Below are 56198 nucleotides of genomic sequence, written 5' to 3' on the forward strand. Positions count from 1 at the left end.
CAGTTTCGACGCATCGCTACGAGATATGAAAAAACCGCCCGAAACTACCGCTCCATGATCGCTCTCGCAGCAACCATCTTGTGGATCCGATAAATGTCCACACTTCCTAGCGCGCGTTCGCGGGGGCGACGTCTTCGATGTGAAACTCGATGCGGCTCTTGCCGCCCCACTCGTCGCGCTCGACGCGGCCCGCCACGTGGCAGGCAAGGTCGCGCCCGTCAGTCAGGGCCGCGCCGATCTCCGTTTGCGCCGCGCGGAAGGCGACGGCGCTGATCTGGCTGCCGTCGATGTCCTGAAGCGCAAGGCGCAGATGGCCGCCCGTGATCTCCTTGATCATGGTCGGCCGAACGGACGCGAGGCTGAAACGCGGCGCGGGATTTCCCTGTCCGTAAGGGCCGGCTGCCTCAAGCTGCGCGCAGAAATCGAGCGTCGCTGCGCGCGGCCTGAGCACGCCGTCGACCGGAAGCTCCGGCGCGGCGCTTGCCACGCGATAGGCGGGGTCAAGCGCAGCGCGCAGGAAGGCCGCCAGTTCGTGCAGCCGCGCCGTGTCGACGGTGACGCCCGCCGCCATGGTATGACCGCCGCCCTTCTTCGCGAGGCCCGCCTCCACCGCGGCGCGCACGGCCGCGCCGATGTCGACGCCGGACACCGAACGCGCGGAGCCGGTCGACTCGCCCGCATCTTCGTCCTGCGAAAAGATCAGGCACGGCCTCTGAAACCGCTCGGCGAGGCGGCTCGCGGCAAGCCCGACAAGCCCCTTATGCCAGACGGGCGAACCCGCGATGATGATCGGGCAGGCCGGGTCTTCCATCAGCGTGCGGTCGGCCGACGCGGCGGCTTCCTCGACCGTCTTGATTTCGATCTCGCGGCGCTCGCGGTTGAGCCGGTCGAGCGTCTCGGCGATGCGGCGCGTCTCGATTTCGTCCTCGGAGGCCAGCAGCCGCGCGCCGAGGCTCGCGTCGCCGATGCGCCCCCCCGCATTGATGCGCGGGCCGAGCACGAAGCCGAGCGTGTAGGGCGACGGCGGCTTGTTCACCCCCGCGGCGTCGGCAAGCGCGCGAAGGCCAGGATTGCGGCGATTGCGCAGCACCTTCAGCCCTTGCACCACGAAGGCGCGGTTGACGCCGGAAAGCGGCACCACATCGCACACGGTCGCGAGCGCCACGATGTCGAGCCAGCCGAGGAGGTCCGGCGCGGCCGTTTTCGCGTAGGCGCCTTTGGCCCGCAGCCGCCGCTGGGCCGCGACGCACAGGAGAAAGGTGACGCCCGCCGCGCAGAGGTGCCCCTGCCCCGACAGGCAGTCCTGCCGGTTCGGGTTCACCACGGCATGCGCGACCGGAAGCTCATCGTTGACCTGATGATGGTCGACCACGACCACCTCGACGCCGCGCTTTGCCGCCACGTCCAGCGCCTCAAAGCTGGTGGAGCCACAGTCCACCGTCACGATGAGCTGCGCGCCGTCTTCGATGAGTTGCGCGATGGCGGGGCCGTTCGGGCCGTAGCCTTCGGTGATGCGGTCGGGGATGTAGATGCGCGAATCGAGGCCGTGCCACGCGAGGAAGCGCTTCATGAGCGCCGACGATGACGCGCCATCGACGTCGTAGTCGCCGAAGATGGCGATGCGCTCGCCCTTCTCGACGGCCCGAGCGATGCGCTCGGCGGCCTTGTCCATGTCGGTGAAGGTGGAGGGGTCGGGGCAGAGCGCGCGCAGCGTGGGGTTCAGCACGTCGGCGACGTCGTCGAGCGAGACACCGCGCGCGGCGAGGATGCGGCCAATGATCTCCGGCAAATCATGACGCTGCGCAATCGCCGCCGCGATATGGGCATCCTGCGGCGCGAGGCGCTCGATCCATTTCAGTCCGCGCGCCGAACGCTCCACGCCGAGGAAAGCCGATTGTGCGCGGGGTTGCTGTAACGGCAGGGACAGGGAACGCACTCGTTAAGCTCCATCTTGACCAGGAGGGCGAGTGTATCCGATTCGTTCGATGTGAAACGGGCGTGAAACAAAAATGACGACCGTTTTCCACGGTTGTTCTCATGGATAAGCTGGCGTTAACCGCCCGGCCTCAGGCGTCCCCCGGCTTGACGTGGAGCCGCTGGCAAGAAATCTAGAAATTCACGTTGTTGACGACCCACGATCCGGCGGCGGCGGTGGCGCCTGCGATGAGGATGGGGGGCAGGGCGCGGACGAAAACCTGAAAGAGCGTCATGATCGCCGCGAACGCCTTTTCCCCCGCCGCCAGAAGCTCGCGCGTCGCTTTCGAGATGAAATAGAACACGATCGCGGAGCTGCCCAGGAGGATGATCACCTTCGAGCCCGGCATGTCGCCGAGCCTGTCCCAGGGCACGGCAATGATCTGCGTCAGGCACCATTGCCACGCAGCATTGGCGACGCGCGCAATCGCGTAGATGCTATCCTGAACGAGTTGCAGAATCTGGACGATCACTTGCATAGCTGAAGCTCACTTGTTTCAGTGTCCAGGAAACGTCTTTTATCATGCACCAATAAACCTGTGGCGAGCTTGCCGCCCGCGCCGCGCCGAGGCCGCCGCTGAAGCCATGTGCCCGCGCGATTTACGCAGCCGGAAACCTGCGGCCCGATTTGCGGTTCATCCCGTTATCGAAGCAGGAACGCTGACAGCACAAAGAGTTGTCTTCGGCCGGAATTCTTCAAGTCGCATCTTCACAACCAGCGGGCGGAGGCGCTACCATAGGGCATGGCAACACGACACGGTTACATGGGCTGCTTGAAAAGCCACGGGTATCTCGACGGGCAGTTCCTCATCGCAATGCCTTCGACGACGGACCCGCGCTTTCATCGATCCGTGATTTACGTCTGCGCCCATTCCGAAGAAGGCGCGATGGGATTGATAGTCAATCAGCGCGCATCGCACATCACGATGCCGAAGCTGCTGGAACAGCTCGACATTCCCATGAGCTGGTCGCGGCCGACTTCCATTCGCATGGATGCGATGGCCGTTCATCTCGGCGGCCCCATCGACATCAGCCGCGGATTCGTGCTGCACAGCTCGGATTATTTCGTGGCGGATGCAACGCTTCCGATCAACGGCGGCGTGTGCCTGACAGCGACGGTCGACATCCTGCGCGCGATTGCCAGGGGACGAGGTCCGAACAACGCCATTCTGGCGCTCGGCTATGCAGGATGGGAACCCGGCCAGCTTGAGCGCGAGATTCAGGATAATGGCTGGCTGAATTGCCCCGCCGATCCGGACATCATCTTCGACACCGATCTCGACACGAAGTATCATCGCGCGATGGGAACCATCGGCATCGACCCCTCGCACCTCGTTTGCGCCGCCGGTCGCGCATAACGCTCGCCGCGCTATCTCGTCTCCCGCTCGCCAACACGCCTCGCCGCGGTCGCCGCTCATGGGTTCATGAGCCGGATCAAGCCTATTTCTTCCCGATCTCCGCCACGCGGCCGAGGATCGCAGCGTGGCTCAGGATGCCGTTCCTGAGGCATTTCAGCTCGAACTTCTCGTTCGGGCTGTGAATGCGGTCGTCGGAGAGGCCGAAGCCGACGAGGATCGAATCGAGGCCGAGCCCCTTTTGCAGAAGCCCGACGACCGGGATCGATCCGCCGCCGCCAACCATCGCCGCTGGCTTGCCGAACACGTCCTGAAGCCCGGCGCGCGCCGCCTGCATGTACGGCCCTTCGACCGGCACGAGAATGCCCTCCGAGGCCCCGAACTGGCGGATTGTCCATTTCGAATCCGGTGGGGTGCGCGCGTCGAGGAACGCCTTCAGACCGTCGAGAATCTTCTGCGGATTCTGGTCCGGCACGGTGCGGAAGCTGACTTTCGCGGAAGCGCGGGCGGCGATCACCGTCTTCGAGCCTTCGCCGGTGTAGCCGCCCCATATGCCGTTGATGTCGGCAGTCGGGCGCGCCCAGATGCGTTCGAGTGCGGTGAACCCCGCTTCGCCCGTCGACTGCGTAAGGCCGATTTCGCCGAGGAAGCCTTTTTCGTCGAACGGAAGGGCTGCCCACTCGCTCCGCTCGGCGTCGGACAATTCCGCAACGCCATCGTAGAAGCCGGGAATCTGCACGCGGCCATTCGCGTCATGGAGTTGCCCGAGCACTTCGGTCAGCGCGTTGATCGGGTTGACAACCGCGCCGCCGTACAGGCCGGAATGAAGGTCGTGCGACGGTCCCCGAAGCGTGATCTCGACATAGACATTCCCGCGCAGCCGGTAGGTGATGGCCGGCGTGTCGATGTCCCAGGCGTTGGTGTCGCTGATGAGCACGGCGTCGGCGCGGCGGAGCGTGTCGGCATGGGCCGCGAGAAAGCCCGGAAGCGAGACGCTGCCGCTTTCCTCCTCGCCTTCGAGCAGCACCGTAACTTCGGCGGGCAGCGCGCCATGCACCGTTTTCCAGGCACGCAGCGCTTCGAGTATGGTCGCGACCTGCCCCTTGTCGTCAACCGCGCCGCGCGCGACCACGCGCTTGCCGTGCGGACCGTCGACGATGGCGGGCTCGAAAGGCGGCGAGGTCCATTCTTCCAGCGGCTCGACCGGCTGTACGTCGTAATGCCCGTAATAGAGGAGGTGCGGCGCGTCGGCGCTCGCGCCTGCATGATGCGCGACGAGGATCGGATGGCCGGGCGTCTCGTGCAGCGTCGCCTCGAAGCCGAGCGCGCGGAACTCGGAGGCGAGCCACTCGCCCGCACGGCGAACGTCGCTCGCGTAAGTCGGATCGGTCGAGATCGATGGTATCCGCAGGAAATCCAGATAGCGCGCGACCGCGTTGTCGAAATCGGCTTCGGCTTGCGCGAGCACGGGTTGAACGTCGAATGTCTTGGGCATCTTCGCCTCTCTTTCCCGGTCGCCGCAGCGTTTGGTAAACCGCATCGGGTGCGTCTTCGTTGCCACGCGCCGAGCCGCCCCCCGCTTACCTAAACCATGAACCTTTGCTTGAACTTATAGCAGCGAGACGCGCGCAAAAAGCAAAATGGCCGCCCGAAGGCGGCCATCTCAGCAGGTATTCAGGGGATTACATCGGGCCGTTCCGAGAGCCGTCGCCCGCAAACCTTTATGTCGACGGCTGAGGCTCCATGCCGCCGAGATCGTCCTTGCGCGGCGCGCGCCCGCCTGTGGTAGGCACCGCGGAGCGACGCTTCGGCTGATCTTCCTTCATGGTGAACTCGCGAACCGGCGGCTTGCCGTTGAGAAGATCGCGCACTTCCTGCCCCGAAAGCGTCTCGTATTCGAGAAGACCCTTGGCCAGAGTGTGCAAGTCTTCGAGATGCTCGGTGAGGATGGAGCGCGCGCGTTGCTCGCCTTCGTCGATGAGGCGGCGGATTTCGGAATCGATAAGCTGTGCCGTCTCCTGCGACATGTTTTGCGAGCGCGCCACCGAATGGCCGAGGAAGACCTCCTCCTGATTGTCGCGGTAACGAATGCGGCCCAGCTTGTCGCTCATGCCGTATTCCGTCACCATCGCGCGCGCCATGTTGGTCGCCTGCTTGATGTCGTTTGTCGCGCCCGTTGTCACATTCTCCGGGCCGAATATCAGATCCTCCGCGATGCGCCCGCCGAAGACCATCGAGAGATAGGCCTCCATTTCGTGCTTCTTCATGCTGTAACGGTCGCGTTCCGGCAGGTTGAACGTAACGCCCAGTGCTCGGCCACGTGGAATGATCGTGACCTTGTGGAGCGGATCGTTGCCCGCCGCGAAGATCGAGACAAGTGCGTGGCCCGCTTCGTGATACGCGGTGAGGCGCTTTTCTTCTTCGGTCATGGCCATCGAGCGGCGCTCGGCACCCATCATCACGCGATCCTTCGCGTCCTCAAACTCGTGCTGGGTAACGACGCGCTTGGAGCGGCGCGCCGCGAGCAACGCGGCTTCGTTGACGAGGTTGGCGAGGTCGGCGCCCGAAAAGCCGGGCGTGCCGCGCGCAATAATTTTGAGGTCGACGTCGGGAGCCAGCGGAACCTTGCGCACGTGAACCTTCAGCACCTTCTCGCGTCCAACGATATCGGGCGCAGCAACGACCACCTGACGGTCGAAACGGCCGGGCCGCAGCAGCGCGGGATCGAGCACATCGGGGCGGTTCGTGGCGGCTACGAGAATGATTCCCTCGTTCGCCTCGAAGCCGTCCATCTCGACAAGAAGCTGGTTCAGTGTCTGCTCGCGCTCATCGTTGCCGCCGCCGAGCCCGGCGCCGCGATGACGGCCGACCGCGTCGATTTCGTCGATGAAGATGATGCAGGGCGCGTTCTTCTTGGCCTGTTCGAACATGTCGCGCACGCGGCTCGCGCCGACGCCGACAAACATTTCAACGAAGTCCGATCCCGAGATTGTGAAGAAGGGCACGTTCGCCTCACCGGCGATGGCTCGCGCGAGCAGCGTCTTGCCGGTGCCGGGAGGGCCGACGAGGAGCGCGCCGCGCGGGATGCGCCCGCCGAGCCGCTGGAACTTTTGCGGATCGCGCAGGAATTCCACGATTTCCTCAAGCTCTTCCTTGGCTTCGTCCACGCCCGCCACGTCGTCGAAGGTAACGCGGCCCTGCTTCTCGGTCAGAAGCTTCGCCTTGGATTTGCCGAAGCCAAGCGCGCGGCCGCCGCCCGACTGCATCTGCCGCATGAAAAAGACCCAGACCGCAATCAGAAGCAGCATCGGGAACCAGTTCAAAAGTACACCGAGAAGCGACGGCACGTCTTCGGTTGCCGGCTTCACGTTAATCGCGACGCCCTTCGAGTAAAGACGGTCGACGAGTTGCGGATCGTTCGGAGCAGTCGTGATAAACGGCTGCCCGCTGTTCAGCGTACCGGCGATCTGATTGCCGGCGAGCGTGACAGACCGCACGTTCTTGTTCTCGACGTCGTTCAGGAACTGGGAATAGTTCATCTCGTTCGCGCGAGTACTGCGCGGATTGTTCTGAACCAGATTGAAAAGCGCCACGAGAAGCAGCGCGATGATGACCCAGATTGCCAGATTGCGGAAGTTCGAGTTCATGGAGGCGATGGTTTCCCTGGTGCCGTCTGCGCGGCGTGAAGGCGAGACTTGACAACCGGCCTTGAGCCTTCAAGCCACAGAGCAAGGCATTACAAGCCGAGCCTTTCAAAGATAGGGTATGGGTGTGTCTTTGCCAAGCGCACTTGAGGTCGTGTTTGGCAGCCGGGTTAAAAAGCGCGCGAGCGGAGCAGCAAGCGTTGCTTTGACGGGTGGAACCCACGGCAAACGGTCTTCAACCGAAAGCACAGGGGCGGCGACAAGCCTGCCTTCGCGCCAGAGCGCCGGCGTGGTGAGCGCGGCGAGCCGGTTGACTTCGGCGGAGAGCCTGAGTTCCTTGCGCTCCCTGCGCCACGCGGTCCAGCCGGGCTCTCCGAGCGGGCGGACCTGGCCATCGCAAGCGGCTGCGTTCGGCACGGAGACGAGAAAGCGCCGGTCCCACAGCACGGCGGCCCGTGGTTCCAGAGAAACGGGCGCGGGCTTCGTGCGGCCCGGCTCGCGGTAGAAGGAGAGGCGTCCCGCCGCTGCGATCAGGAGCGAGCCTCCGAGCGTCGCCTCGCTTTGCCCGGTCCTCAGGCCTTCGAGCAGACGCTCGAGGCGCATCATGCGCGGCGGATCTGCCCGCCCGCCGATCAGCGGCAGCACACGCGCCAGCACACGAAGCGCGATGTCGTCGGGCAGCGCGTCGAAAGCTTCACGGTCGATTTCGCCATGAGCGAGGGGCGACACCCGGAAGAAACCGTCGAGGAAACGCTCGGCGGCTTCGTCGAGCGCGGCGCGACTCCGTCCGAGGCGGGCGGCACTGAGCGCGAGCGCGGCTTTCGACACTCCGGCATTCGCCAGCGCCCTCATCGCGATGCGAAGTCGCACGCGCTCGAAGGCGGTATTTTCGTTGCTTGGGTCGCGGACGAACGGCACGCTGCGCGCGCGCAGACAGGCGGTAAGCCGCGTCTTTGAAAAATCGAGGAGCGGGCGGGCAAGGCGCACGCCATCCCGCATCGAAACAGGGGCGATGGCCGCCAGTCCGTCGACGCCGCTGCCCCGCGCCAGCCGCATGACGAGCGTCTCGGCCTGATCGTCGCGGGTGTGCGCCGTGACGAGGCTGGCGCCGTTAACGCGTGCCTGCGCCGTGAGCAACGCGTATCGGGCGCGCCTCGCCGCTGCCTGAAGTCCGGTCGCGGGCTTCTCGCCGCTCCAGACAAGGGTGACATGTTCGAAGCCGAGAGCGCGGGCGTGCGTCCTGACGAAAGTTGCTTCCTCGACGCTTTCCGGGCGCAGCCCGTGATCGACGGTTGCGACCGTGATCGTGTCTGCCTGCCGGTTCGCCAGCGTCGCCCAGCGGCGGGCAAGATGCATAAGCGCCATGCTGTCCGGACCGCCGGACACCGCAAGCACAAGGGCAGGAGACGCCTCCACCAGAGCAAAGGCTTTCAGTATTTCGCTATCGCTTATAACAGTCGGCAAAGTAGTCCCACCGTTGCTCGTGATCGCGCGGCATAGGAAGCGCATCGGCAAGTTGCCCGCATTTTCAGACTAAACGACTTAATCCCTGATCGTGCAAAGACCAAAATGCGTGGCATGACGTATCTATAATAAATCGGAAGGTATCAGGAAAAACAGAGGCCGATGGGAACCGGCCAACTCTCGCAAAATATTCAATCCTCGTCGTCGGGTCTGACGAGATCGCTTCCTCCATCCGATGCTGTGACGGCTGGCGCTAACCGCACGCCGCCCGTCTCTTCTCGACCTCCGCACGCTGAAGGACGGGTTTCGGCCCTTGAGGATAGCGCCGCTGCAACTCCGCAAACGAATCGCACGCGGCAGCTTTTTCCCCAAGCCTGCGAAGCGAAATGGCCAGTTTCAGAAGCGCCTCCGGTGCCCGCTCGGTGTCCGGATAGGAGGTGAAGGTCTTCAGAAAGCGATCGGCCGCCGTCCGGTACTCGCCGCTTACGAAAGCCGTTTCGCCAAGCCAGTAGTGCGCCGACCCGGCAACCGGATCGTTCGGGTACTGGTCTACCACCTGCTGGAAATAGGTCTCGGCCGCAGCATATTCGCGTCGATTGAGCGCGCCGGTGCCCTGCTCGAACAGTGCCCGCGCTCCGCCCGAAGCTGGCAGTGCGGCGGGCGTGGCGTCGGTGCCGACGCGGGGCGCGACCGAGGAAGCCGCCTGTCCGGCGCTTGCGGTCTGGCGTCGCGCAAAGGCATCGGGTTGCGAAGGTTGTGTCGCGCCGTGTCGTCCGGGCGTCGCAACCGGTTCGCCGAGTGGCTTGAGCGGCTCTTTCGCCTCGAAGCCAGCCGCTGGCGTGAAGCTATTGTAACCCGTTTCCGTGCGGGGTTGAGCCGGATCGGCGCCCGGCGAAGCGGCGGCGAGGCGTGCCTCGAGTCGCTGGATGCGCTGCGTCAGATCCGCGATCTGCGCCGAGAGGCGGCTCAGGTCGGCCGCATTCGCGCCTCCCCCTGCTGTCGCGCCATAGCCGCCGCCGCTTTTCGCAAGCGACTCGACGGCTGTGACGACGCTCTGAAGATTGTCGAGCCGCTCTTCCAGCCGGTCGACGCGCTGTGCGGTGTTGTCGCCGCGCGTCTGAGCGTGGGCTGCGAGCGGCACGGCTAGGGCAAGAGAGAGAACGGATGCAGCAACAATGCGTCTCATGGTGGCGCCCTCGCTGGTTCGCTGGTCGGCGGTTGCATCTTTCTCCGACGGTCCGGCCAAGCTGTCAACCGCTTTGACTTAAGTAATTTTTAACGAATGTGACACTCATCAACACGGCGAGAGCGAAAAGGCGCTGTCGCGCCTTCCCGGTCGAATTCGATGCGGGCGCGATTAATAAGATGCAACCGAGCCGCCTCCTTCGAGCACCGTCACCGTGCGGCGATTCTGAGACCAGCAGGAGATGTCGTCGCAAACCGCCACCGGGCGCTCCTTGCCGTACGAGATGGTGCGGATGCGCTGCGGGCCGATGCCTTGAGCGATGAGGAAGTTCTTGGTCGTCTCGGCACGGCGAGCGCCGAGCGCGATATTATACTCGCGCGTGCCGCGCTCGTCGGCGTGGCCCTCGATGGTGATCGGGTAATTCGTGTACTGCCGGAGCCAGACAGCCTGTGCATTCAGGATCTGCTGCCCTTCCGGCGTGAGTTGCGAGCTGTCGGTGAGATAGCGAACCGTGTCGCCGATCTTGCCGTTGAACTCCTGCTTGCTGCCCGGTGAATAATTCTCGCCGCCAGCACCAAGCCCGAGGCCCGCGCCGGGGGCGTTCTTGTCGCATCCGGCAAGAGAGACAGCAGCGGCGATGATGAAAAGGACAGCGAACAGGGAACCTAGGCGCGGTCGCATCAGATTTTCCTCCAATCGCGCACAACTTGAGCGCGAGCTTGCCCGGGAAATCGTAACGGAATGCTTACCAAGCAAACTGTTTCTCGGGCCGTTTTGTGACCTGCAACAGATTTCAGCATGAAAAGGCGGGAAAAGCGAAATTCGCCGTGTGTTCAGCGAGCCTGCCAAACCTCATTTCAAGAGCGGAGACCATGCGGGATCGGATGCAAAGGACGGTGTCTGCACCTGCCGCTCGTTGTAGCCGGTGAGGTCGATGCTGAAGAGCTTCGCGCCGCCGTTCGCGCCGCCGCTTTCGCGAAAGAACAAGATGACGCGTCCGTTGGGCGACCACGTCGGCCCCTCATTGTGGTAGCCCTCCGTCAGGAGCCGCTCGCCGGAGCCGTCGGGACGAATGACGCCGATGGCAAAGCCGCCGGGCACCCGCTTCGTGAAGGCGATGAGGTCGCCGCGCGGCGACCAGACCGGCGTCGAGTAGCTTCCGTCTCCGAACGAAAGACGGCGCTGGCCGGAGCCATCCGCGTTCATCACGTAAAGCTGCTGTTTCCCGTCGCGGTCGGACTCGAACACGATCTGGCGGCCGTCCGGCGAGTAGCATGGCGCGGTGTCGATGGCGGAGCTTTGCGTCAACCGGGCGAGGCGGCGCGAGCGCAGGTCCATCTCGAAGATCGAGGAATTGCGGCCTTCCTGAAGGCTCATCACCACGCGGTCGCCCTGCGGCGAGATGCGCGGCGCGAAGGACATGTTCGGGAAATCGCCCAGCACCTCCTCCTGCCCTGTCATGATGTTGCGCAGGATCACGCGCGGCGCGCCTTCGCGATAGGCGGTGTAGGTGATCTCCTGCGAGAGCGGATGGAAGCGCGGCGTCAGCACGAGTTCGCGCCCCTGCGTCAGAAGGCGGAGGTTCGCGCCGTCCTGATCCATGATGGCGAGGCGCTTCACCCGCTGGTTTTTCGGGCCGGTTTCATCCACGAAGACGACACGGCTGTCGAAATAGCCGCGCTCGCCCGTGAGGCGTTCGTAGACCGCGTCGGCGATGATGTGGGCGAGGCGGCGTGACGTATTGCGCGGGATGAAGAATTGCTCGCCCGCGATCTGGCGCCCGGTCACCACGTCCCATAGCCGATATTCGCCCTTGAGCCGCCCGTCGCCGGTATCGGTCACGCGACCCACCACCAGCGCCTGAATATTGAGGACTTTCCAATCCTGAAAGCGGGGAGGCATGTCGACATTTGCGCCGCGCTCAATGAAGGCGGAGTTCGACACCGGGCGGAAGAGACCGGAGCGCTGGAGGTCGGCCGTCACGATCTGCGCGGTTTCCACGGCTATTGCATCGCCGGTGAAGTCCGCCACCGCGATCGGGATCGCGCGCACCTGCCCGCGCCGGATTTCAACCTCAACCTGCGCGGAGGCGAGCGAGGGCGCCAACAAGGCGGCCGCCAATATTGCTGCAAGAAGCGTCGTCAGTCTGCGCGAAACCATATCAGCCGCCATACATGTCGCGGGGATTGAAACGAAGGATCATGTCGCGGCACCGCTCGTACTGCGCGGGAGGTATGGAGTACGGCGCGCCGCGCATTGCGGCGCGAATGGCGGCGTCGGCCATGGCCTGCCCGGTGGGCGACATCGGCGCGTCCATCACCATGGGCGGGCGCAGCAGGGTGCCGTCGCGGTTCAACTCGATGTGAAGGCGCACGAGGCCCATTTCTCCCAGCGCGGCACCGAGCGGCAGATCCCAGTTCTGTTCGATGCGGCTCTGCACGAGGTCGGCGCAGCTGCCCGCGTTCATCGCGCCACGAGCCTGCGGCACACCCATCGCCTGATCCTGAAGCGAACTGGCGGGCCGCCACGGTTTGCCCGGCTCGAAATCGCCGGATGGTGCGCCCGCGTTCGGGTCGCGGTTGAGGACGGCGGTCTGCCGGTCGGACCAGGTTTTCGCGGGCTGCGTGTCCATGGTCGAGCGCGAGGTTTGCGGGCGCGCGTCCTGCGGCTGATCCTTCTTGATCAGCGAAGCGATGTGGTTCGGGTCGAAATTGCGCTCGGGCTGCTTCTCGGCGGCGGGCTTGGGGCGAACCTCGCTCTTCGCTGCAACTTCCGCCTTGGGCTTCGGCGGCGGCTCCTTCTTGACCACCGGCTTCGGCTTTTCGACGGGCTTTTCAGGCGCGGGAGCGGGCCGCGCCTTGGCATGTTCGACGGGCTTCGGCTGAGGCGCGGGCGTCGGTTCCGCCTTCGGAGGCGGCGGCGCGAGCGCCTCCTTCTCCGTCACCTTGGGCGACGGCTTCTGCTCGACTTCCCTTTTCGCGGTCGCGGGCGCCTCGGGCGCTTTCAGCTCGGCGAGCGGCGCGGGCGTTTGCGCCTTCGCGTCGACCTTGCCCTGCTGGCGTTCGCTGAAATCCTTGGGCGTCAAGATCTCGACCGAGACCGGCGGCGGCGGCACGTCTTTGTCCCCGCTGCTGGCGAAGTTGAAGATCACCAGCCCGAAGACCAAAAGATGCAAGATGACGGAGCCGATCAGGCCGTACCGCACGATATCCTCTCGTCAGCGTTTGTCGTCGAGTTCCGTCACGAGCGACAGCTTCTTGTAGCCCGCCGCCGCGATTCGTCCCATCACGCGCATCAACTCGCCGTAGTTCGTCGTCTTGTCGCCGCGCACATAGATCGCCTCTTCCATGCCCTTGCGTGCTTCCGTGATGGCCTGCAACTTCGCCTGCAACCCTTCGAACGGAATTTCCGTCTCCTGAATGAAGATGCGGCCCTGCGGATCGACGGTCAGCGTCAGCGGCTCCGCGTCGCTCTGGAGCGCCGCGCCCTCGCTCTTCGGCAGGTCCACCGGCACGCCGGCCGTCAGGAGCGGCGCGGCCACCATGAAGATGATCAGGAGCACGAGCATCACGTCGACGAAAGGCGTCACGTTGATTTCGGCCATGGGACGATGCTTCCGGCCCCTGCGCCGTCTCGCGCCGGACGGTCCGCCCGCTCCCGCCTGCAATGACATACCCATGTGCGGCCCCTCGTCGTCGCGCGCTTACGTTTTCAGATCAAGCTGGCGCGAGACTATCGCGGAAAATTCGTCGGCGAAGCCTTCGAGCCGCTGCGCGAGCCGCGACGCCGATTGCTGGAAGGCATTGTAGAAAATCACGGCCGGAATGGCGGCGAGAAGGCCGAGCGCGGTCGCGAACAGCGCTTCCGCGATGCCCGGCGCGACCACCGCGAGATTGGTGTTCTTGCTGGTGGCGATGCCCTGAAACGCCGTCATGATGCCCCAGACCGTGCCGAACAGGCCGATGAAGGGCGCCACGGCGCCGACGGTCGCGAGGAAGAGAAGCCGCGCTTCGAGCCGCTCCATCTCGCGCGTGATCGTCACTTCCATGACGCGCTCGATGCGCATCTGGACGCCGGGCAGCGGTTTCGCGGTGCCGTCGATGGAGCGCCGCCATTCGCGCATCGCCGCCTGAAACAGCGCCGCCATGGCGCTTGTGGGCTTCTGCGGCATGGCGAGATAAAGCTCGTCGAGCGACTGACCCGACCAGAACACGCGCTCGAATTCGTCGGTCTGCTTTTTCGCGCGCCGGAAGGCGATGGTCTTCTCGATCACGATCGACCAGCACCAGATGGACGCGAGAATGAGCCCGATCATGACGAATTTCACGACGGGGTGAGCCTGAAGGAACAGGCCGAGGAATGAGAAGTCGCTTTCTGGCGTCATATCCGATTGAATTCTATGGCCGCGTTCAAGGCAGACGTGGAGGCTTCACTCTCACGCCGCAACCTTGCTTGTGGGGTTTATCGAAGGGTTTAGCGCGAAGATTGTCCAAAGTGAGGATTCCCCGCCACAAAGCTGGTGACAGTTTTTTCCAACTTCTCGGCGCGGCATCAGCTGGTTTCAGAGCAGCCCGGCGTTTTCAGGTCCGAGCGTTTCAGCTTGCCGTTCGGCGTCTTCGGCAGGCGCTCGACGAGCACATAATGGCGGGGGCGCTTGTAGGCGGCGAGGCTGGCTTCCGCGCGGGCGGCGAGTTCGGCTGCGAGGTCCGCACCGCCTTCGCGCGCAACGACAAACGCCGTGATCGCGGTTCCCCCGTGCGGTTGCGGCACGTCGACGACACCGGCCTCCGCCACCAGCGGGTGCTCGCGCAGGACGGCCTCCACCTCGACGGGCGAGACGCGATAGCCGCCCGCGTTCATGAGATCCGACGCGCGGCCGAGATGGGCGATAGCGCCGTCCTCGTCCATGCGGCCGAGATCGCCGCCCGTGAACCACTCGCCGCGAAACATCTCGCGCTCTTCGTCCGGGCGACGCCAATAGCCGAGCATAAGGCCGGGGTCGCTCCGATGCACGGCGATCATGCCGGCCTCGCCCGGCGGCTGCGGTGTCTCGCCGCCCTCTTCCGGCAGGATCGCGACGCAGCGCCCCGGCTGCGCACGCCCCACCGTGCCCGGCTTTCGCGGAAAGTCCGGCGCGCTCGAAAGATAGGTGGAAAGCTCCGTCTGGCCGAAGCCCTCGTAAAGCCGCGTGCCGGTTCGCTCGCTCCATTCCGTTTCGAGCGCGTCGGGAAGCGTGTCGCCAGCCGTGAGGCCATGCCGCAGCCGCGCGAGGTCGAGCCGGTCGTCGCCCGCCTGTTTCAGCATCTGATGATAAAGCCCCGGCACGCCCGCGAAGATGGTCGCGTCGAAAGCGCGGATCAGCCCCGGCCATATCGACGGGTGGCGCTCGCCCGTGTAAAGCAGCGCGGTTGCGCCGTTCGTCAGCGGATCGGAAAGCCCCGTCCCCATGGCGTAGGTCCAGTTGATCACGCCGGAATGCAGAAGCCTGTCCGCCCCCGTTATGCCGTACCAGCCGCGATACATCGGGCGTCGCCCCCAGACGCTGCGATGCGCGTGCAGCACGCCCTTCGGGTTCGCGGTGGTGCCCGATGTATAGATGAGGAAAGCCGGATCCTCGGCCGCAGTGTCGGCAAACGCGCCTTCCGGCCCGCCTTCGATGGCGGCGAGAAGTGATGCTTCCGTCACGACCGCGAGGCCCGGCGCGAAATCTCCGTGCGGAAGCGTGTCGTCGAGCACGATGGCCGCCGCTTCGCTGTCGTCGAGCAGGAAGTCCAGTTCGCGCGCGGTGAGGTCTGGCGAGGCCGGGATGGGCACGAAGCCGCCCGCGATCGCGCCGAAGAAGGCGAGCGCATAGGCCGTTCGATTCCGAAGCCGGATCAGCACGCGGCTGCGCGGCGCAAGGCGGCGCTTCGCCCGAAGCTCGAACGCGACGCGCAGCACCGCGCTTTCGAGCGCGCGATAGGTCCACGTCTCGGCCTCGCGGCCTTGCGGATCGTGGATCACCACAAGCGCGGCCTTGTCGCTCGCCGGACAGCCCGCGCGCAGCACATGCTTCGCCATGTTCAAGGTGCGCGGCGGAAGCTCCCCGCGATAACCGTCAGCGCTCAACGTCCGAAGTCCCCGCGCCCGTCGCCGCGCTTTTCGATGGCTCGGCCCACCAGGTTTCGAGCCGCGTTCCATAGAGCGTCGAAACCGGCGGCTGGCGCAACTGCGCCCAGGCGGCGATCCACTGTTTCGGCGCGTAGTAAAGCGGGATGGCGTAACGGCCCGAAAGCAGAATCCGGTCGAGCGCGCGGACAGCGGCGACGAACTCTTCGCGCGTTTTCGCCGAAAGCATCGCCGCTATCATCGCGTCCGCGCCTTTGCTCTCGACGCCCGCATAGTTGAAGCTGCCGTCCTGCTTCGCCGACGCGCTCGACCAGCGAAAGCTCTGCTCGTTACCGGGCGAAAGCGACGAGCCCCATATCGTTTGCATCATGTCGAAGTCGAAGGACGTGGCGCGCCGCTGGAACTGCGCGGAATCGATCATGCGGACGCGCCCCTCGACGCCGATCTGCGCCAGCGCATGCGAATAGGCGAGGAGAAGCCGTTCCTGCTCGCGGCTGACGCAGATCATTTCGAAGGAAAGCGGCGCGCCCGTCGCTTTCGACACCATGCGCCCGTCGCGAAGCTCGTAGCCCGCTTCGTCCAGAAGCTGGATGGCGCGCCTGCGGCCATCCCGGTTGGTGCCGGATGCATCGGTCGCGGGCTGGCTGAAGGTGCCGTCAAGGATGCCCGGCGCCAGTTCGGCGGTATACGGCGCGAGCAGCGCGCGTTCCGCATCCGTCGCGGCGCGGCCGTGCGAGGACAGCTCCGAACGGTCGAAGAAGCTTTCGGTGCGCGCGTAAAGACCACGATAAAGCGCCTTGTTGAGCCACTCGAAATCGAAAACCTCGGTCAGCGCTTCGCGCACGCGCTTGTCGGCGAACACGGGGCGGCGCGTGTTGAACGCGAGCGCGGACATGGGCGCGGGCACGCCGAGATCAAAGGCAAGCTTATTGACGAGGCCGTTTTCCACGGCGGGGAAATCGAACGAATCCGCCCAGCGCACCGCGTCGATGGGATCGCTGTCGCCGAGTACATCGAACAGCCCCTTGCGGAACGCCTCCATCATGGTGGTGCGGTCGCGGTAATAATCGATGCGGATGCGCTCGAAATTGTACTGCCCGCGATTGAACGGGAGGTTGCGGCCCCACCAGTCCGGGTTCTTGCGATAGGTGATGCTCGCGCCCGGCTCGATCTCCTCGATCACATAAGGGCCGCTCGAAATCGGCTTGTCGAAGCTGGTCCTCTCGAAGCTTTCGGGAGTCAGCGCGTGGCGCGGCAGCACCGGCATCAGGCCCATGATGAGCGGCATCTCGCGGTCCGCGCCGTCGAAGGTGAACTTCACGCCACGCTCGCCGATTTTCTCGGCCTTGACCACCTTCGAGTAATAGCCGCGATGGTTTGGCCGGCCGCGTTCCTTCAGAAGCTTCCACGAGAACAGCACGTCGTCGGGTGTTATCGGTTTTCCGTCGGCGAAACGTGCCTCCGGGCGCACCTGGAATGCTACGGAACTGCGATCTTCGGGCGTGTCCACGGTCTCCGCGATCAGCCCGTAGAGCGAGAACGGCTCGTCATAGGTTCGCGCGAGCAGCGTCTCATAAAGATATTCGCGCGCCCCGGCGACCGGCGCGCCCTTGATGATGAAGGGGTTCACGCTGTCGAACGAGCCGAGCACTGCCAGCCGGAGCGCGCCGCCTTTCGGCGCGGCGGGGTTGACATAGGCGAGGTTCGCGAAGCCGTCCGCATATTTCGGCGCGTCGTGCATGGCGATGCCCCCGCGCGGTTCGGCAGCGGTCGAAACGGTCATCAGCACAGCCGCGAAAAGTGCCGCGACCATCCTTGCGGCGCTGTGTCTTTTCAGTCGCGGTGCGCGAGCGAAACGATCAGGTTTTCTACATTGCAAGGCGTTCTTTTCCTTCGGTTACGTCTGCTTGCCCACCCCCCTCGAGCGACGAAACTCACAGAAAGAAAGCGTTTGGGCAACCCTTTCCGGGAAAAGAGCGACTCCTGCCGCCCCTCCCCACCCCATCGGGGCACCTGTCACGGAGATGCCTCAATTTCGAGTATGCAAGCAACAGTCGGTCCGGGAGAGGGGCCAGCGGAATTCGGAACAGCCAACACGATTGAGTGAAAGGTTCGGGTTAATGGTTTTCACAAAGCTCGCGAGAGCGGCGGTGATCGGGGCCGTCGCAGCGTCTGCGTTCACGCTCGGCGCGACCGGCGTCATGGCGCAGGACAAAGGCAAGGCCAAGGCGCCTGCGGAACAGAAGCAGGCCGCTGGCGACCAGAAGCCCGCGGATATCTGGTACAAGCTCTGCATCGACGTGCCGGTGGCCGAAGCCACGAAGCCCGGCGAAAAGCCGAAGCAGCAGAAGCCGGAAGACATGAAGAAGGTCAACGTCTGCCTTACGCAGGTTGACGTGCGCGACAACGCGACAGCCATCCTCATCGGCAAGATCGCCGTTCGTCAGGTTTCCGGTCAGGACAAGCCGCAGCTGCTCGCCATGCTGCCGCTCGGCTCCGCCCTGCCGCCCGGAGCGCTGGTCAAGGTTGACGACAAGGAGCCGATCAAGCTCGCTTACACGACCTGCGATCAGGCTGGCTGCTACGCTGAAGCCAATATCGAGCCGGCCCTCATCGACCAGTTCAAGAAGGGCAAGCAGATCGCCTATCTCGGCATCGACGTGACCGGCCGCGCACTCAGCATCCCGCTGCCCCTCGAAGGCTTCGCCAAGGCTATCGAAGGTAAGCCGGTTCCGGTCGACAAGTACAACGCCGACCAGCAGAAGATCGCCGAAGTGATCAAGCAGCGCCTCGCCGCGCTTCGCGCCCAGCAGGAAGCTGCCGCGAAGAACCCGCAGGGCGCGGCGGCTCCCGCTCAGAAGAAGTAGACCATCTGTTGAGACACGCGCCGCCATCACGGCGCGTGACGCGAAGCCCCGCAAAGGAGCGGGGCTTTTTTATTGGCCCGCCAGGCGTTCGCGGCGCTTCGTAAGCCGCGATCGCACCGACAGACGGTATTATATCAGGTAGCGAGACAGCCACGGCAAGCCGCCCCGGCGCGATGTTGGCCTAGGTCACCAGCGGCGCGACGACCGCGTTCAGCACCCCGGCGGCATCGCGAGGCGCAAGCCGCACCTGTAACCCGCGCTGGCCTCCATTGATGAAGACGAGGTCATGCGTCATCGCCTGCTCTTCGATGGTGGCGGGAAGCTTCTTCATCTGACCGAACGGACTGATGCCGCCGACCTTGTAGCCTGAGATTCGTTCCGCATCCGCGGGCTTCATCATGTACGCCGACTTGCCGCCAAGCGCCGCCGCGAGCTTCTTCATCGACACCTCATGGTCCGAGGGCACGATCACGAGGACCGGCTTGTCGTCGACGAGCGCCATCAGCGTCTTGAGCACGCGCGCGGGCGCTTCGCCGAGAGCCTCCGCCGCCTGCATACCGATCCGGTCCGCGTTGGGATCGTATTCGTAGGTATGCACGGTGAAGGCGATCCCGGCTTTCTCCAGCATCTTCGTCGCGCGGGTGGATTTCGACATTGTTTCTCTTGCCCCAAGATATCGGCATGACGCAACTTATCGGGGCGATGCGTCATGTAGACACTCATAAAATTCAAGGCTTTCTCGCCTGAAAGCCTTGAATATCGGTCTGACGACTAGTGTATTTCGAGCTAGTAGATCACCTTCCTGCAAGCGGGCCTGAGTTCCTTCCGCTTCGACTTCAGGCAGGCGACGATCTTGTCTTCCTGCGGCGGCATCACATACTCGGCGCAGAAGCGATAAACGTCGGGCTTGCATGCTTCCTGTTCGTCCTTCGTGCCCCGATGCCCGCCATATTGCGCCATGGCACCCGCGCTCGTCGCCAGGAAAACCGCCGTCACCACCGCACACACTGCATTCCGCATCGTTAGAATCTCCCTCTTGAAGTGCCATGAAGCGGCAACAGGTCACCTTTGACGCCGCACGAACATAAGCTAGGTGATTCGTCAAACGCGCGCCGCTTCTCCCGAAGTTCTGGCATGGATCACTGCGTTTTGCGTCGTGAGTGAGGCGCTTTCCCACAAATGAGCGTTAACGTCTTGCCGTTGCGGCGAGGCGCCTATTTGCGGTCGGCGTACCAGTCGCAGATCTGCTGGGCCATGGCGGCGCTGATGCCGTCGACCGCCTGAAGATCCGAGAGACCCGCGCGGCTGACGGCCTTCGCCGATCCGAAATGCTTCAGGAGCGCGCGCTTCCTTGTCGGCCCGATGCCCGGAATGCCGTCGAGTTCGTTTTCCGTCATGGCCTTCTTTCGTTTCGCGCGATGGGAGCCGATGGCGAAGCGGTGAGCCTCGTCGCGAAGGCGCTGCACGAAGTAGAGCACCGGGTCGTTCAGCGGAAGCGAGAAGGGCGGCCTGCCCGGCATGAAGAAACGCTCGCGGCCCGCGTTTCGGTCCGGCCCCTTGGCAATGCCCGCGATGGCGAGGCCGTGCAACCCGAGTTCGGCCAGCACCTCCTGCGCGGCGGAAAGCTGCCCCGCGCCGCCATCGATCAGCAGGAGATCCGGCCACGCGCCGACGTCGCCGCCCTGCGCGGCCGCGTCGCCGTTTTCTTCTTCGGCGTATTCGTCTTCGATGAGCGATGGAGCGGAGGGCGTATCGGCCGCCGCGACTGTCTCCGGCGCGGGATCGCTCGCCGCGCTCTCACCGGCCGGAAGCCCGTGCTCTTTCAGAAGCCGCTTGAACCGCCGCGTCAGCACCTCGCGCATCATGCCGAAATCGTCGCCCGGCGTGAGGTCGACGGTGCGGATGTTGAATTTGCGATAATGGTTCTTCGCGAAGCCTTCCGGCCCCGCCACGATCATGCCGCCAACCGCATTCGTGCCCATGATGTGCGAGTTATCGTAAACCTCGATGCGGCGCGGCACCCGTTCGAGGCCGAAAACCTGCGCCGCACCCGCGAGCAGCCGCGCGTTGCTCGATGTCTCGGCGAGCTTGCGGCCAAGCGCCTCGCGCGCGTTCTGGTGGGCGTAGTCGACAAGTTCGCGCTTCTCGCCGCGCCTCGGCGTCACGACATCAACCTTGCGGCCGAGCTTCGTGGACAGGGCCTCCGAGATGAGCGCCTGCTCGGGCACCTCCTCGGAGAGGAACACGCAGCGCGGCACGAGCTTGTCGTCGTAGAATTGCGAGATGAAAGAGCCGAGCACCTCGGCGGGCGAAAGGCTCTTGTCGGCGCGCGGAAAATAGGCGCGGTTGCCCCAATTCTGGCCGCTGCGGAAGAAGAAGACCTGAATGCAGGTCTGGCCGCCCTGCTGCGCGATGGCGAACACGTCCGCCTCCTCGACGCCCTTCGGATTGATGCCCTGATGCGCCTGCACATGCGCCAGCGCCCACAGCCGGTTGCGGTATTTCGCGGCGCGCTCGAACTCCAGCGCTTCGGCGGCCTCCTCCATCAGCGTGTTGAGCTTCCGCTGCACGGCATCCGTCTTGCCGGACAGGAACGCCGTCGCCTCGTCCACGAGCTTCGCGTAGTCTTCGAGCGGAATTTCGCGTGTACAAGGCCCGGCACATCGCTTGATCTGGAATAGCAGACAAGGCCGCGTGCGGCTGTCGTAGACGCTGTCGGCGCAGGTGCGGAGCAGGAACGCGCGCTGAAGCGTGTTGATCGTGCGGTTGACCGCGCCCGCGCTCGCGAACGGCCCGAAATAGTCGCCCTTGGCCGCGCGCGCGCCGCGATGCTTCGCGATCTGCGCCGCTTCCTGATCGCGCCGGATGACGATGTAGGGGAACGATTTGTCGTCGCGGAACGACACATTGTAGCGCGGCTTGAAGCGCTTGATGAGATTCGCTTCGAGAAGCAGCGCCTCGGCTTCGGTGCGCGTGTTCACGAATTCCATCGTCGCCGTCGAGCGGATCATCGCGGCGATGCGGTTCGTGTGCCCGCCCATGCGCGTGTAATTCTGCACGCGGTTCTTCAGGTTGCGCGCCTTGCCGACATAAATCACCTCGCCCGCGAGATCCATCATGCGATAGACGCCGGGGCCGGTGCCGAGATGCTTCACATAGCGGTGGATGACCTGCGGGCCAGTCTCGGGCGCACTCGCCGCGTCTTCGGGCGCGAGGTCTGACTCGACTTCGATTGTGTCCTCAATGTCGGGCATGCCCGTTATGTAACGCGGATGTCAGGCGTTTGCCACATCAGATGCTGCCCGCCATCGACGGCGATGGTCTGGCCGGTGATGGACGGCTGATCGAGCAGGAAGCCGACCGCGCGCGCAATCTCGTCCGGGTTCGCGCCGTGGCCGAGCGGCATCGCGGCCTCTTCGCGGGCGAACTCGTCATTTGTCTGATGGATGCTTTTCAGCGTCGGACCCGGCGCGACGGCATTGACGCGGATACGCGGCGCGAGCGCTTGCGCCATGGTCTTCGTGGCGGCGTGGAGCGCGGCCTTGCTGATCGTGTAGGAGAAGAATTGCGGGTTGGGACGCAGCACGCGCTGATCGAGGATGTTGACGATAGTGCCGCTTGCCCCGGCCGGAAGCTGCGCCGCGAAGCCCTGCGCAAGAAAGACCGGCGCCTCGAGATTGACGGCCATGTGCCGCCGCCAGCTTTCGGGCGTGAGGGACGCCAGACAGTCGTCAGCGAAGGCCGAGGCGTTGTTCACGAGGCAGGCCAGAGGGCCGAGCGCCGCGCTTCTGGGGATAAGCTGTGCAACGTCCGCGGACGATTCCAGATCCGCTTGAAATGCCGACGCCTTGCCCCCGGCAGCGGTAATCGCCGCTACCGTGGCATCCGCTTCCGGCCCGGACGTATGATATTGAATTGCAATAATAAATCCACGCGCTGCGAGGTGAAGTGCGATCGCGCGCCCGATACGCACGGCACCTCCGGTGATCAGCGCAACGTCCGCCATCAACCCCTCACTGTGTGTCCGTTCCGCAACTTTTCGGCGAATCCGATAAAAAGACACGCAAAAGTAGTTGCGCCCTGGCATTTCTCGCTATAGTTGTATTTCTAACGAGGCAAGAGAGTTACACGAACTTGTAGCTCAGCCGGTTAACAGGGTCGTCGCTCAACTCATTGGAGAGCATGCTCTCGTGCATCGTTAGTGGTCCCAGCTCATCCATGCCCAAGGATGACTTCGACCATTTCCCTCTCAAGTGCCCAGAAGGCCGGACCCCTGCCCCACCCGGGTCCGGCCAACTCTATTTCAGGCGCTCCACAGCTTCAAGCTGAGATTGTGGTTGCTCGTTCAGCAAAGCTGCCCTGAAGGCGGACACCTCCATTTTCGGGAACGGTCGATAGCTCCGAAGTCAGGGATGCCGCGCAGGCGACAGCGGATGCTCACACCCATCAATAGCGTCCAGCCCGGCGTCGCCGAGAAGATGACCAGCCTTGTCGCGCTTCGTCGTGAGGTACTTCACATTATGCGCTGTCGGCCGCGTCAATACCCGGTGGGTGGACAGGACGTCGAGCCCGCCGTCGCGCAGCGCCTTGATCTTGAGCGGGTTGTTCGTCATCAGCCGCACAGACGTAAAGCCCAGAAGCCTCAGCATGTCCGCCGCGAAATCGAAGCGGCGCTGATCCTGCCCGAAGCCAAGAAGCTCGTCCGCGTCGTAGGTGTCGAAGCCCTGATCCTGAAGCCGGTACGCGCGTATCTTGTTCGCTATGCCGTTGCCGCGCCCCTCCTGGTCGAGATAAAGCACCGCGCCGCCGCCCTGCTCCGCCATGGCCCGCACCGTGCCTCGAAGTTGCTCGCCGCAGTCGCATTTGAGGCTGCCGAACAGGTCGCCGGTAAGGCAGGCCGAGTGGATACGCACGGATATGGGCTTGCCCGGCGTCGGATTGCCGACGAGGATCGCGATCTGGTCGCGAAATCCATCGCCGCCGCGAAACACGACGAACTCGCAGCTGCCAGCGCCTTCGAGAGGCACAAAGGCGCGCGACACGATCTTGAGCGCGTTGGCCTCGCGGTCGCGAAAACCGAAAACGTCTTCGGCGTCGACGGTCAGGAGCGGCAGCGCATCCTGTGCGCTCGCGCCTCGGTCGGCAACAAGCACGGCGGGTAGAAGAAGCGCCAGATTTGCGAGCGCAAGGCCCGCAACCTCGGCGCGGTCGGCGGCGCGGAAACTCTCTTGGGCGGCGGCCGTCGCACGCTCGTCACGGCCGAAATAGGCGTCGAGCGTCTGCATTGTAAACGGCTCCAGCCTCAGCGCCGCAACCGGCCTGATCCATTGGCCAGCGGAGAGGATCTTTTCGCCCGGCACGATCAGGCGGGCGCTGCCGTCCCCGCGCTGCAAGAACGCCATCGCGGCTTCGGTCGCGCCGTCGACGGGAAATGCCACAAGAGCGGCGCTTCCAGAGCGGACCGCCACCGGGCGTGCCGCGCGAAACTCCGCGATCGCGCGTTCGACCGCGATCTGCCGTGCGTCGCCGAAAGGAGAAGAGGCATTAGCGCTTTCCATAGCCTACCCTGTTAAAGCCGCCGGATGCGCGGACGCAAAGCCCGTGCATTCGAACGGAAACAAACCAAGCCGCGCGCGCAAGCGCGGAGGCGAATGATGGTGAATGGCAACCCTGCGCCGCATCTCGCGCGCAAGGCTCGTTCGCACGATTTCGAGCGGCGTGCCCCAAGAGTAAGAGTCGCCCTTCCGCTCCAAAAGCGCAAGCGTTCCACCGAGCACCGTCGGCCCGCCGGTAAAAACCGGCAAGCGGGCTGATGCGCCTGCTGGAAGCGCAAGCTTTGGTCCGTCTGAGATCATGCAACAGTGTTACATAGGAGGCATAGCGTCGCATTGGAAGCTTTGCCATGGGGTGTCACGCTTTTTTTATGAGCGCGATTTACGCGGCATTTACCCTGTCCCGTTCGCAGGCCACGCGTTGAAAACGTAGATGACCGCGAGAATGAAGGTGCCGAACGCGATGCGGTAATACGCGAAGGGCGCGAAGCCGATGCGCGTCACGATGGCGAGGAACGGCTTGACCACGAGCATTGCCGCGATGAACGCAGCGACAAATCCCACGGCGATCACGCCCGCGTCGCCGCTCGAAAGCTCGTGGCGGCTCTTGAAGGCGTCGTATGCGAATGCCCCCGTCATCGTCGGGATCGACAGGAAGAAGGAGAACTCCGCAGCCGCGCGCCGCTCAAGGCCGAGAAGCAGACCGGCGATAATGGTCGCGCCCGAGCGAGACACGCCGGGAATCAGCGCGAGCGCCTGACCGCAGCCGACGAGAAAACTCGTCTTGAGCGGAACATTGTCCGCCTCAGTGTAGAGCACGCGCTTTTGTGTTTCTTCCGCGATCAGGATGACGATCCCGCCGACGATAAGGGCGACCGCCACGACGACCGGCGAGAAGAGCACGGACTTGATGAAGCTGTGGAGCGTCGCCCCAAGCAACAGCGCGGGCAGGAACGCGACGAGAATCGACAGCGCGAATCGTCGCGCCGCCGGGTCGGTCGGCAGGCCGAACAAGGTGCCGAAAAGCTTCCGGAAGTAGAGGATGATCAGCGCGAGGATGGCGCCCAGCTGTATCATCACCTCGAACGTCTTGCCGGGTGGCCCCTTGAAGCCAAGAAGTTCGCCGAAGACGATCAGATGACCTGTTGAGGAGACGGGCAGAAACTCGGTCAGCCCCTCTATGACGCCTAGCACTGCCGCTTGAATATAAATATCCACCTTGTGGCCTCGCTTGTCCCACCGCGAAGCGGTTTAGGCGCGAGGCGTGGGCGGCGCAACCCCGATGGACAGGAAACAACCATGTTCGCAAAGAATTTCACCAGACGGGGCAGCATGGCCGCACTTGCGTGTGGCGCGGCTTCAATCGCAATGCAGGATGGAAGCGCTGTCGCCGCGCCGGCCGCGCCAGCCGGACTCGTGGTCCTCACGGTCGGCGGCCTGGTCGGCGCGCCGAATCGCCCGCCCTCGGAGCAGAAGCGCGACCGCCTGTTTTATTCCAACAACATAGAATTCGAGCAGGCACGTGCCTTTTCTTACGGCGATCTTCTCAGTTTCTCGCCCGCCGTTGTGACGGGCCTGGACGAAGCAGGCATCGCTCACGTCTACAAGGGACCGCTGCTGCACGATGTTCTGGCGACCGCCTTGCCGCTTGCCGACGCGAAGACGGCGCGCCTGTCCGCGCTCGACGGGTTCGCGGCCGAACTGTCGCTCGACACGGTCTATTCCGAGCGATGGGTTCTCGCGCTCGAGGCGGACGGCAACGCCTTCGGCCTTGGCGACTTCGGCCCGATCTATCTCGTGCGCGAACTTCCGGCGGGAACCAAGAGAACCGAGGAAGAGGAGGCGCGCTGGGTTTTCGCCCTTTATTATATCGACCTATTGGCTTGACATCCTGACTTCAGCTTCGAAGATGCGCCGACTTGAATTTTGGCGCGGCTGGAGCGGGACATGACGAAGTCGTTTCTTGGCATAATCGGCGGATCGGGGCTGTACGATCTGCCGGGACTGGAAAACAAACGCAAGGTGAAGGTGCCTTCACCGTGGGGCGAGCCGTCGTCTGACGTGCTTCTCGGAGAGATCAGCGGTCTTTCGGTCGCGTTTCTGCCGCGTCACGGCGAGGGCCATGTCCAGTCGCCGTCATCCATCAACTACCGCGCCAACATCGACGTCCTGAAGCGCGTCGGCGTGACCGACCTCGTTTCGGTTTCGGCCTGCGGTTCGTTCAGGGAAGAACTGCCGCCCGGACATTTCGTGCTCGTGGATCAGTTCATCGACCGCACCTTCGCGCGCGAAAAGTCGTTCTTCGGCGCGGGCTGCGTCGCGCATGTGCCGATGGCCGACCCCGTAAGCCCACGCCTTGCGGACCGGATCGAAGCGGCCGCGAAGGCCGAGGACATCACCCATACGCGAGGCGGCACCTATCTCGTGATGGAGGGCCCGCAGTTTTCGACGCGCGCCGAGTCCTTCATGTACAAGGCCTGGGGATGCAGCGTCATCGGCATGACGAACATGCCCGAAGCGAAACTCGCCCGCGAGGCAGAGCTTTGCTACGCCACCATCGCCATGGTCACGGACTTCGACTGCTGGCACGAGGAGCACGACGACGTCGACATGAAAGCGATCATTCGCATCATGAAGGAGAATTCCGAGAAGGCGAGCCGCCTTGTGGCACGCCTCGCCGCCGACTTCCCGCGCGAGCACGAGCCTTGCCCCATCGGCTCCGACCGGGCGCTCGAACATGCCATCGTCACGTCGCGGGATGCGCGCGATCCCGCGCTGCTTGCGAAGCTCGACGCCGTCGCCGGGCGCGTGCTGAACAGATAGGGCTCCCTGACAAAGTAAAGGGCGGACCGTCGTTTCCAACATGCCCGCCCGTTTCAAACGCCGCTTGAAGTTCAGAGCTTACGCAGGCCGATGCGCGCCTGTCTCGGGGAGCGTCTCGTCCGCGCCACGTTCGCGCGCGCCAAGCGCCGCGAAAATCAGGCTGAAGCCGGTCAGCAGCAATTCGATGCCGACAAACAGGCCGAGCACCCACAAGCCGGTCGAGGGCCACCCCGCAATCACGAGCGCCGCGATCAGGAAATCAACCAGCGCGACGAACAGCAGGAGAACCCACCGTCCCGTGTCGGGCTTGATCGAGAAAGCGAACGCGATGGTCGCGATGCCGTGCGCGATGAAGTAGGCCGTCATCACAAGCGTGAGCGAAAGCGAACCCTGCACGGGGAACAGCGCGAGGACCAGGCCGAGAATCGCCATCAGCGCCGAAAGCAGGATGCGCCAGACATAACCGGGCGCCCGCGGCGAGCGGATGGTCGAGACGGCCGAGAAGACGCCCGCGAAGAACAGGAGCCAGCCGACAAAGGCGGCGACCGCGATGGAGGCGAGCACCGGCACGGCTATGGCCGCCGCGCCGAGCAGCACGAGAAGGACGCCCTCCGCCGTGAACCATTTCCAATGTTCGCGGAGGCCCTTTTTGACAACGGCTTCCAGTTCCTTTTCAGCGGCTTCGAATTTCTTCGGGTCGAACCCTTGCGAGCGGTCTGGGACGGAACGTTCGGGGATGCTGGGGGAAGTCATGGGCAACTCCTTCGGTGTCGGGGCGGATGCACGCTTGCTCGATCGGTCTGGCAAAAATCAAAGTCTGTGAGGGGTCGGGAGGCGGCGCCCCTCTGGACGCCTGTCGCTTTCACAGGCACCATCCCGTTTTAGAACGCGCGCCGTTTCGGCAGGCTTGCGCGAACCTGAACAAATCGATCAATCGAACGGTTAATCGCGCGGCGCGATCCGACCGGCAGCGAAGACGGCTTCCATGAACTATCGCCACGCTTTCCATGCGGGAAACTTCGCGGACGTGATCAAGCACGCCGTGCTCGCTTTCTGCGTCGACTACCTCTTGCGGAAGGAGAACCCGCTCTGTCTGGTCGATGCGCATGGCGGCGCGGGGCTTTACGATCTGCGCTCGGAAGAGGCCGAGAAGACGGGCGAGTGGGCGCGCGGCGTCGGCGCGCTGATGCAAGCCGCTCCCGGTGCGGCGGAGGGAGCGGCGGCGGCGCTGGAGCCGTATTTGCGCCTCGTGCGGGAGGATGCCGCGGAAGGGTTCTATCCGGGCTCGCCGCTTCTGCTCGCGCGGCGGCTTCGCCCGCAGGACAGGCTGATCGCGAACGAGCTGCACGAATCCACGCGCGATGCGCTGCGCGGCACGTTGGCTGAATTTCCGGGCGCGCGCGTGACCGGCGTCGATGCCTATGAGTGCATCCGCGCAGCGATCCCGCCGAAGGAGCGGCGCGGCCTCGTGCTGATCGACCCGCCCTTCGAGGAAAAGGACGAGTTCGAAACCTTGATCAGGCAGATGCGCGAATGGAAGAAGCGCTGGGCGACGGGGGTTTACCTGCTGTGGTATCCGATCAAGGCGACTTCGCCAACCGGCTCACTCAAGGCTGAAGCGGCGGCGCTCGGCCTGCCGCGCACGTGGTGCGTCGAAACGCTGATCTATCCGCGCGGCCGTGCGTTGAGCCTGAATGGCTGCGGGCTGATCCTGTTCAACGCGCCCTATACCGTGCCCGAGGCGGTCGAGACGGCGCTTCCCGCGCTTGCCGACGCAATGCGCCTGCACGAGACGCACACGGCGTGGCTCGTCCCCGGCGCATGAAGCGCGGACGAAAAAATCAATAGCCGCCGTCGTTGCTGGAGGCGAAGACATCGCTGTTCGAGGCATTCAGATCGAGCACGGCCTCGCCCTGCGTCTTCACCGGCGCGCTGGGCTCATCGAAGGAGCGCTCATCCTCGGTCCAGCGCAGCGTGCCGTCGTAGCGCGTGCCCATTTCGATGCCGATGCCCTGATGGAAGATGTCACCTTCGACCTTCGCCGAGGATTGCAGCATGACGCGGCGGCCGCGAATGGTGCCGTTCACCTTGCCCTGCACGGTGACTTCCTGATTGGCGATGATGCCGCCATTCACACGACCGTTCGATGTCACGATGAGCGAGGTGCAATAGATGTTGCCCTCGATGACGCCGTCAAGCGTCACGCTGCCGGTGGAGGTCACGTCGCCGATGATCGTGAGATCGTTCGAAATATTGGAATCGCCGGTGGAATGCACGCTGCGGCTCGGCGTGACGGGCGAATAATTCGGGGCAAACGGTGTCGCCATGGGTGACCTTCAAGCGTGACGAGTGGCGTTGATCCAGAGCGGATGCCGGCTGCGTTTTTCGCGGCCGTTCCGCCTGTCTAGCCGGTCATTCCGGGCATTTGCAAGGCAAAGCTTTGCCGATTTTAATAAAGCGTTAAAGGCTTGCCACGCTTCGGACAGGCGCACATGAAAACGGCCGGGTGAGTCCCCGGCCGCGACTTGCATCTGTCCGAAAGTCGGGAATTACGCCCGCTTCTCGATAAGCCCGCGATTGATGATCAGCTCCGCGATCTGCACGGTGTTGAGCGCCGCGCCCTTGCGGAGATTGTCGGACACCACCCACAGCGACAGGCCATTTTCCACCGTCGGATCTTCGCGGATGCGGCTGACATAGGTCGCGTAATCGCCGACGCATTCAACCGGCGTGATGTAGCCGCCATCCTCGCGCTTGTCGATCACGAGCAGGCCCGGCGCTTCGCGCAGAATGTCGCGCGCTTCCTTCGCGGAGATCGGGTTCTCGAACTCGATATTCACCGCCTCGGAATGGCCGACGAACACCGGCACGCGGACGCAAGTGGCGACGAGCTTGATCTTCGGATCGAGGATCTTCTTCGTCTCGACGACCATCTTCCACTCTTCCTTGGTGAAGCCGTCATCGAGGAACACGTCGATATGCGGGATCACGTTGAACGCGATCTGCTTGGTGAAGACCTCGGGCGTCGGCTCGTCGGTGACGTAGATGCCCTTCGTCTGGTTCCAGAGTTCGTCCATCGCTTCCTTGCCGGCGCCGGACACGGACTGATAGGTGTCGACAACGACGCGCTTGATCTTCGCGGCATCGTGCAACGGCTTCAGCGCCACGACGAGCTGCGCGGTCGAACAGTTCGGGTTCGCGATGATGTTCTTCTTGCGGAAGCCCGCGACGGCGTCGGCGTTCACCTCCGGCACGATCAGCGGCACGTCCATATCGTAACGCCACGCGCTTGAATTATCGATGACCACGCAGCCCGTGCGCGCGATCTTCGGCGCCCACTCCTTCGAGACATCGCCGCCCGCGGACAACAGCGCGAAATCGCAACGCGAGAAGTCGAACGTCGCCAAATCCTGGCATTTGAGCGTCTTGTCGCCGAACGAAACTTCCATGCCGACCGAGCGGCGCGACGCAATCGCGAAAACCTCTTTCACCGGGAATTCGCGCTCGTCGAGGATGTTCATCATTTCGCGACCCACATTGCCCGTGGCGCCGACGACAGCGACGTTATAACTCATGGTCTCGTCCTTTTCTGAGATGCGCGGAATGTATGCGTGCTTTGCCTTCGTGAAAAGAGTTTTTGCAGCGGGAGGATTTCCCTCTCCGAGGACGTTGCCCGCTTTTTCGGCAAGTTGAACAGTAGATGTGCAAAATGTTGACGACAGCAAAAAAATATCCGTCGCGACAAAAGCCACGGTTTCGGTAAATTTACACTTAGTGTAATTTCAGACCTCGCAAGGTCGGGCGATCCGGCAACGAACAGCAGTCTCGTGCTCCGGCGCGAAAAAGGAGATACCATGGCGAACATTACATTTTCTTCCCCGAGCCTGGCGAAGGACGTCACCGTCTACGCTGTGGCGGGCGACCGGGGAACCATCCTCGCCGTTGCCAAGGAACACAAAATTCCGATCCCGTTCGACTGCCAGGATGGCGAATGCGGCTCGTGTCTCATCGAGGTGAAGCAGCTCGACCCGCGGCGCATGCACGCCATCTCGCTCACCGAGAAGGAAAAGGAGCAGCTCCGTCAGCTCGGCAAGATCACGGCCGAGGAAATCAAGAACGCCGAGACCAACGACGTTGCCCCGCGCTTTCGCTTGGCATGCCAGTATATCGTGCGCGACGAGGACATCATCGTTTCGTTCGTCGGCGACGAGACCCTGCCGGCGAAGGGGCCAGCCGTATCCAGCGCGGCGCGCATCTACAAGGGCGGCACCGAGATCCGCAGCCTTGATGAGTTTTTCGGCTATGCGGTGAAGGTCGAGGAAGACGCGGCCATCCACTACGATCAGCTTTCGAAGTCCATGGCGGATGTCGGAAACACCGAAGTCGCCGAACTCTTCGCCAAGCTCGCCGAATTCTCGCGCCTCCATCTGGCGGAAGCGCAAAAGCGCGCGGGCACCATCGACGCGAGCCTGCATATCCCCGCCGACTATGTCTGGCCGGACTATGTGACACCGGAGCGCACAGCGCTTTGGGCTGCCGATCCGACACTTTCGCGCCTCGATGCTCTGAAGGCGGCCCTTCAGGGCGAAAAGCGCGGCTACGAGTTCTATTACGCGGTCGCGCACGTGTCGAAAGATCCGGCCATCGTCGCCGAAGCGAAGGAATTCGTGAAGGAAGAAGCGGAGCACGTCGCGCAGCTCGAAAAGTGGATCGCCCGCGAGGAATATGCGCGCAAGGCTTGATCGCCTCCGGCTGAACATCCATCGCCAACCGAAAGCGCCGCCTTCCAGCGGCGTTTTTTTTGCGGCGATCTTGAGCGTCCTATTTGCTTCGGCGATCCGAACCGAAGAGGCTCAACACGCGCACGAGAAGCCAGATCGGCACCACAATGGCCGCGCCGAGCGCGATGTAACGCACGATTTGCTTCAGCGTGTCGAGGCCGAGCGATGAGATCCAGTCGCCGAGACGCAGCATCGCGTCGTAGATGTTCGCCGGATCGAGGCCGAAGAACGACAGCGTTATGCCGATGATGAGCGATGCGATTGCGAGCTTCAAAATGACGGTTGCGGGACTGCCGCCGAAAAAGCGTTCCATGGAGGCCTGCACTCGCTGTTGCGCAATGAGCGCGCCGTGGTTGAAGACGAACGACACCACCGATAGCGGGCAAGCCGGGAAACGAAAAGCGAATTTCGTAGACTCCCCGGACCGAAATTGCCCGCTTCGGGCAAATGGCCGGCAGACCTTCTCGCGCGCCGAAAGATTTCTTAACCGCCAGCGCAAAAACCTGAAGGTCTCCCATGAAGCGCCGCTTGTCAGGAGACTATCGCCGCTGCCAGCGCCGCCGTTCAGATAATAGCGGCAAATAGGTTTCGGCGTTGGAGGGAACATTGGCGGGTTCGCTTTGTTTGCCCTTTGTTTACAGGATTATGACCTGACTGTTAAGGCAACCAGGAAACGAAGGCTACGATGGCTCCGAAACCTTATCTCAGAGAAGCTGACGACGGCACTTTCGAACTGTTGGTTCCCGCCGGGTTCGATCGCGTGCACGTTCTGCCCTATTGCTTTCACACGGAGGAAGACGCCGCCCGCTGGCTCACCAGCCGCAAGGGGAAAGAAAGACTTATGAACCTGGGCGGTCAGATCGACCAGGTGGCTGTTCGCCAATCCTTCCGATCGATCGAGCAAAGCCTTACGTAAATCATGCGGGCAAAACACGGGCTCAATGAAGCGTTCGACCAAAGATCGAGGACCGCCCCCAGGCGATCCCGATCTTTTTTTGTGTCCCGAAAGCGCGCGCGTCTAAAAAGTTAGATGCGCGTGTTGTAAAGCCAGTCGTTCCGCTCAAGCAGTTTCGCGGGCGAAGACTTCTTGATCGCCAGATCACGGATTGCATCGAACGGCTGCGCAACGTGATAGATCCGGCCGATAAGGGCGGAGCGCTCGGCCACCTGCCACACGCGAGCGGCGCGCTTCTGGCGGAACCGCGCGAGCTTGTCTTCGATGGATCCTTTACCGGCAAGAGCGGATGCAAGCGCTGCCCCGTCCTCGATAGCCATCACGCCGCCGGAGGCGAGATAGGGGCGCATCGCGTGCCAAGCGTCGCCGATACACTGGATGCGTCCATGACCGCCGTCCCATTTTTCAAGGCCGCGCAACTGCCACGGGAGCCACGCCCTCGTTGACGAAACAGCCTCGCGGATCTGCGGCGCCCAGCCTTCGAGCCGGTGCAGGAGATAAGGCAGCGGATCGTTCTTGTCCGGCTCGCCATGGTTGCGATAATCGTCGTCGAGGACGAGCACGCCGTTCAGCGACGAGCCGCCCGAGACGGGGTAATGGACGAAATGACCGCCCGAGGCCATCCAGACGCCGATATTCTTGCGCGCCGCCTCCGGCACCGCCGTGATCGGCAGGATCGCGCGCCACGCCACGGCGTTCGCGGAGACCGGCTGCTTCGTGCCCCATGCGAGCTTGCGCACGGCGGAGCCGATGCCGTCCGCGCCGATAAGCGCATCGAGCGTGTAAGGGCGGCCGCCCGCAGTGACCTGAAAACCGTCCTTCGTGAGTTCGGCGGCTGTCACGGGCGAGGAATATTTCGGAACCGCGCCGAGATCGCGAGCGCGGGACAGGAGCGCGTTCTGCAAGTCTTTCCGCAAGAGCGTCACATACGGCGCCCCATAGCGGGCACGGGACGCTTGACGCAGCGGCACCGTGTTGAGCAGCGAGCCGTTGCGAGCGCTGTGAATTTCGATGTTCTCGGGCTCGAATGCGGTCCCGAGCAGCGCGACATTCCAGCTTTCAAGAATGCGCGTAGCATTCGGGCCGATCTGGATACCGGCACCGAACGGTTGAAGCTTCGGCTCGGCCTCGAAGATGTCCACCGGGTGGCCGGAGAGCCTGAGAGCGATGGCCGCGCTCAAACCTGCGATGCCCGCGCCGGCAATCGCGATTTTTTCTTTTTGTGCGCTGTTCGTCATCGCGCGTCAGCCTCCTGTGGCTCGAAAAGGCAATAGGGGGGGTCCGTTTGATCGGGCCGCAAATTCGCATCATAGATGAAGAGGGTCGAGCAGTAGGGACATACGATCTGATCGTCCGCGCCCATATCGAGGTAAACATGAGGATGGTCGAGGGGCGGCCTCGCGCCCACGCACTGAAACTCTTTCACGCCGATGTGGATTTTTTCGACTCCGATGTCGTTATGGAAATGCGGTACTCCAATTTTCGCCATCAAAACCGCCTGTCTGCTGCGCGGGCCGCACCATACTTAAAAGAGCAAGGCTTGCAAGTGGCGTGAGGACGCTTAGGCAAAACGCCGCGCCTCGTTTACCGATTGAGCCCTGGGCCTTTTTTTCGGATACGGCGAAGCCGCTATGCCTCGCCCTGTGTCAGATGAATTCTAAACCGGCTTATGGCACCTTGCCCATCAATTTCAATCCGTAATAAGCCGCAGCGCCGAAACCGCCGCCCACTGCGAGCAAAAGCAGCGTGCGCAGCAGGCTGCCGAAGCCGCGCCAGAAATTCCCGCGAACCTGCACTTTCACCGCCTGATCGGGAACATGCAGGTCGACAGCGGTTCCGTTCGTGTCGATGTCGCGGGCGGAAAGGGAGACGATGAGCGGGTACGCGCCCTTTTCGTTCGGCACGACAATCCAGACCCAGCTGCCGAAGTGTTCCTCCCCGAGAAGGGCGGGGCGGTCGAGAAGCCATTGCGTTTCCGGCGACTGCCCTTCGATGAAGAAGCCGCCCTCAGGCGCGCTGAGGCGCACCGTTACGGCCCGAACAGGCGCGTGCGGCTCCGTTTCGGCGCCCGGGGCGCCTTGCGGTCGCGCGCGCGCAAACAGGGCCCACGCCTCATCCCTGGAAAGGAGAAGCTCGACGGTTTCCGGCGCCGCGATGCGCGTCCGGCGAGGGATCGGCTGGAGAATTTTTGCGATAAGGCCCGTGGCTGCGTCGGCATTTCGCGGGCGCCGTTTTCCCTTCTTGTCGCCCCTCGGGTCGACAGGCGCGCGGGCTGCCTCGGGCGACAGCGGCGGCAGACGCGGGGGCGCCGCGTCAAAAGGTGGCGGCGCGACCGGCCGTTCGAGGTCGAAGGAGAGTGGCGCGGGTTCTGGCCGCCCGGAAGCTGTCGGGTGCTTGAGATCGAACCTCGGTGCCTCCGGCTCATCAAAGCCGATGCCGCCGCCGTGGTTGCCTGAAGCGTGCGAGCCTTCGGGCGCGCGGAATGTCCATTCCGTATCGTTGTGAGCGGATTGTTGCGGCGGTTCCATCCTGAGTTCAGGCCCTGTGCCGAGGCCCGGCTCAAGGGGCGGCGCGTCGCGGAATGGCGACAGCGCATAGCCGCTTTGCGGCGGGGGCGGCGGCACCTGCGCGCGGAGCACCGGGCCGAGAGATGGCGGATGGGGCGCGGCCTTTGCGGGCGCGGCCGGCGACGATGTCCCCGCAGCTTCCTTTCTCTGTTCAGCTTCGAGGAAGTCGCGGACGCTGGTCAACATGTCGTCCATGCCGTCGTCGACTGCCGGCGCGTTATGGGGTGTCGCAGCGACAGGCGCCTGTTTTCTTTCCTCGGGCCGCGAAACGGCCTTGGGCGGCGGCGGCAGATCGGTCTGCGCATGCAACGACGAGCGTGATGCGGCGATCGCATGAAGCGCGGCCGCCGGGTCGAAGCCGTTCGCGCCGAGGATCGCGGAGGCGTTGCTTTCCGGCTCGCGCGCGACCGCGAGCAGGGCAAGGGCGCCGTCGATTTCATGGCGACCGGCGCGCGCCGCGTCCTGCGACGCCGAGATGAACAGCGTATCGAACTTGTAGCTGAAATTCGGCGCGCGCCCGTCCGGCACGGCGAGCGAACCCATCCTGTTGTTGACCGTGTCGGTAATCGTGGCCCGGATGACGGCGACGTCCGCGCCGACAGTCGACAGCAATCGCGACGCGTCGGGGTCGTCGAGAAGCGTGAACAGGAGATGTTCAAGCGTGACATAGCGATGCGAACGCTGCTCCGCCGCGCTGCGCGCCCGTCTCAGCGTGTGATCGAGATAAGCTGTCCGCGGCAGTTCCACGGTCGCTGCGGAATGGTCGTTCATGGTCCCCACCACCGGCCTTCCGGGCGAATACGCGTTTTAGGCGCAGCCCACGCCGACTAAGATCTCCCGGCTCGATCATCGGAACTCGGCTCCCGGCCACTGCGCCGGAGGCAGCAATCACATTTCACCTTCCACAATAGGCGGAGGCGACGGATCTGGAAAGCACAACCTGAAACGGAAGTGAAGCCGATCCGTCTCTAAACTAAATAGAAGAGACCGTGCTACCGATCTGTTTGCGATTCAATCAGATCGGAACGGCTCTAGCGGATGTCGGCACCCCTGCGCGGCATCTTCGTGCTTGCCCCTTGCAACCGGCTCGCAGCCACGCCCTTGACCGCTCGACGTTGCGAAGGGGCATTCCGAAAAACGGAAGGCCGCCCATATCAACAGTCAACCAGTCAGTTCGGAGAAGTCATGGAGAATCCCGTACGTCCGCCATCGAAAAAGGAGCAAACGCCGCTCGAACAGGAACAAAGCAACCGCTCGGAAATCGACGCTTTCCTCGACCGCGTGCGCTCGACGCCACCGCCCTCTTCGGGGCATGGCCGACTGATCTTCGCGATGGACGCGACCATGAGCCGCCAGCCGACTTGGGACATGGCGCTCAAGGTTCAGGCCGACATGTTCGATGCGGTGAAGGCGGTCGGCGGCCTTGACGTGAAGCTCCTCTTCTTTCGAGGCACCGACGAATGCAAGGCCAGCCGCTGGGTGAATGACGCAGCCGCGCTTGCACGGCTCATGACGGCCGTTTCGTGCCGGGGCGGCTTCACGCAGATCCGCAAGGTTCTGAAACACGCGCTCGCCGAGGCGGGGGCGGGCAAGGTAAGCGCGCTTGTCTATGTCGGCGACGCGATGGAGGAAAATGTCGACGAGTTGGCCGACCTCGCCGGAAAGCTTGGGCTTCTGTCCGTGCCCGTCTTCCTTTTTCAGGAAGGTCAGGATGCAACCACGCAGGCGGCATTCCGGGAGATCGCGCGGCTGACGGGCGGCGCGACCTGCCGTTTCGGTCCGGGCTCGGCGGCCGAGCTGCGCGAGTTGCTCGCCGCCGTCGCTCATTACGCAGCCGGTGGACGGCGCGCACTTGCCGACTATGCAAAAGGCCGCGCCGCACCTACGGTGCTGCTTGAACAGATGTCGAAGCCGTAACGCGGTCAAGCCGAGGGCACAGCGATCTTACAGCTTTTTCTCCTCTTGGTCGGTCTGGGGGTAGCCCTTTATCTGCTCGGCTACCTGTCGCGCGCCGACATGGGCAAACTCGCGGTTTATCTCCGCAAGGGGAGCGTCGTGCTCGTGGCGTTCGGAGCGGCTTTCGTCGCCACGCGCAATATCGGCGTGGCGTTGCTCGCCGGAATGACGGTCTGGTCCTTCATGCAGCGGACCGGCTGGTTCCCCGGCAAAGGCAAGATCGGGGCGGGCGGCGGAACCTCGGGTGTCCGCACGCCCTGGCTCGACATGACGCTCGACCATCGGACCGGAGCGATTTCCGGTCGCCTGCTGAAGGGGCGGTTCGAGGGCAAGGCGCTCGCCGACCTCTCGGAAGCCGAGCGGGGCGAGGTTCTCGCCGAGCTTCGGGCCAATGACGCGGAGGCGGCGAAACTGTTCGAGGCGTGGCTCGACCGTGTCTCGCCGGACTGGTCGGCAGGCGGGGGAAGCGGAAACGCCGGTTCAGGGCCGTCGCGGGCCATGACGCTCGATGAAGCTTACCTCATTCTGGGTTTGAAGAGCGGGGCCAAACGCGACGATGTGCTCGCGGCTCACCGCAATCTCATGAAGCGCTTTCACCCGGATCAGGGCGGCTCGAATTATCTTGCGTCCCAGATCAACGCGGCGAAGGACGTGCTGTTGAAGAACATCAAGGCATAGACCCCGGCAAGCGCGCGAGCTTCCCAGGGCGTAATATCCTGGAACTCAGTGACGAAGCGTCAGCGACGCCGAGCCGCCAGGCGCGCTGAGTTGCACGTTCTGGCTGCGGCCGTTGACGGTTACACGCATGCTGCCGCTCACGCCATGCTGCGGATTGTGAAAGCTGCCGACATAAGTGTTCGCGCCGACCCGGCGAAGACGAGCGGTCTGGGAAACGCGGCCTGAAGCGGTCGCGCAGGTGCCGTTCATCATGACCGTATTACCGCCGCCCGAATAGTTGGCCCGGCAACGCGCCCGTTCGGCCTGGCCGCCGATCATGACAGTGCCCCCGCCGCTCCACGAGCCCGACAGCGAAGATCTTCCGGCGCGAGGTTCCGCCGAAGCATTGAGCGAGAACACAAGGGCAGCAGCTACGGCTGCACCATAAACGGCACGCATTACATGGATTGGTTTCACGGTACGCCTCCTGATTGTGTACTCGTCATAAGGTCGCGTCTCTAAATAAAGGGTTCCAGGAGAACGACGCCCTACTGTGCTGGTTCCGCCTCCGTTGCGGCTTCAACCCTATTTCGACGTGTGAGGCGCAAGAGAAACATAATGATTGGACGCAGCACGAACAGGTCGGCCACGAGCGCCGCGATCATGGCGAAGGCCGAGAGCCAGCCGAACAGCCGGAGCGACGGCAGGTCGGAGAACACCGTGACGGCAAGCCCGCAGGCCAGAACCACAGTCGTCAGGATCAATGCCGGGCCGACGAGCACGGTCGCGCGCTCCACCGCAAGCTCGGGCGGCTGTCCGGGCCTGTCCTCGCGCCTGAGCCGGTTCAGGAAGTGGATCGTCGCGGAGAGGCCGAGGCCGAAGGACACCGTCAGCGCGACGATGCTGGCGAATTGCAGCCCGCTTCCGACCAGCCAGAGCAGCACGCCCGAAGCGAGAATGGGGATGATCGCGGGCAGGATCGCCGACAGCATCACCACGAATGAGCGGAACGCGAGACCGATGAACGCGGCCACGAACACGATCTCGATGGTGAGCGCCGTATTCAGCCGCTGGATCATGAGCGCGCTGTTGCGGGCTGCGACGGCGGAAAGCCCGGTCACGGCAACCGTGTAGCCGGGGTTCGCTTCGCGAACGGTGTTCAGTGTCGCGTCGAGCTGGTTCACGAGCGGAAGCAACTCGTTCGCGTCCTCGTCCGGAATATAGCCCGACACGACGACGGCAGCGCCGTCCTTCGCCAGGAAGCGATGCACGAGATGCTCGGGCAGATAGCCGATATAGCGCTGCAACGTTTCGATGTCGGAGCGGCCGAGCTTCTCCGCGATCCAGCGGCGCAGCGTCTCCACGGACCAGACATTGCCGACGCCCTTCTGATGCTCCACGGCGGCATGCACGTCGGCGAGCACCTTCAGCGCCTGGGGATCGTAGGCCGAAACGCCCTTCGGAAGCTCGATCAGGACGTTGATCGGGTTCGAGCCGGTGAGCTTCGCGTCGAGGCGCTGGCTCGCGGCGACGGCCTGCCGCTTGTCCGGCACCTGATCGGCGAGCCGATAGCGGGTTTCGAGGCCGACATAGATCGAGGCGAGCCCCAGGACCGCAAGAACGGCGATGGCGCTGTAGAGCCCCGGCCGCGAAACGACGCGATGCGCGATCCAGCCGCAGAAGGCGCGGAGCGCATCGACGGCGGTGTCGGCTCCCTTCATGCTCGCGGCGAAGGTTGTCTCCTTGCGCACGAGCAGAACGCCGAGCACCGGCAGCACGGTGATGACCGTAAACAGCGCGATCACGGTCGCGATGATGCCGCCTTCGCCGAAATGGCGGATCATGTCCGAGCTTGAGAACAGGAGCGCCACGAAGGAGAGGGCCGCCGTTGCATGCGTAAGCACGCAGGCGGGGCCGACGATGAGGATGGCGTTGCGGAATGCCTGATACTTGGTGTCGCCGCGGATGAGCCTGTCGCGCGCCGCGAACGTGAGCTGCATGCTGTCCGAGAACGAGATGACCATGATGAGCGGCGTCATCACGTTCAGAAAGGTGTTGAGCGTGAAGCCCATCCAGCCGAGCACGCCTTGCGCGAACAGGATCGCCAGCAGAGGCGGCGCCGCCGCGATCACCATGAAGGAGAGGCGGCGGAAAAAGATGATCGCGATGAGGCACCCGGCGAGAAAGCCGATGCCGTTGTAGAGAAGCTGGTCGCGCTCGACGGCGGTCCTGATTTCGAGGCGCATCACCGGCACGCCCGACAACTCCGCCTTGAGGCCGGAGCCTTCGAGATCCTGCGCGGCGGTCTCGCGGATTTGCTTCACGACGTCGGCGATACCCTCTCCATTGGCGACGGCGGGATCGATGGCGATGACGATGAGCACGAGCTTGCCGTCGTCGGAGATGAACTTGCCCTTGATGATGTCGTTGGCGAGCACGCGCTTGATGAGAGCGTCGTATTCCTCGCCCTCGGGCAGGTCCGCCGGGAACAGGGGGCCGGGAAGCTTGCCCGCCTCGGGGGCTTCGCGCGCGGAGAACAGGGACAGGATGCCCCGCGTGCCTTCGATGAGCTGGACGTCGGTCACGAGGTCGCGCAGCTGATCGATGGGGCCGCGCTGAAGGAGGCGGTCGCCCTCGATGACCATCAGCACGTCGAATTCATGGGAGGGAAAGCGCTTCGTCAACTCCTCGAACTGGCGAAATTCGGGCGTGTCGGACCGGAACAGCGAACTGAGGGAGTCGTCCACTTGCAGCCGGGCCACGCCGAAAGCGGCAACGACGGAAAGCAGGGCGACAAGAATGGCGGACAGGATTGGAGCGCGAAGCGCGATCAACCCGGTACGCTCCACCCCAAGGACGAGGTCATCGGGCTTCGCGGGAGGCAGGGGAGCAGGGCTTGTGGCCTCCGGGCCTGCGTGTCGCTGGTTCCCATCCGTGCCGTTCATCAAGCATGCCCTCTCAAAATCCGATTGCCCATCCGGTAAACCGCCATGCAAAGCACAAAAGACCGCCACCGCGTTGCTGCATAACGTTGACAGTCGTCCGAAATAAGGGCTGCGGCGAGCGATGAGTTAAGAGACGCGTTGTCTCACACGATGAATTGAGCGCAGCGCTGGATCGCCTCACGAGTTGTCGCACTGGCACCATTGCCGAGTTAGATTAAACCTCAATGAAGCAAGCTCTGCGGACGCGGCGGCCGCTCAAGCCGGATTACGGGATCGACAAGCCCAAGGCATTGGCGCGGCTTTTCCTCGCGGGGATGGCGGCACTCGCGTCGGGGTATTTGCTGCCGTCATACGATGTCGCGGCGACGGCTCCCCTTCTCGGCCCGACGTTCCTTGCGCTCGGCTGCCTCAGCCTCGGCGCTTGCGTGCTCATGCTGGCCTGGTCGCTCAAGGGCAAGTTCGTTGTGCGCGATCGCATGCTGAACCTCGTTCGGTGGCGCGGGGATGAAACCGTGCTCGACCTCGGGACCGGGCGCGGCCTGCTTGCCATCGGCGCGGCCAGTCGCCTGAAAACCGGCATGGTTGTCGGTATCGACGCGTGGGAAAGCGAGCGGGCGTCCGCGACGATCGAAGAAGCCCAACGCAATATCGATCTGGCGGGCGTGGCCGACCGGGTCGAATTGCGCAACGACGATCCGCGCGATATCGGGTTTGTCGACAAGTCGTTCGACGTGGTGCTGTCGCTCTCGTTTCTGCACACGCTCGACAAAGAGGCGGCGCGGCCCGCCACATGCCGCGAAATCGCGCGGGTGCTGAGAGCGCGCGGCCTCGTCGCCATCGCCGATGTCGGCCGCGGTGCCGAATGGGCAAAGGCGCTCGAAGCTGCCGGTCTCAAGGTCGAGAAACCGCAAAGGCTTCCCCCGCTGGCGTTTACGGCGCTGGAACTCGTCGTCGCCCGCAAGACCTGACAGCATGGGAAGCACATTCCCCCGAGCGCGAGGGCACTTAGGGCCGCTGCTCTTTCTTTGCAGCGCGGAAACCGGCGGCGGCGGTGTTTTTCTCGCAGATGTACGCGCCGCGCTTGGTCTTGCCGTAGGTCTTCGCGGTCTCGTAATGATAGACCTTCGACGAGAGGTTCGCCCAAACGACGGTGTCGCCGGGGCAACTGGCCTTCGCTTCGGCCTCGCTTGCGAATTGGCCGGAGCCGAGCGCGGCAGGAGCCTTCGTCTTCTTCGGAGCGGGAGCGGCCTGCGCGGGCGTGCCCGTTTGAGCCGTGCCGCCGAACGGATTGGGAGCGGTGGTTGTCTGCGCCGCAGCCGGTCCGGCCGCAAGGCCGAATGAAAGAAGAAGTGCGGCGCCGTATGAATAAAATTTCACGATTAACCTCATCGAATACTTGGTGGTGGTGTATCTGTCGACCGTCGGACTGCAAAGCGTCAATTTTGAGGAAACAGGGGAAAGCCGATTCCCGCATCGGTCGCTGTGGAGGCGGCGCGAGGCGAAGCAGGGGCGCCAGAGCCCGAATCCGGGCCGTGCGCGTTGGCTGGCATGATGCGGGCCGGAGCATGCAGGATCAGCGTCCTTACCAGCAGGTAGAGCACCGTTGCATTGAACAGATGCCAGAAGTAGTGGACGCCGATCGGGATGTCGTTGCACAGCGGCATGTCGAGCGTTCGCGCGGTGAATGACAGAACAAAAAGCGCCGCCGCCGCATAGAAGGCCCGGCCCGCCGCCGCGTTTCGCATCCAGATCCCCGCGCCCGCCGCGACCATGAAGACGAGCGAGGGCAGATACATCGCACCGCCCCAGAGAACGGGCGCGAACTCCTCCGCCTCAAGATAGAAGGTAGCGGCGAACAGAAGGCCGCAGGCGGCTGTCTTGAGCCATGCCGGCCATTCGAAGAACACCGTCAGGATCATCCAGCAATAGAAGATCATGAAGACGAGAATCGGAATGACGTCGACCCATTCCGCCCACTTCGTCGCGATGGTGTGGAAGACGAAGCTGCCGATTCCCACGACGCCGATCAGGATGCAAAGCGCCTTGATCGCGGCACTGTGCGCCCCTTCCGGGCGCCGGGCCTGAAGCTTCCATGCGGCATAGGCGGCGATCAGAAACGCAAAATTGGAGATCGCGTTGAGCGGTTCCGCGTCGAAGACCGCGCTGGTGCGCTCGCAATAGATGTCGACGGGACGGGACAGAGATACGAGCAGGGGGCCGAAATCCATGGTGCGCTCTCCTGTGCCTTCATCGCCCGAGCTTTAGCCCAGCGGCGCGGCGCGGGCAATAAGCCGCTCGCATGAGACGCGCGATGCGCAGGGATTTGCAATGCGCGCGCATGCAGCGCCATTCTTGGCGTATTTGTGTCCACACATTCCTAATCCACAGTTTTTCCACATTTAATTTGTCTAGCATTGCAGCTTTTTCGAAGTTCGACAGATATTTCAACAATTCAACAGCGGGGGTAACTGTTAATTGACCATTCGTCAGCTTGCTTCCCGCCCCGGTTATGTTACCCGGTCAAGCTGGCGGAAGCTGAGCGCCGCAGCCTTTTACAGTCGGAGAGCGGGGGGGCATTGCCAATGATTGCTTGCTTGTCCGTAGTGATAGCTTTGCTCGGAAGATGGAGTGAAACATGCGATTTCTAGCAGTATTGTTGGCCCTGGCGGTGACAGCCACGATGAGCCTTCCCGCGTCCGCGCAACACCATGGGCGCAAGTCCAGCCAGTATGAAAGGGAGAAGGCAGCGCGCGCTGCCTGCCGCGAGCCTGTGCGCGCCGCTGGCGATGCCTATCACCTGATTCGTTCGGCGCGCCGTTCCGCCATCAAGCGCTGGCAAGAGCAGGTTATCAATGCGCATGGCGAGCGCTTCATTACCTTCGAGAGGGCGAGGGTCATCGAATATCATTGCGACCCGGCGCGCGTGGGCGGCGGCCATCAGGTCTGGAATCTGAAGCGCTGCGTTATCGTCGCACGCCCTTGCCGCAACGACGGATACTGAGCGGAAGACTTTGCAACAAAACGTGACTTGCTCGCAGAGGCAGGAAACGGAAAAATCTGGACAAGCATCCCCCCAAGGTGCTTTCCCCACGAGCCTGAAGCTGGACCCCGTTCGTTTGGACGAGCGGGGTCTTTTATTTGTTTCCGCGCGTTAGGAGCCGGGACGGGGAGTATCCGCACCGGGCCGGCTGAGGTTTTTCGCTATCCGGAGAATCGAATCACATAAGCGAATCGGCGGCGCCGACGTTGATCGCGAACGCGCGGGATCAGGCCGCGTTTTCGGCCAGTCCGGTGCCCGCGATGTCGGCGCCTGCCGTCGCGTCGCCGCGGGGTTCGTCGGCCGTCACGTCCACGCCCAGCACGTCGATCCCGTTCGGCTTGTCAGTCAGCCATTTCAGGTAAAGCGGCCCGAACGCCCGATCCTGCCGCAATTCCAGGTACCCCTCGCGCGCAAGCTCAAGCGTCGCGCCGAAGCTCGACGCCGTCACTGTCTTGCCGAGCGTCGGCGACGGCTTGTATTCTTCGAGGAAGGTGTCGAGTTCGGCCCAATCCGGCAACGGCCCTAGCAGCTTCGAAAGCCGGTCGCGCGCCATCTTGATCGACCACACCACGCGCGCGCCCCACTTCACCTCCATGACGGCGGTGCGCTGGCGCTGCTCGGCATAGGCCTTGAGCAGGTCGAAGATGCTCGCCTGATAGATGCTCGACCGCACGATGCGAATGCCCTCCGGCATGCCGCGCGCGAAAAGGTCGACGCCGAGGCGCTTCCGCCCCATCAGGCTCGCCAGCGCTTCGCGCATCGCTTCGAGGCGCTTCAGGCGAAAAGCGAGTTGCGCCGCCAGCTCCTTGCCGGACGGGCCGTCCTGCTGCTGTTCCTGTTCCGGCAGCAGAAGCTTCGACTTGAGGTAGGCGAGCCACGCCGCCATCACGAGGTAGTCGGCGGCGATTTCCAGCCGCAGCGCGCGCGCCGCCTCGATATAGGCGAGGTACTGGTTCGCGAGGTCGAGGATGGAAAGCTTCGCGAGATCGACCTTCTGTGTGCGCGCGAGTTGCAGCAACAGGTCGAGCGGGCCTTCGAAGCCGTCGAGTTCGAGAAGGAAAATGTCCGCCTCGTCTTCCGGCTCGACGCGCTCCGGCGAGTCCCAGCTATCGGCGGCGTCGGCGCCGCCATTCGGCCGCTCCGCCCGCGTCTCGTTGGTTCCGCCATTATCCGTTTCGTCGCTCACGCGAATCTCCGCTTGACACCTCGCTCGATCACTTTGAGCGATTCACGCGAGCCTCGCCAGCGATTTGGCGCGCGCTTCCTCAGCCCCCGCAACGTCGAAGCTTCTCGGCGCCTTCACGCGGGCGAGCGCCGCCTCGAAACGCCGCCGCGCATCGCCTTCGAGCGCAGGCGACTCGGCAGCCACGGCGCGCATCTCGTCGAGAACGCCGTTGCAGTGAAGCGCGAGGTCGCACCCCGCCGCCAGCGCCGCGCGCGCGTTCTCGCCGGGCGTGCCCTTCAGCGCCCTCATGGTGAGGTCGTCGCTCATGAGAAGGCCGTCGAAGCCGATGGTGCCTCGGATTACCTCGCGGATCGCCTTCGCGGAGATCGTGACGGGCGCGGCGGGATCGACGGCGGTGAACACGACATGCGCCGTCATCGCCATCGGAATATCGTTCAGCGCGCGGAAGGGCGCGAAGTCGTGCGCTTCAAGCTCCGCAAGCGGCGTGTGGACCACAGGCAAAGCAAGATGGCTGTCCGCCATGGCGCGCCCATGCCCCGGTATGTGTTTCATGATCGGCAGGATGCCCTGAGCGAGAAGCCCGTCTGCCACGGCGCGGCCAAGCGAGATCACCGTCTCCACGTCCTCGCCATAGGCGCGGTCGCCGATGATGTTGTCCGCGCCGGGGATCGGCACATCGAGCACGGGCGCGGCGGTGGTGTTGAAGCCGAGGGTCGCGAGGTCCGCCGCCATGGCTTGCGCGCAGAGGTTCGCCGCTTCGGCGCTGTCCCCGTCGTCGATTGCGCAGAACGCGCGCGCGGGCGGGTATTTCGGCCAGTACGGTTCGCGAAGACGCTGCACGCGCCCGCCTTCCTGATCGACCATGACGATCATGCGCCCGTCGCCGCCGGCAGCGTCCTGCGCCTCGTCGATGAGCGCCGCCACCTGCTTCGGTGTGTCGACGTTCCGCGCGAACAGGATGATGCCTGCGGGCCGTGTTTGGCTGAGGAAGGACCGCTCGTCGCGCTTCAACGAATGGCCGGCCAGCCCGCAGATGAATGCACGCCGTGTCACAATGCCTCCAGTGTCGCATTTCATTGGGGCAGGACTATAGGCGCGTTTCGGGGGCGCGACAACGAGAGCGACAACGCGAGGTTGCGAGGGACTTCGCGAGGGTTAATGCCTGGGAAGCACAGCGCCCCTTCAACGCAGGAGTCGGCGCGTTACACCACGCCGAGAACGAAGGCTGCCAGAAACGCGAACACCGCAACCGTGGTTATGCGGACGAACTCGATCGACAGAGACATCGGCGTGTATCCTTCGAAACGTTGGCAACTTTGAAATGATCACGCCGATTGGAGCAAAGCGCAAATGTTTTCGGTTGTGCAGCGCAGCTAACGCGCTGCAACAGCTGGAACTCATTTGCGCCGAAGCGCACCGAAAGACAAAGCCCTCGCCTTCCAAGCGACTCGAGGGCATCGTCATCCCTTCTTGAGCGGCGGTGTTAGCGCACACCTGCTTTTCTTGGGGTCCGCACAGCGAACGGTCGCGGCGGCATGTCGCGAAACACCGCGAAAGTTTCTATAGTCGCCAAAGCAGCCCCGCTGCTGGCAAACCGTTTCAATCGCGAGAGTTCGGCCATGACGGAAAAGTTCGAAGCGCTTCTTCTCACGAAAACCGAAACCGGTCAGGCCGTCGCGTGGATCGAGCTTTCGGACGCGGACCTTATGCCCGGCGATGTCACCGTGCGCGTCACGCATTCGACGGTGAACTACAAGGACGGCCTCGCCATCACGGGCAAGGCGCCGGTGGTGCGCCGCTGGCCCATGGTGCCCGGCATCGATTTCGCAGGGATCGTGGATAGCTCGTCGCATCCCGGCTTGAGGCCCGGCGATGAGGTGGTGCTCAACGGTTGGGGCACGGGCGAAACCCATCTCGGCGGCTACGCGCAGTTTTCCCGCGTGAAGGGCGATTGGCTCGTGCCGCTGCCCGCCGGGCTTTCGCGCGCGGAGGCGATGGCCATCGGGACGGCAGGGTATACGGCGATGCTGTGCGTGCTGGCGCTCGAAGCGCATGGCGTGACGCCCGACAAGGGACCAGTGCTCGTGACGGGCGCTTCCGGCGGCGTCGGCAGCGTCGCGGTGGCGTTGCTGTCGAAGCTTGGCTTCCCCGTGCATGCCGCCACCGGCCGCCCGGAAGAGGAAGCCTATCTGAAGTCGCTCGGCGCGTCGGAGATCGTGGCGCGGCAGGAGCTTTCGGCGCCGGGCAAGCCGCTCGGGCGTGAGCGTTGGGCGGGCGCGGTCGATTCAGTCGGCAGTCACACGCTCGCGAATGTGCTCGCGCAGACGAAATATGGCGGCACGGTCGCGGCTTGCGGGCTCGCGCAGGGCATGGATCTGCCCGCGAGCGTCGCTCCGTTCATTCTGCGCGGCGTGACGCTGGCGGGCATCGATTCGGTGATGGCTCCAAAGGCAAAACGGCTCGAAGCCTGGGCGCGGCTTGCGCAAGACCTCGACCGCGCCAAGCTCGCCACGCTGACGACAACGCATTCGTGGAAGGATGCTATCGCGCTCGCCGGGGACATCGTCGCGGGGAAGATTCGCGGCCGCGTCGTGCTTGAGGTGGCGTAGGCGCGCGACAGCTTCGAGCGGTTTTCAAGCCGCGTCGCGTCAGAACAGCCGCTTGCGCATGAAAATCTCATCCGACTCGTCGATCGCGAGCTTGTCGAGTACGCCGACATCCTCGAAACCGAAGCGCAGGTAGAGTGCTTCCGCGCGCGTGTTGAACGTGGAGACGCAGAGCCAGAGCTGACGCGCGCCGCCCTTTAGCGCCTCGTCCTCCATCCATTGCAGGAGGCGATGGCCGAGCCCGCGCCCCTGAAATTCCGGCAGGACGCAGAAAAGCTGAAGATAAGGCCCGTGCAGGAACGGGTTCTGGATCGCGACGATGCCCGCGAGTCGCCGATCTTGGAGGACCTCAAACCGCGTCAGGGCCGGAACCTCCCGCTGGAGCGAAGCGGCGATGCTGGGCGCGCTCCAGTTGACGACGGACCATGGCGGGATCGCCGCCATCGCCGTGCCGAGCGCTTTCGCGTTTTCGGTCGTGAGCGGGCTCAAGACGACCCCGTCGTCGAGATCGTGGCGCATGTGCTCGAACGGTACGAGCGGCGAGGCGGTCATGGCTTGTCTGCCGTGATTGGCGCGGCGGGGTGCGACGCCGCCGGGGCATTCCTGACACCGGCGCCCCAGCCGGTCGCGGCGGGTGCGGGCTTCGGAGCGGGCGGTGGCGCACTGTTGTTTGCCGCCGGGAAAAGCTTGTCGTATTTCAGATTATCCCCCGGCTTCAACTCGTAGCAGCTATCCTTGATCACCGGTTCGCCCTTCGCGATCAACTCGCTCACCGTGGCGAACCCGAAGCCGCGCTTTCTGAACTCCTCGATCATGCGCGGCAGCGCTTCCGCCGTGTGATGGCCGCGCCCATTCGCGTGCATCACGATGATCGCGCCGGGCTTCGCGGTGGCGGCGCTTTTGGCGATGGCATCGGCGCTCTGGGCGGGCGCCGGGTCGCCGGTCGGGATATCCCACTGGATGGCGAGCAGGCCAGCGTCGTTCACGGCGTCGAGCGCCTCTGTGTTGCAGGTGCCGAACGGAAAGCGAAAAACGAGCGGGCGGCTTGCGTCGACCGGGCCGGTGCCGGGGCGGTAGCAGCTTCGGCCGGAAAGCGTGCGGCGGAGTTGGCTGTCGGCGCTGAGATTGAGCGCGAGATCGCGTCGCATCTCGCCCGGCGGCAAGAGCCGGAAGTTTCTGTGCGTCCAGCTATGCGCGCCCACCTCGAACAGCGGATCGGCCATCAGTTGCTGGGCGCGTTCCTTGTGATCCATCAGCCACTTTCCGCTCGCAAAGAACGTGGCGTTTACGCCCGCCTTGCGCAATGTGTCGATGATCGGAGCGTCGTAGCCCGATACTTCCCACGCGTTCTCGCACAGGTCGAAGGTGAGGGCGACGAGCTTCTCGCCCGGCGGAAGCTTAACGCTGCGAATGGACCCGCGAAGCGCCGGCGCCACGGGCGCGAGCGGCTCTGCTTCGGTGCGCGGTTCGACGGTGGGATCGTAAGTCTCTCGGTGGGTTGCCTTTTCGCCCGCCTTGCCCGCCAGTTCGGCCGCCGACCAGCACGCCCCGAGGGCCGCCCGACCTTCCGCCCGGGCGTCCGACGACGAAGCAACGGTTGCTGCTATACATAGGGCGGTCAAGTGCGCGAGGCGGCTCATGCTCATTCTTCTCTCAGACGGGAGCAGCTTCTACTGCCTGTCACAAATTTGTATTGCGCTAAGACGAGGTTGCTCGCACACTCCGTGATGCGCCTAATCGATTTGGCGCGTTCTTCAAGGGTGATACGACGATGGCAAAGAAACCTGAAGCGAAGCCGAAGGAAGCCGCCAAGCCGAAAGGCAAAGCCGAGGCGAAGGCCCCGCCGAAAAAAGGCGGCAAGAAATAGGAATTGCGAGTGAGGAAAAGGCGGAAGAGAACCCTTCCCCTTTTTCCGCATTTCCTTGTAAGCATAGCCCGTATCACCGTCGTACCATCTGCCTCGAGGGAACCATGCGGCTTGCTTGCAGGATATTCATGATTGCGCCCTTCGCGCTGTTGCCAGCGTCTGCTCTGGGGATTTCCGTAACCAATCGCGACGCTACCGATCAAACCTTGATCGTGATTGAAGGCGACAAACAGACGGAACAGGTGATCAAGGCGGGGGAGCAACTCACGCTTTGCGAAAAGAGTTGCGTCATTCGTTTGGCGGATGGCGAGGATTACGAGTTCGACGGACCCGAAATTGTTTCTCTGGAAGACGGGTTGCTGTTCCTCGACAACGCCGAAGGGGAAGGCAAGGCGGCGCAGTAACCGCCGCCTTTTGCTGCTTCAGTTTCGGTAGTCCTGAACCTTCGTGGCCCGCAGACCCGGCAATCCGTGGCGGTCTATGAGGCGCTGCCAGCTCAGAAACTCGTCGATTGTCAGCTTGTAGCGCTTGCAGGCGTCGTCGAGGCTAAGGAGGCCGCCGCGAACAGCCGCGACCACCTCGGCCTTGCGGCGGATAACCCAGCGTTTCGTGTTCGGAGGGGGAAGGTCGGCGATAGTCAGCGGACTCCCGTCAGGGCCGAGCACATAGCGAAGGCGAGGGCGGAACAAGTCGGTCATAGTACTCTCACACGCGATCAAAGACCTGAGGTGAACTTTATTGCGACCTATTTAAAACGTGCTTAACCGGGTCGGTATAAAAAGCTTTCTTCTTTGCCACCTTCGGTTGCTTTGCTAACTTATACACGCTGAAGACGTATTTTCGATATGGATCTTTACTGGTCAAGTGAAGACATCGCGCTTCCTTCTATCAGCCTGTAAGCGGGGAGCGTCAGAAACGCATTGAGTTCCCCGTTCATCACGAGGTCGCGAAACAAGCGGATTGCTTCCTGAAAGCGCCCGTTCTCGTAATCGGCGCCGAGCTTCTCGTGCAACTTCAGCATCTCGTCGGAGATGATCGCCTCGATCAGTTCGGGCGTAACCTTGCGTCCATCTTCCAGCGTGGCAGCGTGATGGAGCCACTGCCAGTTCTGCGTGCGCGAAATTTCGGCCGTTGCAGCGTCTTCCATCAGATTATACAGCGGCACCGCGCCATTCCCGCGCAGCCAGGCCTCGATGTATTGAATGCCCACGCGGGTGTTGACGCGAAGCCCCTCCTCGGTGCGGGTGCCGGCATGCGGCTGGAGAAGCTCCTTTTGCCCGGCTGCGACATCTTCGCGCAGCTTCGAAAGCTGGTTCCTTTGCGGCATGTGCTCGTCGAAAACCGCGAGCGCGACCGGCACGAGGTCGGGATGCGCCACCCACGTGCCGTCATGGCCGTAGGCGACTTCGCGCAGCTTGTCCTCGCGCACGGCGGCAAGCGCCTTTTCGTTCACTTCTGGGTCTCGGCGGTTCGGGATGAACGCCGACATGCCGCCCATGGCGAACGCGCCGCGCCGATGGCACGTCTGAATCAGGAGTTCGGCGTAGGCTTTGAGGAACGCCTTGCTCATCACCACCTGGCCGCGGTCGGGCAGGATGCGATCCGGCTTGGTGCGCAGCGTCTTGATGTAGGAAAAGATATAGTCCCAACGCCCGCAATTCAGGCCGACGACGTGGTCGCGGAGCTCGTAAAGAATCTCGTGCATTTCGAAGGCGGCGGGCAGGGTTTCGATCAGAACCGTTGCCTTGATGGTGCCGGTGCGAAGTTGCAGGTGCTCTTCGCCGAACAGGAAGACGTCATTCCAGAGCCGCGCTTCGAGGTGGCTTTCCATCTTCGGGAGATAGAAGTAAGGGCCGCTGCCCTTTGCCAGCGCGGCTTGCGCGTTGTGAAAGAAATAGAGGCCGAAGTCGAAGAACGCGCCCGCCAAAGGCTGACCGTCCACCGTCACATGCCGCTCGAAGAGATGCCAGCCGCGCGGGCGCACCATCAACACGGCCGGGTTCGGCCCGACCGCATAGGATTTGCCGGTGTCTTCCTCGGTGAAATCGATCTCGCCGCGCCAGTAGTCGGCGAGGTTGACCTGGCCTTCCACGACATTCGCCCAGGTCGGCGACAGCGAGTCCTCGCAATCGGCCATGAAAACCTTCGCGCCCGAATTCAGCGCGTTGACGATCATCTTGCGCGTCGTCGGGCCGGTGATTTCCACGCGCCGGTCTGTGAGGTCGTCCGGAATGCCCGCGATGGTCCAGTCCACCTCGCGGATCTTCTTCGTTTCAGGCAGAAAGTCGGGCAGCGCTCCGCTGTCCCATGCCGCCTGCCGTTCGCCGCGCGCCTGCATGAGCGCAAGCCGTTGCGGCTCGAAGCGGCGGTGCAATTCGGCGACGAATTCGAGCGCGGGCCGGGTGAGCACGCGGTCGTAACCCGGTGCGATCGGCCCCGCGATCTTCATCCCATCGGGAAGAGCGAGGTGCAGGATCGGGTCAGCAGGCATGGTCGTTCTCCCTTTCGAGGGAAAGCCTCGTTTTGATCCATTCAAATGCAGTCGACCAAGCGCGTCCATACCCCCTGAGTAGTACAACCGAATGAAATCTTCGGTCTATACGGGGTAGCGAATTTGAGCGGGCGCGCCAATAAATGCAAAGGCCGCGCTTTTTGGTCCGAATGGCGCTTCCGAAAAAGGAATGAAAAAAAGCCAGCGCAAGGCTGGCTTTCATCGGTCGCGAGCGATGATCTATTGTGCCGCCGAAGCCGAAAAGGCCGGCATCCCGCCCGGTGCCGGGCTGCGCGGCGCTTCCGCCTTCATTGCTGCCTTCTGCACGGCCTTCTGCACCTTCTCGAACGCGCGAACCTCGATCTGCCGGATGCGCTCCCGGCTGACGCTGAACTCGGTCGAAAGTTCCTCAAGCGTGAGCGGATCGTCGGCGAGGCGGCGGGCTGTAAAGATGCGGCGCTCGCGCTCGTTGAGACCGTCCATCGCCGCTTCGAGATATTCGCGGCGGCGGCTGAGTTCCTCGCTTTCGGCGAGTTGCGTTTCCTGATCCGGACCTTCGTCTACGAGCCAATCCTGCCACTCGCCGCTTTCGGAGTCAGCGCGCAACGGCGCATTCAGCGACGCGTCGCCGCCAAGGCGCCGGTTCATCGAAATGACGTCTTCTTCCGGGACGCCGAGATTTGTCGCGATCGTCTTCACCTGATCGGGCCGCAAATCGCCTTCCTCCAGCGCCTGCAACTGGCTCTTCGCCTTCCGCAGGTTGAAGAACAGCTTCTTCTGGCTCGCCGTGGTGCCCATCTTCACGAGGCTCCAGGAGCGCAGAATATATTCTTGAATGGCGGCGCGTATCCACCACATAGCGTAGGTGGCAAGGCGGAAGCCCTTATCGGGATCGAAGCGTTTGACAGCTTGCATCAGGCCTACGTTGCCTTCGGAAATAACCTCCCCGATCGGCAAGCCGTAGCCGCGATAGCCCATGGCAATGCGCGCCACGAGGCGAAGATGCGACGTGACGAGCTTCTGCGCCGCTTTGGCGTCTTCATGCTCTTGCCAACGCTTGGCAAGCATGTATTCTTGCTGAGGCTCAAGCATGGGAAAACGCCGGATCTCTTCGAGATAACGGGCGAGGCCACCGCTTGCAGCGACTGACGGCAATGAACTCATGCTTCAAACCCTCCGCATCGGATAATCCGCTGCCTTTGGAGAACTCGTTCGCGTTTCCGGAACGATTGAACCCACCTTACGCTTCCCGACTTCCGTCCGCATCTTAATTCTTGGACAGTTTTGCATCGAACCTTTCAAGAGCCTTACACAATTGCGCGATGTCTTCGGGCATCGGGCTCTGGAAAGAAAGAACCTTTCTCGACGAAGGATGTTCGAACCTCAAGCCCGCAGCGTGGAGTGCCTGTCTTTCGGCACACGCAAACTGTCTTGCCGCTTCATCCGGAAGGGCAAGGGCTTTCGTTCTAAACCCAGCGCCGTAAACGGAATCCCCTATCAGGGGAACGCCGATATGAGCGAGATGTACCCGCACCTGATGAGTGCGGCCGGTTTCGAGCTTGCATTTAAGGACACTCAGCGCGGCTGTATTGTTCCACTTCCCTGTTGCCGCGCCGCTCTGGCTTTCCTCTTTTCCGAGGCGGAAGACGCGTTCCGTCGTATAGACCGTCGCGGCCTCGCGTCCGCCGTTCCTCACCACCGCCATCTTGACGCGCGACCCTGGATGCCGAGCGATAGGCGCATCGATTCGTCCCGCTCTCGGCTGGGCCTCACCCCACACCAGCGCCAGATATTCGCGGCGGAGTGCCCCCGTCCGCCCGTGGTCGGCGAATTGCGCCGAAAGGCTGCGATGTGCAGTGTCCGTCTTCGCAACGACCATCAGCCCGCTCGTGTTCTTGTCGAGCCGATGGACGATGCCCGGCCGAGTCACGCCGCCGATGCCGGAAAGGCTGTCGCCGCAATGCGCGATCAGCGCGTTGACGAGCGTTCCGCTGGGGTTGCCCGCGCCCGGATGCACGACGAGCCCCGCCGGCTTGTCGATCACGATCAGGCTCGCATCCTCATAAACGACCTTGAGTTCGATCTCCTCGCCCTCGACCGCGTATTCCTCGGCGGGCGGCGTGGTGACATCGAACGCGTCGCCGACGCGAACCTTCTGGCTCGGGTCTGTCGATGCCTCTGGCGCGCGCCCGATCGCAAGGCGCACCACGTGTCCCGCGCGAATAAGCTCTTGCAGGCGTGCCCGGCTTTGTGTCTCTATCCGGCTCGCGAGAAAGCGATCGAGGCGCATGCCCGCGTCGTCTTCCGAAACTTCGTAGCGGGCGGGAGAAAATACGTCGCTCGTCATCGAACCGATTGCCTTGCCTCTTTGAAAGCCGTACCCGGACTGGATCCCCACCGATGACAAACGCGCAAAGCCCGGTTCCCGGCCCCTGGACACCTGAACGCGTCCGCATGCTCAAGATCGCCGTCACGATCATGACGACCCTACTCATCGTCGGCATCATTGCGCTCGTCTACGGCGTTGCGCGGCAGGCGGCGAAACTCAGCTCCGGCCCGGCATCTCCGGCGAGGCCTGTGCTGTCGAGCCCGGCCGCAGCGCCATCGGCCACACCTTATGCGCAAACGCTTGCGTTGGGGCAGGGCGAACTCAAGAGCGTATCCGCCGACAACGGATCGGTTATCTTGCATTATAAGGGGGAAAATAGCGACACGATTGTCGTACTCGACCCCCAAAATGGGCAGGAGCGTGGCCGGTTTCAAGTTCCGCGCCGATAGACCCGCCGTTGGGATCGGCTCATGAGACCGCCGCGACCGCTGGGATGACCGTTGGCATATGCAGTCGGCGGAGGCAGAGTGAGACGCGAACAGCCGGATGTCGCGGCCCGTCGCGTGCTCCGGAGCGCCTCGTCTGGACCCGAAGCGCTCTTGACCTTTTGGCGAACCGCGCTCTAATGAGACTGAAGTCCTCGTAGCTCAGCAGGATAGAGCACCAGATTCCTAATCTGGGGGTCACAGGTTCGAATCCTGTCGGGGACGCCAATTATTCCAATAACTTATGCGGGGAACAATCGAGAACGTAGACGCCGTTTTACAATTTCGCGCCCGGCGTTTTACAAACACCGGGTCTTATCGTTCTTCGTTCGTCCCTATCCGTCCGGCAGCCTGCCACTTCAAGACGGCCGCAGCGGCCAGCTTTTTCTTGTTCACCTGGCGTGCGTAGTGGACGACCATGCCGCGTGACTGGCCGGTAATCGCCGAAACTTCGGCATCGGTGCATCCCGCTTCGAGCAGGAACACCACCGCTGATTTGCGCAGACCGTGAAATACGAGTTCCTTTTCGGACAGCTCCTTGACACGTCCCGTTTCAACTCATCACCTCAGGACGATTTGAAGCCGTCCGCCGTCCAAGGCGTACCGCCTGAATTCGTGAGGATCTGAACGCTGCCCTTGGGCATTTCGCCTAAAAGCGCGCTCAGGTTAGCATGCACGGGAATCCAGAGTTTCTTGCCGGTCTTGCCTTGGGTCACCGCCAGCAAACCGTCCTGGATGTCCGACCACAACATCTTGAGGACGTCCCCTTGCCGCTGACCTGAGTAAAGGGCCAAGGCAGCGGCCCACCAGAGATCGGCGCGCGCATGCGTGCGAAATCTCTCAATGTCCTCCCAAGACCAAGGAGCATACCCCTCGCCAATGCGAAGCATCCTGACCTTGGCGCACGGATTGTAGGTCCGCCATCCCCGGCGGATTGACCACGACATCAGCGACGACAAAGAGCGGACGACGTTGTTCGCCTCTCCGGGCGTAGCCGCATATTGATCGCGCAATTTCAGTACATGGCGGGCCTCGAGACCGCTAACGACAAGGTCGCCCCAGGCAGCCTCGATTTTTGCGAGATGCCGCTCCCGCTCGGAACGAGTTCTCACCGACAGTTCGCGCCATTCCGGGCTTTCCTTGTAAGCCAGGATGACCGTCGATAGAGTGCCACGCTTTGGCCCCGAAGACGCTTCTCCAGACAGAGACCTGGTGCAAGCTCGCTCAAAATGGCGCGCTGTGTTACCGCATGCGGTTGCCAACCGTTTGGCATGCTTAGGCGGGATAATGCTTCCGAGATCGAAAATATTCTTTCAGAGCAGTCGCGGCTATGGGCCCCAACCGCTCCAATTCCGATCTG

General features: G+C 63.4%; 54 protein-coding genes, 1 tRNA gene and 1 pseudogene. 16 read left to right on the top strand and 40 right to left on the bottom strand.

Annotation, left to right across the window (positions count from 1 at the left end):
• A pseudogene (locus KKP04_RS13095) lies at positions 1–93 on the top strand (IS5/IS1182 family transposase); the annotation flags it as partial.
• 13 nt (positions 94–106) lie between these two features.
• Here KKP04_RS13095 and recJ read toward each other — a convergent pair.
• Entirely contained in the window at positions 107–1936 is a 1830-nt protein-coding gene (gene recJ / locus KKP04_RS13100; protein ID WP_215032195.1) for a single-stranded-DNA-specific exonuclease RecJ, read from the bottom strand.
• A gap of 172 nt (positions 1937–2108) precedes the next feature.
• Complete coding sequence (locus KKP04_RS13105) at positions 2109–2453, bottom strand: hypothetical protein (RefSeq protein WP_215032199.1); 345 nt, start codon at positions 2451–2453, stop codon at positions 2109–2111.
• A gap of 264 nt (positions 2454–2717) precedes the next feature.
• Between KKP04_RS13105 and KKP04_RS13110 the strand changes: the two genes are divergently transcribed.
• Positions 2718–3332, top strand: coding sequence for a YqgE/AlgH family protein (locus KKP04_RS13110; protein WP_215032214.1), 615 nt, complete (start codon positions 2718–2720; stop codon positions 3330–3332).
• 82 nt (positions 3333–3414) lie between these two features.
• On the opposite strand, the gene KKP04_RS13115 is transcribed toward KKP04_RS13110, so the two are convergent.
• From KKP04_RS13115 to KKP04_RS13165, 11 genes are all read right to left on the bottom strand, one after another.
• Positions 3415–4824, bottom strand: a complete 1410-nt coding sequence (locus KKP04_RS13115) for a dipeptidase (protein WP_251134100.1) — start codon at positions 4822–4824, stop codon at positions 3415–3417.
• A 226-nt stretch (positions 4825–5050) separates the two neighbouring features.
• Entirely contained in the window at positions 5051–6976 is a 1926-nt protein-coding gene (gene ftsH / locus KKP04_RS13120) for an ATP-dependent zinc metalloprotease FtsH (RefSeq protein ID WP_215032255.1), read from the bottom strand.
• A 105-nt stretch (positions 6977–7081) separates the two neighbouring features.
• A complete protein-coding gene (gene tilS, locus KKP04_RS13125; protein WP_251134101.1) occupies positions 7082–8437 on the bottom strand; it encodes a tRNA lysidine(34) synthetase TilS in 1356 nt (451 codons plus the stop codon).
• Positions 8438–8690: 253 nt separating this feature from the next.
• Entirely contained in the window at positions 8691–9623 is a 933-nt protein-coding gene (ybgF, locus tag KKP04_RS13130; protein WP_215032261.1) for a tol-pal system protein YbgF, read from the bottom strand.
• A gap of 171 nt (positions 9624–9794) precedes the next feature.
• Entirely contained in the window at positions 9795–10304 is a 510-nt protein-coding gene (pal, locus tag KKP04_RS13135; RefSeq protein ID WP_215032264.1) for a peptidoglycan-associated lipoprotein Pal, read from the bottom strand.
• Between the two features lie 171 nt (positions 10305–10475).
• On the bottom strand, positions 10476–11783 hold the full coding sequence (tolB, locus tag KKP04_RS13140; protein WP_215032267.1) for a Tol-Pal system beta propeller repeat protein TolB: 1308 nt from the start codon (positions 11781–11783) through the stop codon (positions 10476–10478).
• Position 11784: 1 nt separating this feature from the next.
• Positions 11785–12828 carry a hypothetical protein gene (locus KKP04_RS13145; protein ID WP_215032282.1) on the bottom strand — a complete coding sequence of 348 codons (1044 nt, stop codon included), beginning with the start codon at positions 12826–12828 and terminating at the stop codon, positions 11785–11787.
• 12 nt (positions 12829–12840) lie between these two features.
• Complete coding sequence (gene tolR, locus KKP04_RS13150; protein WP_215032285.1) at positions 12841–13302, bottom strand: protein TolR; 462 nt, start codon at positions 13300–13302, stop codon at positions 12841–12843.
• 24 nt (positions 13303–13326) lie between these two features.
• Positions 13327–14007, bottom strand: a complete 681-nt coding sequence (gene tolQ, locus KKP04_RS13155) for a protein TolQ (protein WP_215032288.1) — start codon at positions 14005–14007, stop codon at positions 13327–13329.
• A gap of 167 nt (positions 14008–14174) precedes the next feature.
• Positions 14175–15731, bottom strand: coding sequence for a class I adenylate-forming enzyme family protein (locus KKP04_RS13160; RefSeq protein WP_215032291.1), 1557 nt, complete (start codon positions 15729–15731; stop codon positions 14175–14177).
• Positions 15721–17514: an extracellular solute-binding protein gene (locus KKP04_RS13165; RefSeq protein ID WP_251134102.1), complete on the bottom strand. Its 1794-nt coding sequence runs from the start codon at positions 17512–17514 to the stop codon at positions 15721–15723. The genes KKP04_RS13160 and KKP04_RS13165 overlap by 11 nt, the downstream gene beginning before the upstream one ends.
• 337 nt (positions 17515–17851) lie before the next feature.
• Here KKP04_RS13165 and KKP04_RS13170 point away from each other — a divergent pair, with 337 nt between their 5' ends.
• Positions 17852–18598: an invasion associated locus B family protein gene (locus tag KKP04_RS13170; protein WP_215032297.1), complete on the top strand. Its 747-nt coding sequence runs from the start codon at positions 17852–17854 to the stop codon at positions 18596–18598.
• Positions 18599–18779: 181 nt separating this feature from the next.
• On the opposite strand, the gene ybaK is transcribed toward KKP04_RS13170, so the two are convergent.
• The 6 genes from ybaK to KKP04_RS13200 all read right to left on the bottom strand — a co-directional run bounded on the left by ybaK (position 18780) and on the right by KKP04_RS13200 (position 25368).
• Positions 18780–19253 carry a Cys-tRNA(Pro) deacylase gene (gene ybaK / locus KKP04_RS13175; protein ID WP_215032300.1) on the bottom strand — a complete coding sequence of 158 codons (474 nt, stop codon included), beginning with the start codon at positions 19251–19253 and terminating at the stop codon, positions 18780–18782.
• Positions 19254–19384: 131 nt separating this feature from the next.
• A complete protein-coding gene (locus KKP04_RS13180) occupies positions 19385–19618 on the bottom strand; it encodes a cysteine rich repeat-containing protein (RefSeq protein WP_215032303.1) in 234 nt (77 codons plus the stop codon).
• Positions 19619–19812: 194 nt separating this feature from the next.
• Positions 19813–21852, bottom strand: coding sequence for an excinuclease ABC subunit UvrC (gene uvrC, locus KKP04_RS13185; protein ID WP_215032306.1), 2040 nt, complete (start codon positions 21850–21852; stop codon positions 19813–19815).
• A gap of 5 nt (positions 21853–21857) precedes the next feature.
• The gene (locus KKP04_RS13190) at positions 21858–22604 is read right to left on the bottom strand and encodes an SDR family oxidoreductase (RefSeq protein ID WP_215032309.1); all 747 of its coding nucleotides are present in this window, start codon (positions 22602–22604) and stop codon (positions 21858–21860) included.
• Between the two features lie 400 nt (positions 22605–23004).
• Positions 23005–24156: a GTP cyclohydrolase II RibA gene (ribA, locus tag KKP04_RS13195; RefSeq protein ID WP_215032324.1), complete on the bottom strand. Its 1152-nt coding sequence runs from the start codon at positions 24154–24156 to the stop codon at positions 23005–23007.
• 387 nt (positions 24157–24543) lie between these two features.
• The gene (locus tag KKP04_RS13200; RefSeq protein ID WP_215032326.1) at positions 24544–25368 is read right to left on the bottom strand and encodes an undecaprenyl-diphosphate phosphatase; all 825 of its coding nucleotides are present in this window, start codon (positions 25366–25368) and stop codon (positions 24544–24546) included.
• Between the two features lie 81 nt (positions 25369–25449).
• On the opposite strand from KKP04_RS13200, the gene KKP04_RS13205 reads away from it, so the two are divergent.
• Both KKP04_RS13205 and KKP04_RS13210 read left to right on the top strand, forming a co-directional pair.
• The gene (locus KKP04_RS13205) at positions 25450–26037 is read left to right on the top strand and encodes a hypothetical protein (protein ID WP_215032329.1); all 588 of its coding nucleotides are present in this window, start codon (positions 25450–25452) and stop codon (positions 26035–26037) included.
• A 60-nt stretch (positions 26038–26097) separates the two neighbouring features.
• Positions 26098–26973: an S-methyl-5'-thioadenosine phosphorylase gene (locus KKP04_RS13210; protein ID WP_215032332.1), complete on the top strand. Its 876-nt coding sequence runs from the start codon at positions 26098–26100 to the stop codon at positions 26971–26973.
• 78 nt (positions 26974–27051) lie between these two features.
• Here KKP04_RS13210 and KKP04_RS13215 read toward each other — a convergent pair whose 3' ends face one another.
• Positions 27052–27726, bottom strand: coding sequence for an HdeD family acid-resistance protein (locus tag KKP04_RS13215; protein ID WP_215032335.1), 675 nt, complete (start codon positions 27724–27726; stop codon positions 27052–27054).
• A gap of 232 nt (positions 27727–27958) precedes the next feature.
• On the opposite strand from KKP04_RS13215, the gene KKP04_RS13220 reads away from it, so the two are divergent.
• Positions 27959–28798, top strand: a complete 840-nt coding sequence (locus tag KKP04_RS13220) for a 23S rRNA (adenine(2030)-N(6))-methyltransferase RlmJ (protein ID WP_215032353.1) — start codon at positions 27959–27961, stop codon at positions 28796–28798.
• Positions 28799–28814: 16 nt separating this feature from the next.
• Here the strand turns inward: KKP04_RS13220 and KKP04_RS13225 are convergent, their stop codons facing one another.
• Positions 28815–29300, bottom strand: coding sequence for a polymer-forming cytoskeletal protein (locus tag KKP04_RS13225; RefSeq protein ID WP_215032356.1), 486 nt, complete (start codon positions 29298–29300; stop codon positions 28815–28817).
• Positions 29301–29522: 222 nt separating this feature from the next.
• Positions 29523–30548: an aspartate-semialdehyde dehydrogenase gene (locus KKP04_RS13230; RefSeq protein ID WP_215032371.1), complete on the bottom strand. Its 1026-nt coding sequence runs from the start codon at positions 30546–30548 to the stop codon at positions 29523–29525.
• A 279-nt stretch (positions 30549–30827) separates the two neighbouring features.
• Between KKP04_RS13230 and KKP04_RS13235 the strand changes: the two genes are divergently transcribed.
• Positions 30828–31715 (top strand): 2Fe-2S iron-sulfur cluster-binding protein, encoded by an 888-nt coding sequence (locus KKP04_RS13235; protein WP_215032374.1) that lies wholly within the window; start codon positions 30828–30830, stop codon positions 31713–31715.
• Positions 31716–31794: 79 nt separating this feature from the next.
• Here KKP04_RS13235 and KKP04_RS13240 read toward each other — a convergent pair whose 3' ends face one another.
• Positions 31795–32067, bottom strand: coding sequence for a DUF6460 domain-containing protein (locus KKP04_RS13240; protein WP_251134103.1), 273 nt, complete (start codon positions 32065–32067; stop codon positions 31795–31797).
• Between the two features lie 372 nt (positions 32068–32439).
• On the opposite strand from KKP04_RS13240, the gene KKP04_RS13245 reads away from it, so the two are divergent.
• Positions 32440–32670, top strand: coding sequence for a hypothetical protein (locus KKP04_RS13245; protein ID WP_215032377.1), 231 nt, complete (start codon positions 32440–32442; stop codon positions 32668–32670).
• 110 nt (positions 32671–32780) lie between these two features.
• Here KKP04_RS13245 and KKP04_RS13250 read toward each other — a convergent pair whose 3' ends face one another.
• From KKP04_RS13250 to KKP04_RS13260, 3 genes are all read right to left on the bottom strand, one after another.
• Positions 32781–33947, bottom strand: a complete 1167-nt coding sequence (locus KKP04_RS13250; protein WP_215032380.1) for an FAD-dependent monooxygenase — start codon at positions 33945–33947, stop codon at positions 32781–32783.
• Complete coding sequence (locus KKP04_RS13255; RefSeq protein WP_215032383.1) at positions 33944–34198, bottom strand: zinc-finger domain-containing protein; 255 nt, start codon at positions 34196–34198, stop codon at positions 33944–33946. Before KKP04_RS13255 ends, KKP04_RS13250 begins: the two co-directional genes overlap by 4 nt.
• Before the next feature lie 178 nt (positions 34199–34376).
• The gene (locus tag KKP04_RS13260) at positions 34377–36047 is read right to left on the bottom strand and encodes a Clp protease N-terminal domain-containing protein (RefSeq protein ID WP_215032386.1); all 1671 of its coding nucleotides are present in this window, start codon (positions 36045–36047) and stop codon (positions 34377–34379) included.
• Positions 36048–36461: 414 nt separating this feature from the next.
• Here KKP04_RS13260 and KKP04_RS13265 point away from each other — a divergent pair, with 414 nt between their 5' ends.
• Complete coding sequence (locus KKP04_RS13265) at positions 36462–37193, top strand: VWA domain-containing protein (RefSeq protein WP_215032389.1); 732 nt, start codon at positions 36462–36464, stop codon at positions 37191–37193.
• Positions 37194–37238: 45 nt separating this feature from the next.
• Positions 37239–37910 carry a molecular chaperone DnaJ gene (locus KKP04_RS13270; protein ID WP_215032392.1) on the top strand — a complete coding sequence of 224 codons (672 nt, stop codon included), beginning with the start codon at positions 37239–37241 and terminating at the stop codon, positions 37908–37910.
• A gap of 45 nt (positions 37911–37955) precedes the next feature.
• On the opposite strand, the gene KKP04_RS13275 is transcribed toward KKP04_RS13270, so the two are convergent.
• Complete coding sequence (locus KKP04_RS13275) at positions 37956–38228, bottom strand: hypothetical protein (protein WP_215032396.1); 273 nt, start codon at positions 38226–38228, stop codon at positions 37956–37958.
• 209 nt (positions 38229–38437) lie between these two features.
• Complete coding sequence (locus KKP04_RS13280) at positions 38438–40834, bottom strand: RND family transporter (RefSeq protein WP_215032399.1); 2397 nt, start codon at positions 40832–40834, stop codon at positions 38438–38440.
• A 224-nt stretch (positions 40835–41058) separates the two neighbouring features.
• On the opposite strand from KKP04_RS13280, the gene KKP04_RS13285 reads away from it, so the two are divergent.
• Positions 41059–41802 (top strand): class I SAM-dependent methyltransferase, encoded by a 744-nt coding sequence (locus tag KKP04_RS13285; RefSeq protein WP_215032402.1) that lies wholly within the window; start codon positions 41059–41061, stop codon positions 41800–41802.
• 37 nt (positions 41803–41839) lie between these two features.
• Here the strand turns inward: KKP04_RS13285 and KKP04_RS13290 are convergent, their stop codons facing one another.
• Positions 41840–42211: a hypothetical protein gene (locus KKP04_RS13290; protein ID WP_215032405.1), complete on the bottom strand. Its 372-nt coding sequence runs from the start codon at positions 42209–42211 to the stop codon at positions 41840–41842.
• Between the two features lie 59 nt (positions 42212–42270).
• Complete coding sequence (locus KKP04_RS13295; RefSeq protein WP_215032408.1) at positions 42271–43062, bottom strand: ceramidase domain-containing protein; 792 nt, start codon at positions 43060–43062, stop codon at positions 42271–42273.
• A gap of 407 nt (positions 43063–43469) precedes the next feature.
• Here KKP04_RS13295 and KKP04_RS13300 point away from each other — a divergent pair, with 407 nt between their 5' ends.
• A complete protein-coding gene (locus KKP04_RS13300; protein ID WP_215032424.1) occupies positions 43470–43835 on the top strand; it encodes a hypothetical protein in 366 nt (121 codons plus the stop codon).
• 265 nt (positions 43836–44100) lie between these two features.
• Here KKP04_RS13300 and KKP04_RS13305 read toward each other — a convergent pair whose 3' ends face one another.
• On the bottom strand, positions 44101–45060 hold the full coding sequence (locus tag KKP04_RS13305) for a ScpA family protein (RefSeq protein WP_215032427.1): 960 nt from the start codon (positions 45058–45060) through the stop codon (positions 44101–44103).
• 42 nt (positions 45061–45102) lie between these two features.
• A complete protein-coding gene (gene nagZ, locus KKP04_RS13310) occupies positions 45103–46113 on the bottom strand; it encodes a beta-N-acetylhexosaminidase (protein ID WP_215032430.1) in 1011 nt (336 codons plus the stop codon).
• 566 nt (positions 46114–46679) lie between these two features.
• On the opposite strand from nagZ, the gene KKP04_RS13315 reads away from it, so the two are divergent.
• Positions 46680–47669 (top strand): MDR family oxidoreductase, encoded by a 990-nt coding sequence (locus KKP04_RS13315; protein WP_215032433.1) that lies wholly within the window; start codon positions 46680–46682, stop codon positions 47667–47669.
• Positions 47670–47708: 39 nt separating this feature from the next.
• Here KKP04_RS13315 and KKP04_RS13320 read toward each other — a convergent pair whose 3' ends face one another.
• The gene (locus KKP04_RS13320) at positions 47709–48218 is read right to left on the bottom strand and encodes an N-acetyltransferase (RefSeq protein WP_215032436.1); all 510 of its coding nucleotides are present in this window, start codon (positions 48216–48218) and stop codon (positions 47709–47711) included.
• Positions 48215–49306, bottom strand: a complete 1092-nt coding sequence (locus tag KKP04_RS13325) for a polysaccharide deacetylase family protein (RefSeq protein ID WP_215032439.1) — start codon at positions 49304–49306, stop codon at positions 48215–48217. Before KKP04_RS13325 ends, KKP04_RS13320 begins: the two co-directional genes overlap by 4 nt.
• A gap of 355 nt (positions 49307–49661) precedes the next feature.
• On the opposite strand from KKP04_RS13325, the gene KKP04_RS13330 reads away from it, so the two are divergent.
• Complete coding sequence (locus tag KKP04_RS13330) at positions 49662–49937, top strand: hypothetical protein (RefSeq protein WP_215032442.1); 276 nt, start codon at positions 49662–49664, stop codon at positions 49935–49937.
• An 18-nt stretch (positions 49938–49955) separates the two neighbouring features.
• On the opposite strand, the gene KKP04_RS13335 is transcribed toward KKP04_RS13330, so the two are convergent.
• From KKP04_RS13335 to KKP04_RS13350, 4 genes are all read right to left on the bottom strand, one after another.
• Positions 49956–50231, bottom strand: a complete 276-nt coding sequence (locus KKP04_RS13335; protein WP_127076874.1) for a DUF1153 domain-containing protein — start codon at positions 50229–50231, stop codon at positions 49956–49958.
• Between the two features lie 155 nt (positions 50232–50386).
• Positions 50387–52024, bottom strand: coding sequence for a malate synthase A (gene aceB, locus KKP04_RS13340; RefSeq protein WP_215032445.1), 1638 nt, complete (start codon positions 52022–52024; stop codon positions 50387–50389).
• A gap of 240 nt (positions 52025–52264) precedes the next feature.
• Complete coding sequence (gene rpoH / locus KKP04_RS13345; RefSeq protein ID WP_215032448.1) at positions 52265–53188, bottom strand: RNA polymerase sigma factor RpoH; 924 nt, start codon at positions 53186–53188, stop codon at positions 52265–52267.
• A gap of 103 nt (positions 53189–53291) precedes the next feature.
• Entirely contained in the window at positions 53292–54371 is a 1080-nt protein-coding gene (locus KKP04_RS13350; protein WP_215032450.1) for an RluA family pseudouridine synthase, read from the bottom strand.
• A gap of 53 nt (positions 54372–54424) precedes the next feature.
• Here KKP04_RS13350 and KKP04_RS13355 point away from each other — a divergent pair, with 53 nt between their 5' ends.
• Together KKP04_RS13355 and KKP04_RS13360 are read left to right on the top strand one after the other, a co-directional pair.
• Complete coding sequence (locus KKP04_RS13355) at positions 54425–54802, top strand: hypothetical protein (RefSeq protein WP_215032453.1); 378 nt, start codon at positions 54425–54427, stop codon at positions 54800–54802.
• A gap of 187 nt (positions 54803–54989) precedes the next feature.
• Positions 54990–55066, top strand: a tRNA-Arg gene (locus KKP04_RS13360).
• Between the two features lie 87 nt (positions 55067–55153).
• On the opposite strand, the gene KKP04_RS13365 is transcribed toward KKP04_RS13360, so the two are convergent.
• Both KKP04_RS13365 and KKP04_RS13370 read right to left on the bottom strand, forming a co-directional pair.
• Positions 55154–55327 carry a hypothetical protein gene (locus tag KKP04_RS13365; protein WP_215032456.1) on the bottom strand — a complete coding sequence of 58 codons (174 nt, stop codon included), beginning with the start codon at positions 55325–55327 and terminating at the stop codon, positions 55154–55156.
• A 77-nt stretch (positions 55328–55404) separates the two neighbouring features.
• Positions 55405–55950, bottom strand: a complete 546-nt coding sequence (locus KKP04_RS13370; protein ID WP_215032459.1) for a hypothetical protein — start codon at positions 55948–55950, stop codon at positions 55405–55407.
• Between the last annotated feature and the right edge of the window lie 248 nt (positions 55951–56198).

The organism is Rhodomicrobium sp. Az07 (genome assembly GCF_018619475.1).
In the GTDB taxonomy this organism is placed as follows: domain Bacteria; phylum Pseudomonadota; class Alphaproteobacteria; order Rhizobiales; family Rhodomicrobiaceae; genus Rhodomicrobium.

Bases quoted from the DNA above. Each gene is read 5' to 3' on its own strand.
- KKP04_RS13230 (WP_215032371.1), bottom strand. From the start codon at position 30,548: ATGAGTTATAACGTCGCTGTCGTCGGCGCCACGGGCAATGTGGGTCGC.
- KKP04_RS13190 (WP_215032309.1), bottom strand. From the start codon at position 22,604: ATGGCGGACGTTGCGCTGATCACCGGAGGTGCCGTGCGTATCGGGCGC.
- KKP04_RS13295 (WP_215032408.1), bottom strand. From the start codon at position 43,062: ATGGATTTCGGCCCCCTGCTCGTATCTCTGTCCCGTCCCGTCGACATC.
- KKP04_RS13105 (WP_215032199.1), bottom strand. From the start codon at position 2,453: ATGCAAGTGATCGTCCAGATTCTGCAACTCGTTCAGGATAGCATCTAC.
- KKP04_RS13235 (WP_215032374.1), top strand. From the start codon at position 30,828: ATGGCGAACATTACATTTTCTTCCCCGAGCCTGGCGAAGGACGTCACC.
- uvrC (WP_215032306.1), bottom strand. From the start codon at position 21,852: ATGCCCGACATTGAGGACACAATCGAAGTCGAGTCAGACCTCGCGCCC.
- rpoH (WP_215032448.1), bottom strand. From the start codon at position 53,188: ATGAGTTCATTGCCGTCAGTCGCTGCAAGCGGTGGCCTCGCCCGTTAT.
- ribA (WP_215032324.1), bottom strand. From the start codon at position 24,156: ATGGAAAGCGCTAATGCCTCTTCTCCTTTCGGCGACGCACGGCAGATC.
- KKP04_RS13280 (WP_215032399.1), bottom strand. From the start codon at position 40,834: ATGAACGGCACGGATGGGAACCAGCGACACGCAGGCCCGGAGGCCACA.
- pal (WP_215032264.1), bottom strand. From the start codon at position 10,304: ATGCGACCGCGCCTAGGTTCCCTGTTCGCTGTCCTTTTCATCATCGCC.
- tolQ (WP_215032288.1), bottom strand. From the start codon at position 14,007: ATGACGCCAGAAAGCGACTTCTCATTCCTCGGCCTGTTCCTTCAGGCT.
- aceB (WP_215032445.1), bottom strand. From the start codon at position 52,024: ATGCCTGCTGACCCGATCCTGCACCTCGCTCTTCCCGATGGGATGAAG.
- KKP04_RS13260 (WP_215032386.1), bottom strand. From the start codon at position 36,047: ATGAACGACCATTCCGCAGCGACCGTGGAACTGCCGCGGACAGCTTAT.
- KKP04_RS13210 (WP_215032332.1), top strand. From the start codon at position 26,098: ATGACGAAGTCGTTTCTTGGCATAATCGGCGGATCGGGGCTGTACGAT.
- ftsH (WP_215032255.1), bottom strand. From the start codon at position 6,976: ATGAACTCGAACTTCCGCAATCTGGCAATCTGGGTCATCATCGCGCTG.
- KKP04_RS13355 (WP_215032453.1), top strand. From the start codon at position 54,425: ATGACAAACGCGCAAAGCCCGGTTCCCGGCCCCTGGACACCTGAACGC.
- KKP04_RS13115 (WP_251134100.1), bottom strand. From the start codon at position 4,824: ATGCCCAAGACATTCGACGTTCAACCCGTGCTCGCGCAAGCCGAAGCC.
- tolB (WP_215032267.1), bottom strand. From the start codon at position 11,783: ATGGTTTCGCGCAGACTGACGACGCTTCTTGCAGCAATATTGGCGGCC.
- KKP04_RS13275 (WP_215032396.1), bottom strand. From the start codon at position 38,228: ATGATCGGCGGCCAGGCCGAACGGGCGCGTTGCCGGGCCAACTATTCG.
- KKP04_RS13335 (WP_127076874.1), bottom strand. From the start codon at position 50,231: ATGACCGACTTGTTCCGCCCTCGCCTTCGCTATGTGCTCGGCCCTGAC.
- KKP04_RS13250 (WP_215032380.1), bottom strand. From the start codon at position 33,947: ATGACGAACAGCGCACAAAAAGAAAAAATCGCGATTGCCGGCGCGGGC.
- KKP04_RS13110 (WP_215032214.1), top strand. From the start codon at position 2,718: ATGGCAACACGACACGGTTACATGGGCTGCTTGAAAAGCCACGGGTAT.
- KKP04_RS13325 (WP_215032439.1), bottom strand. From the start codon at position 49,306: ATGAGCCGCCTCGCGCACTTGACCGCCCTATGTATAGCAGCAACCGTT.
- KKP04_RS13350 (WP_215032450.1), bottom strand. From the start codon at position 54,371: ATGACGAGCGACGTATTTTCTCCCGCCCGCTACGAAGTTTCGGAAGAC.
- tolR (WP_215032285.1), bottom strand. From the start codon at position 13,302: ATGGGTATGTCATTGCAGGCGGGAGCGGGCGGACCGTCCGGCGCGAGA.
- KKP04_RS13265 (WP_215032389.1), top strand. From the start codon at position 36,462: ATGGAGAATCCCGTACGTCCGCCATCGAAAAAGGAGCAAACGCCGCTC.
- KKP04_RS13225 (WP_215032356.1), bottom strand. From the start codon at position 29,300: ATGGCGACACCGTTTGCCCCGAATTATTCGCCCGTCACGCCGAGCCGC.
- KKP04_RS13205 (WP_215032329.1), top strand. From the start codon at position 25,450: ATGTTCGCAAAGAATTTCACCAGACGGGGCAGCATGGCCGCACTTGCG.
- KKP04_RS13220 (WP_215032353.1), top strand. From the start codon at position 27,959: ATGAACTATCGCCACGCTTTCCATGCGGGAAACTTCGCGGACGTGATC.
- KKP04_RS13240 (WP_251134103.1), bottom strand. From the start codon at position 32,067: ATGGAACGCTTTTTCGGCGGCAGTCCCGCAACCGTCATTTTGAAGCTC.
- KKP04_RS13180 (WP_215032303.1), bottom strand. From the start codon at position 19,618: ATGCGGAATGCAGTGTGTGCGGTGGTGACGGCGGTTTTCCTGGCGACG.
- KKP04_RS13165 (WP_251134102.1), bottom strand. From the start codon at position 17,514: ATGACCGTTTCGACCGCTGCCGAACCGCGCGGGGGCATCGCCATGCAC.
- ybgF (WP_215032261.1), bottom strand. From the start codon at position 9,623: ATGAGACGCATTGTTGCTGCATCCGTTCTCTCTCTTGCCCTAGCCGTG.
- KKP04_RS13255 (WP_215032383.1), bottom strand. From the start codon at position 34,198: ATGGCGAAAATTGGAGTACCGCATTTCCATAACGACATCGGAGTCGAA.
- KKP04_RS13300 (WP_215032424.1), top strand. From the start codon at position 43,470: ATGCGATTTCTAGCAGTATTGTTGGCCCTGGCGGTGACAGCCACGATG.
- KKP04_RS13320 (WP_215032436.1), bottom strand. From the start codon at position 48,218: ATGACCGCCTCGCCGCTCGTACCGTTCGAGCACATGCGCCACGATCTC.
- KKP04_RS13285 (WP_215032402.1), top strand. From the start codon at position 41,059: ATGAAGCAAGCTCTGCGGACGCGGCGGCCGCTCAAGCCGGATTACGGG.
- KKP04_RS13315 (WP_215032433.1), top strand. From the start codon at position 46,680: ATGACGGAAAAGTTCGAAGCGCTTCTTCTCACGAAAACCGAAACCGGT.
- KKP04_RS13170 (WP_215032297.1), top strand. From the start codon at position 17,852: ATGGTTTTCACAAAGCTCGCGAGAGCGGCGGTGATCGGGGCCGTCGCA.
- KKP04_RS13330 (WP_215032442.1), top strand. From the start codon at position 49,662: ATGATTGCGCCCTTCGCGCTGTTGCCAGCGTCTGCTCTGGGGATTTCC.
- KKP04_RS13215 (WP_215032335.1), bottom strand. From the start codon at position 27,726: ATGACTTCCCCCAGCATCCCCGAACGTTCCGTCCCAGACCGCTCGCAA.
- KKP04_RS13245 (WP_215032377.1), top strand. From the start codon at position 32,440: ATGGCTCCGAAACCTTATCTCAGAGAAGCTGACGACGGCACTTTCGAA.
- ybaK (WP_215032300.1), bottom strand. From the start codon at position 19,253: ATGTCGAAATCCACCCGCGCGACGAAGATGCTGGAGAAAGCCGGGATC.